Origin of the sequence: Pseudomonas sp. 2,4-D (assembly GCF_030418155.1) — a bacterium.
In the GTDB taxonomy this organism is placed as follows: domain Bacteria; phylum Pseudomonadota; class Gammaproteobacteria; order Pseudomonadales; family Pseudomonadaceae; genus Aquipseudomonas; species Aquipseudomonas alloputida.
Map to the genome: position 1 here is coordinate 114,549 of NZ_JAUHUI010000009.1, position 43,465 is coordinate 158,013.

Below are 43,465 nucleotides of genomic sequence, written 5' to 3' on the forward strand. Positions count from 1 at the left end.
CCGCACCTGGACATCATCTGGTCCGCCTGGGGTGGCCTGGTGTTCATCCTGCGCGACATGGTGCAGACCCGTTTCGGTCATGGCGCCCTGTTCGCCATGCTGGTGGCACTGGTGCTGTCCTATGTCACATCGGAGCCGGCCATCGCCCTGGCCAGCGCCACTGCGTTCTTCATTTCCGAGCTGATCGACTGGCTGGTGTTCAGTATCACCCGTCGGCCGCTGCGCGACCGCCTGTGGCTCAGTTCGGCGCTGAGCATCCCGGTGGATACCTTCATTTTCTTTGGCATGATCGGCGCGCTGACCCCGGCAGTGATCGGCACAGCGATGGCCTCGAAGTTCGCCGGTGTAACCGCGGTGTGGCTGGCCATGGCATTTCGCGCCCGGCGGGCCGCCGTGGCCGGTTGATGGTGTAGAATAGCGGTCCTTTTTCAGCGGGTGGCGCCTAGCCTGGCGCGGCCCCGGATGCCTTCGAGGACCTGAAATGACCCGTATCGGAACCCCATTGTCGCCCACAGCGACCCGTGTACTGCTCTGCGGCTGTGGCGAGCTGGGCAAGGAAGTGGTAATCGAGCTGCAGCGCCTGGGCGTCGAAGTAATCGCCGTCGACCGTTACGCCAATGCTCCGGCAATGCAGGTGGCGCATCGCAGCCATGTGGTCAACATGCTCGATGGCGTTGCCCTGCGCGCGGTGATCGAAGCCGAGAAGCCGCACTACATCGTGCCGGAAATCGAAGCCATCGCCACCGCCACCCTGGTCGAGCTGGAAAACGAAGGTTTTACCGTGGTGCCGACGGCCCGCGCCACCCAGTTGACCATGAACCGCGAAGGCATCCGCCGCCTGGCTGCCGAAGAGCTGGACCTGCCAACCTCGCCGTACCACTTCGCCGACACCTATGAAGACTACGCCAAGGCTGTAGCCGACCTGGGTTACCCGTGCGTGGTCAAGCCGGTGATGAGCTCGTCGGGCAAGGGCCAGAGCCTGCTGCGCAGCGATGCTGACCTGCAGAAGTCGTGGGACTATGCCCAGGAGGGCGGCCGCGCTGGCAAGGGCCGGGTGATCGTCGAGGGTTTCATTGACTTCGAATATGAAATCACCCTGCTGACCGTGCGCCACGTGGGCGGTACCACCTTCCTTGAACCCGTCGGCCACCGTCAGGAGAAGGGCGATTACCAAGAGTCCTGGCAGCCACAGGCCATGAGCCCGAAGGCGCTGGCCGAATCGCAGCGCGTGGCCAAGGCGGTCACCGATGCCCTCGGCGGTCGCGGCCTGTTTGGTGTGGAATTGTTCGTGAAGGGCGACCAGGTGTGGTTCAGCGAAGTATCGCCGCGCCCGCATGACACCGGTCTGGTTACCCTGATTTCCCAGGACCTGTCGCAATTCGCCCTGCATGCCCGCGCCATTCTCGGTCTGCCGATTCCGGTGGTGCGTCAGTTCGGCCCGTCGGCCTCGGCAGTGATCTTGCCTGAAGGCCAGTCCCAACAGACCAGCTTCGCCAACCTGGGGGCAGCGCTGAGTGAGCCGGATACCGCCATTCGCCTGTTCGGCAAGCCGGAAATCAACGGTACCCGCCGTATGGGCGTGTGCCTGGCGCGTGACGAGTCGGTCGAACTGGCGCGTGCCAAGGCGACCCGTGCTTCGCAGGCGGTCAAGGTCGAGTTCTGATCCGAGAATACTGGGGCTGCAGCCCTATCGCGACACAAGGCCGCTCCCACAGGGATAGCGCAGCTTCCAGGCTTACGCTATCCCTGTGGGCCTTGTGTCGCGATAGGGCCGCAAAGCGGCCCCAGTGGCTTACAGCGCGGTATCCCGCGTCTCTTTAAGGCACAGCACGGCTATCAGGCTGATCACCGCCGCCACCGACACATAACCCCCCACCCAGCTCAAACCCCCCATGCTCACCAGCTTCTGGGCAAAGAAGGGTGCCGCCGAGGCGCCGACGATACCGCCCAGGTTATACGCCGCCGAGGCACCGGTATAACGTACGTGGGTCGGGAACAGCTCTGGCAGCAGTGCACCCATCGGCGCGAAGGTCACCCCCATCAGGAACAGCTCGATGGCCAGGAACAGCGCCACGCCCGCAGTCGATCCCGAGGTCAGTAGTGGCTCCATGGTAAAGCCCGAAGCTATCGCCAGCAGGCCGCCGACGATCAGTACCGGCTTGCGCCCGTAACGGTCACTGAGCCAGGCCGACAACGGTGTGGCCAGTGCCATGAACACCACCGCGAAGCACAGCAGGCCAAGGAACGTTTCGCGGCTGTAGCCCAGTGTGGTCACGCCGTAGCTCAGCGAGAACACCGTGGAAATGTAGAACAGTGCATAGCACACCACCATGGCCGCAGCGCCCAGCAGGGTTGGCAGCCAGTATTTCGAGAGCAGGTCGACCACTGGCATTTTCACCCGCTCGTGGCGAGCAACGGCCTTGGCGAACACCGGGCTCTCTTCGAGTTTCAGGCGCACGTACAGGCCCACCAGTACCAGTGCGGCGCTGAGCAGGAATGGAATGCGCCAGCCCCACTCGCGGAACTGCTCGTCGCTGAGCACCAGGGCCAGGGTCAGGAACAGGCCGTTGGCCGCCAGGAAGCCGATTGACGGGCCCAGTTGCGGGAACATGCCGAACCAGGCCCGCTTACCTTCCGGGGCGTTTTCGGTAGCCAGCAGGGCCGCGCCACCCCATTCGCCGCCCAGGCCCAGGCCTTGGCCAAAACGCAGCAGGCAGAGAATGATCGGCGCCCACACGCCAATGCTGTCATAGCCTGGCAGCACGCCAATGGCGGTGGTGGATACGCCCATCAGCAGCAGCGAGGCGACCAGCGTGGATTTGCGACCGATGCGGTCGCCAAAATGGCCGAATAACGCCGAGCCCAGTGGCCGGGCGAGAAAGGCGATACCGAAGGTGAGGAAGGCGGCCAGCATTTGCGCGGTGCCCGACCCGGACGGGAAGAACACCGGTCCGATCACCAGGGCAGCGGCGGTGGCGTAGACGTAGAAATCGTAGAACTCGATGGCGGTGCCGATGAAGCTGGCAGTGGCTACCCGCGCAGGCGAGTTGACTGGCGCGGCAGGCGCTTGGGCATAAGTGCTGCTTGTCATTGAGGAGGTCCCTGACAGTCTGGTCCGGCTCCATGGGCTTGGCCCGCAACGGCATGCCCTGCAAAAGGGCGGGTACGGTTAAGCGGGCGCCGGAGCGTTTTGTTGTGTGCGCCCGACTGACGATAGCCCAAGGGGGTAGGGGCGGGGCGGGTACTGTTCGGGGGTGTTGACGCAGGACCGCAGGGCGTATCAGTGGAGCGGACTGGCCGTGGAGCGCCGGGTGCGGGTAGCAGGCGTGACGGCGGGGCTGGGTAAGCGTGACCCGAGTATAGCTATCGGGTCACGGTCCACACCAGTATCTTGCTGGCACAATTGTCCTCTGTTTCAAGGATTTCCAGGCGATAGCGGCCTATCTTCAGGCAAACAGCGCTTTCCGGGATGCTTTCCAGCGCTTCGGTAACCAGCCCGTTGAGGGTTTTCGGCCCGCCGTCGCAGGGCAGGTGCCAGCTCAGGGTGCGGTTGATTTCGCGTAACGAAGCGGTGCCATCGATGACGAAGGTGCCATCGGGCTGCGGGTGCACATGCGGGTTATCCAGGCTTTGCTCGTCCTCGAACTCGCCGACGATCTCTTCGAGGATGTCTTCCAGGGTGACGATGCCAAGAACTTCGCCGTACTCGTCCACCACCACGCCCAAGCGGCGTTGCTGCTTGTGGAAGTTCAACAGCTGCATTTGCAGGGGCGTGCTTTCCGGTACGAAATAGGGTTCGTAGCAGGCGCTGTGCAGCGCTTCCAGGGTCAGCTCGGCCTTGGGCAGCAGGTGGCTGATCAGTTTGGTGTTGAGGATCGCTTCGACCTGGTTGATGTCGTTGTGGTAGACCGGCAGGCGGGTGTGGCGGCTGACGATCAGCTGCTCGATGATGCGTTCGATCGGCTCGTCGAGGTTGATGCCATCCACTTCGTTGCGCGGCACCAGGATGTCGTTGACGGTGATCTTGTCCAGCGACTGCAGGCCGTCGAGCAGACCCTGACGAGGCGCTTCGTGCTGTTCATCTTCATCGAAGTCGTCGGCCTCCTGCGTGTGCAGGGCCACAGCTGTGGGCTGTGCCCGGAACGGGCGCAGAATCAGCTTGGCGGCGCCGTCCAGCAGACAGGCCAGTGGCTGCAGCAGTGCGAGAGGCACTTTCAGCAGGTTGGCACCAAGGCTCACGAACGCCTGCGGGTTACGCCGGGCCAGGCGCCGCGGCAGGTACTCGGCAAACACCAGCAAGGTGAGGGTCGCGGCCAGGCCTGCCAGCCAGAAGCCGTGCTCGCCGCTCTGGCGCTGGCCCATCAGGCAGGCCAGCCCCAGCACCAGCAGCTTACCCAGGCTGGCGCACAGCACCAAGGCCTGGGCTGGCAGCACGGGATGGCCGTCTTCGCCGGCGCGCAGTGTGCCATTGAGTTGAAGGCGGGCAGCTTCCACTGCAGTGAACAGTGCTGACCACAAAAGGGCCAGTGCCAGAGTGCCGAATAGCGGTGCGTACGGCAGGGTGTCCATGGGCGGCCGTCAGATATGCAAGATGAATTCGCGAACCAGCTTGCTGCCGAAATAGGCCAGCATCAGCAGGCAGAAACCGCTCAGCGTCCAGCGGATGGCCATGTGGCCCCGCCAACCCAGGCGGGTGCGGCCCCACAGCAGCACGCTGAACACCACCCAGGCGACACAGGCCAGCAAGGTCTTGTGCGCCAGGTGCTGGGCGAACAGGTTGTCGAGGAACAGCCAGCCGGAGATCAGCGACAGCGACAGCAGGCACCAGCCGGCCCAGAGGAAGCCGAACAGCAGGCTTTCCATGGTTTGCAGTGGCGGGAAGTTGCGGATCAGCCCGGACGGGTGCTTGTTCTTCAGCTGGCGGTCCTGCAGCAGCAACAGCAGCGACTGGAACACCGCGATGGTGAACAGCCCGTAGGCCAGGATCGACAACAGGATGTGCGCAAGGATGCCGGGTTCTTCGTTGATCAGCGGTACCGTGCCGGGGGGGGCGAACTGTGCCAGCAGCGCGGTCACCGCACCCAGCGGGAACAGCAGCACCAGCAGGTTTTCCACGGGTATGCGCAGGCAGGCCAGCAGGGTCAGGGAGATGACGGCCACGGCGATCAGGCTGGCGGCGCTGAAGAAGTCCAGGCTCAGGCCCAGCGGGGTGATCAGCTGGAAGAACAGTGCACCGGCCTGGGCCAGGACCGCGATGGCACCCAGCAGGCCAAGCAGGCGCTTTTCGGCCTTGCGGCCCTGGGACAGGTATGAGCCCTGGTAGATGGCCGCCGCTATATATAGGCCGGCTGCGATCAGGTTGGGGATGAGGCTGGGTGAGGAGAACATAAGTCCTGGTTGGCGAGCCTTTAAAGAGACGGAGTTTGGCATAGATTCTGCCGCTCTAGGAAGACTGAAGGGTTGTGTCAGGGCATTCGCGGGCACGCCCGCTCCCACAGGTATGGCGCAGGCCTGCAAGCAATGAGGATCCTGTGGGAACGGGCGCGCCCGCGAAGAGGCCAGCACAGCCACCGAATATCTACCAAGGTGTGCGTCGCCGCTGCACTTCGCTATAATCGCCGCCTTGCTGTGCCCGGCGGGTGTGTATTTCCCCCCTGGCACCTGACAAACCTCGGCTTTACTGGGCCTGAAAGGATCACCATGTTCGAAAACCTGACCGACCGCCTGTCACAGACGCTGCGCCATGTCACCGGCAAGGCCAAGCTGACCGAAGACAACATCAAGGACACGCTGCGCGAAGTGCGCATGGCGCTGCTCGAGGCCGACGTTGCCCTGCCGGTAGTCAAGGATTTCGTCAACAGCGTCAAGGATCGTGCGGTCGGTACCGAGGTGTCGCGCAGCCTGACCCCGGGCCAGGCCTTCGTGAAGATCGTCCAGGCCGAGCTGGAAAGCCTGATGGGCGCGGCCAACGAAGACCTCGCACTGAACGCCGCCCCGCCTGCTGTCGTACTGATGGCGGGCCTGCAGGGCGCCGGTAAGACCACCACCGCCGGCAAGCTGGCGCGCTTTCTTAAAGAGCGCAAGAAAAAGAGCGTGATGGTGGTGTCTGCCGACGTCTATCGTCCGGCGGCGATCAAGCAGTTGGAAACACTGGCCAACGATATCGGCGTCACCTTCTTCCCGTCCGATATCAGCCAGAAGCCGGTGGCCATCGCCGAAGCCGCCATCCGTGAAGCCAAGCTGAAGTTCATCGACGTCGTCATCGTCGACACCGCCGGCCGTCTGCACATCGACGCCGACATGATGGACGAGATCAAGTCGCTGCACGCTGCTGTCAAACCGATCGAGACGCTGTTCGTGGTCGACGCCATGACCGGCCAGGACGCTGCCAACACCGCCAAGGCCTTTGGCGAGGCGCTGCCGCTGACCGGTGTGGTGCTTACCAAGGTTGACGGTGACGCCCGTGGCGGTGCTGCGCTGTCGGTACGTGCAATCACCGGCAAACCGATCAAGTTCATCGGTATGGGTGAGAAGACCGAGGCCCTCGAGCCGTTCCACCCCGACCGCGTCGCTTCGCGCATCCTCGGCATGGGCGACGTGCTCAGCCTGATCGAGCAGGCCGAGCAGACCATCGACAAGGCCAAGGCCGACAAGCTGGCCAAGAAGCTGAAGAAGGGCAAGGGCTTCGACCTCGAAGACTTCCGTGACCAGCTGCAGCAAATGAAGAACATGGGCGGTCTCGGCGGCCTGATGGACAAGCTGCCAAGCATCGGCGGGGTCAACCTGTCACAAATGGGCAACGCCCAGGGCGCGGCCGAAAAGCAGTTCAAGCAGATGGAAGCGATCATCAATTCCATGACCCCGGCCGAGCGCCGTGACCCTGACCTGATCAGCGGTTCGCGCAAGCGCCGTATTGCGTTGGGTTCCGGTACCCAGGTGCAGGACATCGGCCGGCTGATCAAGCAGCACAAGCAGATGCAGAAGATGATGAAGAAGTTCTCTGCCAAAGGCGGCATGGCCAAGATGATGCGCGGCCTCGGTGGGATGCTGCCAGGTGGCGGCATGCCAAAGCTGTAACCCCTGATCCGGGTGCCTGCCTTTTGTCGGGTAGGCGCCCAGAACCCCCGCTGTAGCGGGGCAACAGCCGCGAATTTCGCGGCGCAACCGGCAAATCTGGACGGCAGGGCGAGGCCTTGCCGAAAAAGTCATTTGCAAATGTCCGTGTATTCCCCGAGAATATGCGGCCTTTTGGGCACCCGTGTGCCTATTTGGCATTCAGATTTGCAGTACCAGCTGCTGTATCAACTGCAGCACCGACTATAGGAACGATGTTCACATGGTAACCATTCGTCTGGCCCGTGGCGGCTCGAAAAAGCGCCCATTCTACCACCTGACCGTGACCAACTCGCGTAACGCCCGTGACGGCCGTTTCGTTGAGCGCGTAGGTTTCTTCAACCCAATCGCCGCTGGCGCCGAAGTTAAGCTGTCGGTCAACCAAGAGCGCGTCACCTACTGGCTGAGCCAGGGTGCACAGCCGTCTGAGCGTGTTGCTCAGCTGCTGAAGGAAGCTGCCAAGGCCGCTGCCTGAATAGTATGAACGCGACGCCAGAAAAGGCTGACGACCTCATCGTCGTTGGCAAGATTTTTTCGGTTCACGGCGTTCGCGGCGAGGTGAAGGTGTATTCCTTTACCGATCCGATTGAAAACCTGTTGGATTATCCACGCTGGACGCTTCGGCACGAAGGCAAGGTAAAGCAGGTCGAGCTGGTCAGCGGTCGTGGCTCCCAAAAGGGCCTGGTCGTGAAGCTGAAAGGTCTCGACGATCGCGACGAAGCCCGTCTTCTGAGCGGTTACGAAATCTGCATCCCGCGGAGCCTTTTGCCCAACCTGGCTGCCGACGAGTACTACTGGTACCAGTTGGTAGGTCTGAAGGTCATCAACCAGGACGAACAACTGTTCGGCAAGGTCGATCACCTGTTGGAGACCGGTGCGAACGATGTAATGGTGGTCAAGCCCTGCGCAGGCAGCCTGGATGATCGCGAGCGTCTGTTGCCCTATACGGAGCAATGTGTGCTGGCAATCGACCTCGAAGCAGGCGTGATGCGGGTCGAATGGGACGCGGACTTCTAAACGATGGGTAACCTTCGCGTAGACGTCATCACGTTGTTCCCCGAGATGTTCTCGGCCATCACGGAGTACGGCATTACCAGCCGCGCGGTGAAACAAGGGTTGCTTCAGGTGACTTGCTGGAACCCGCGGGACTACACCACAGATCGTCACCACACGGTAGATGATCGACCGTTTGGCGGTGGTCCGGGCATGGTGATGAAAATCAAGCCTCTGGAAGACGCCCTGGTTAGCGCCAGGCAGGCTACCGGAGCAGCGGCGAAGGTGATCTACCTTTCGCCACAAGGCCGCAAGCTGACTCAGCAGGCGGTCAAAGGCCTGGCCGAACAGGAATCGTTGATCCTGATCGCCGGTCGTTATGAAGGCATCGACGAGCGCTTTATCGAGGCTCATGTCGATGAGGAGTGGTCGATTGGCGACTATGTGCTTTCCGGTGGCGAGCTGCCGGCCATGGTACTGATCGATGCGGTTACGCGACTGCTGCCCGGAGCTTTAGGGCATGTGGACTCGGCGGAAGAAGATTCCTTCACCGACGGTCTGCTCGATTGCCCGCACTACACCCGGCCTGAGGTGTATGCGGATCAGCGTGTTCCCGACGTGTTGCTAAGTGGCAACCATGCACATATCCGGCGTTGGAGGATGAAGCAGTCCCTTGGTAGGACCTTCGAACGACGCGCCGATCTTCTGGAAAGTCGCTCGCTTTCTGGAGAAGAGAAGAAGCTGCTCGAGGAATATCTCCGCGAGCGGGACGATAGTTAAACGTATCGATGGTGGATCGCGTATCCATCTTAGGAGCACAGCATGACCAACAAGATCATCCAGCAGCTCGAAGCCGAGCAGATGAGCAAGGAAATCCCGACCTTCGCACCAGGCGACACCGTTGTCGTTCAGGTTAAAGTGAAGGAAGGTGAGCGTTCCCGTCTGCAGGCGTTCGAAGGCGTCGTTATCGCCAAGCGTAACCGCGGTCTGAACAGCGCCTTCACCGTGCGCAAGATCTCCAGCGGCGTTGGCGTAGAGCGTACCTTCCAGACCTACAGCCCGCAAATCGACAGCCTGGCCGTGAAACGTCGTGGTGACGTGCGTAAAGCCAAGCTGTACTACCTGCGCGACCTGTCCGGCAAAGCCGCTCGCATCAAGGAAAAACTGTCCTGAGTGCAGTTTGCCCGGTGGCCGAGGCCGCCTAGCGAGAAAAAAGCAGCCTTCGGGCTGCTTTTTTGCGTTTTGAAACCCCGAAAATGTGATTGCCATGACGACCCGAGACCAGGAAATCCAACGCCGCACCGAACTGTCGGTGACCCGCGTGACCAAGGCGGTGTTCCCCAATACCACCAACCACCACAACACCCTGTTCGGCGGCACCGCCCTGGCCTGGATGGACGAAGTGTCGTTCATCGCTGCCACGCGTTTCTGCCGCCTGCCGTTGGTGACCGTGTCTACCGACCGCATCGATTTCAAGCACCCGATTCCGGCGGGCTCGATCGTCGAGCTGGTGGGGACGGTGATCAAGGTTGGCAACACCAGCTTGCAGGTGCAGGTGGATGTGTTTGTCGAGAACATGTATCTGGATGGCCGTGACCGGGCGATCCATGGGGTGTTCAGCTTCGTCGCCATCGACGAGGACAAGCGCCCGGTGCCCGTGCTGCCAGGCGCCTGAGTATCACGGTTCCGGTGCTGGCTCGATCAATGCCACCAGGGTCCAGCCCGGCTGCGGCTGCAACGGGTTATCAGGGCTGGCTACATGGACCCAGCCCTGGCCGTCGCGGGCGAACAGCAAGTGTGCCCGCTCGCCATGCAGCGCCTGGTAGGCATCCCAGCCAAAGCCTTCGGTCAGGTTGGTGCTATACAGCTCGGCGCCCTGATGCATGCGGTTGGCCAGTTGCAGATAGGTCATCGGTTTGGCCCCCAATAGATGCCCGCGGTGCTCTTCGGCCGCCCGGTGCTTGTCGCTACGTTGTTTCTCAAGGCCACTGACTAGCACGAACAGCCGACTGTGGCCGAAATCATGACGGAACCTGGCGCAGGCCAGGGCATTGATTTCGCCGGCGGGAGAGAGGCCCAGCAAGTGCCCGAGGCCGACCAGGTCAAGATGGGCGTCGGCATGCTGCGAGGCCGGGTTGCCAAAGTAGGTCGTGAGCCCGTCCATGCGTGCGGCGCGGATGTTTTCCCAGCTGGAGTCCGTCAGCAAAACCCGGCAGCCCAATTGTTGAAGGGCTTTGGCAATGGCCCGGGCCGGTTCGTTGGCACCGACGATGAGAAACCCGCTGGGTGCCGGTTCGGCGACCTTGAGCAAGCGTGCCAGCGGCCTGGCCGTGGCGCTTTGCAGTACCACCGTGCCGATGATAACCGCGAAGGTCAACGGTACCAGCAGCAAGGCATCCTGGTGACCGGCCTGGTGCAGGCGGATGGCAAAAATGGCTGAAACGGCCGCAGCAACGATGCCGCGTGGCGCAATCCAGGCCAGCAGCGCGCGCTCCCGCCAGTTGAGTGTCGAGCCCAGTGTGGCCAGCCAAACGTTGAGCGGACGTGCCAGCAGCTGGATCACCAGCAACAATGCCAGCACAGCAGGGCCAAGGCCCAGCAGGGCATGCAGATCAAGGCGTGCAGCCAGCAGGATGAACAGGCCGGATATCAGCAGCACACTGAGGTTTTCCTTGAAGTGCAGGATTTGCCGCACATCAACCCCGCGCATGTTGGCCAGCCACATACCCATCACGGTCACCGCCAGCAGCCCGGACTCGTGCACGATCTGGTTGGCGGCGATGAAAATGCCCAGTACCGCCGCCAGAGACGCGAGATTGTGCAGATACTCTGGTAGCCACTGTTCGCGCATGATTTGCCCCAGTACCCAGCCCCCTGCCGCGCCCAGGGCGGTACCGCAGAAGATCACACCGGCAAAAGTGATAAGGCTCTGGCTCAGGCCGTTACCCTCGGCGCTGGCGATGATGAAGCTGTAGACCACAACGGCGAGCAGCGCGCCGATCGGGTCGATCATGATCCCTTCCCAGCGCAGGATGTTCGCGATCGTTGCCTTTGGGCGCACCACGCGCAGCATGGGCACGATCACCGTGGGGCCGGTCACCAGCGTCAGGGTGCCGAAAAGAATCGCCAGCGGCCAGTCGAACCCGAGCAGCCAGTGGGTTGCCAGTGCAATCACCAGCCAGGTGACCAGTGCGCCCACCGTGACCAGGCGATGCACCACGCTGCCGATCTCGCGCCACTGCGACAGGTGCAGGGTCAGGCTGCCTTCGAACAGGATCAGCGCCACCGACAGCGACACCAGCGGCATCAGCAACGGGCCGAACAGCGCCTCCGGGTCGAGCCATCCCAGCGCTGGGCCGGCAAGGATCCCGGCCAACAACAGAAACAGAATCGCCGGCAACTTCAGGCGCCAGGCCAGCCACTGGCAGGCGAGCGCCGCTGCGCCGATGCCGCCCACACTCAGAAGGATCTGCTGTTCGCTCATGCGGGCTCCCTATGCCGACGTTGTTATGAAAGACTAAGCGCCATTTCGTCGTTTGCCACCGAGATTTCATGCCCGCCCTCGACCACCCCCTGATCGACCAGTTCCTTGACGCCCTATGGCTGGAAAAAGGCCTGTCCGACAACACCCGCGTGTCCTACCGCAGCGACCTGGCGCTGTTCAATGGCTGGTTGCAGGAGCATTCGGTATCGCTGCCGGACGCCGGCCGCGACTTGATCCTCGATCACTTGGCCTGGCGCCTGGATCAGGGCTACAAGCCACGTTCCACGGCGCGTTTCCTCTCCGGCCTGCGCGGCTTCTTCCGTTACCTGCTGCGGGAAAAGCTGGTGGCCATCGACCCGACCCTGCAGGTCGACATGCCGCAATTGGGCAAGCCGCTACCCAAGTCGCTGTCCGAAGCCGACGTCGAAGCCCTGTTGCAGGCTCCGGACCTGGGCGAAGCCATTGGCCAGCGCGATCGTGCCATGCTCGAAGTGCTCTACGCGTGCGGCCTTCGGGTTACCGAACTGGTCAGCCTGACCCTCGACCAGGTCAACCTGCGCCAGGGTGTGCTGCGGGTGATGGGCAAGGGCAGCAAGGAGCGTCTGGTGCCCATGGGGGAAGAGGCGGTGGTGTGGTTGGAGCGCTACCAGCGCGATGGCCGCGCCGAACTGCTCAATGGCCGTCCCAGCGACGTGCTGTTCCCCAGTCAGCGCGGCGAGCAGATGACGCGCCAGACCTTCTGGCACCGTATCAAACACCACGCACGGGTTGCCGGCATCGACAAGCCGCTGTCGCCGCACACCCTGCGGCATGCCTTCGCCACCCACCTGCTAAACCACGGTGCCGACTTGCGGGTGGTGCAGATGCTGCTGGGCCACAGTGACCTGTCGACCACGCAGATCTATACCCACGTCGCCAAGGCCCGCCTGCAGCAGTTGCACGCCCAGCACCACCCGCGTGGATGAATGTTTTTCATGTTCCGCCGACCGGTCCTTGCGACCCCCTTCACTGGCAGTGTGATGTGGTAGGCTTGGGCGGTTTGCACCAAGGGCCGCACGGTCACCGCGTATTTTCCGCAGGTGGCGCCCTCCGGCCCCTGTCCGCCTTCAGGAGTTCCCATGCGCGTGACCCAGTTTTTCGCCGCCGCCGCGTTGGCGCTGGCCAGTACCTTTGCCGTTGCTGCGGCAACCGATAGCAACGCCGGTGCCGAGCAGGCCATCCGTAAATCGTTGCAGAACCTCGAGTTGGAAGTGCCCGTGGAAAGCGTGGCCAGCAGCCCGCTTAACGGCCTGTATGAAGTCAAGTTGCAGGGCGGCCGCGTGCTGTACGCCAGCGCTGACGGCCAGTTCGTGATGCAGGGCTACCTGTTCCAGATCCAGGACGGCAAGCCGGTCAACCTCACCGAAAAAACCGAACGCCAAGGCATCGCCAAGCTCATCAACGGCATTCCAGCCGCCGAGATGGTGGTTTATCCTGCCAAAGGCGAGACCAAGTCGCACATCACCGTGTTCACCGACACTACCTGCCCGTACTGCCACAAACTGCACGCCGAAGTGCCTGAGTTGAACCGTCGCGGTATCGAAGTGCGCTATGTCGCCTTCCCGCGCCAGGGCCTCGGTTCGGCGGGAGACCAGCAGTTGCAGGCGGTGTGGTGCTCCAGCGACCGCCGTGGGGCGATGGACAAAATGGTCGAAGGTGAAGAAATCAAGGCCGCCAAGTGCACCAACCCGGTCAGCAAGCAGTTCCAGCTGGGTCAGTCGATCGGTGTCAACGGCACGCCGGCCATTGTTCTTGAAAGCGGCCAGGTCATTCCGGGCTACCAGCCGGCACCGCAGGTCGCCAAGCTGGCACTTGCCAAGTAATCCAGTTCAGTACGCCGTCGTCATGGGGTGACGGCAAGTTTCACGGTCGGCAAACGTGTCGGCCGTTCAATGGGGAGTTCACAGTGAAACCGGTCAAAGTAGGCATCTGTGGGTTGGGGACCGTCGGTGGCGGAACCTTCAATGTACTTCAGCGCAACGCCGAGGAGATTGCCCGCCGTGCCGGGCGCGGTATTGAAGTGGCACAGATCGCCATGCGCTCGCAGAACCCGAACTGCCAGATTACCGGTACCCCCATTACCGCTGACGTGTTCGAAGTTGCAAGCAACCCGGAGATCGACATTGTCATCGAGCTGATCGGTGGCTATACCATCGCCCGCGACCTGGTGCTGAAGGCCATCGAAAACGGCAAGCACGTGGTCACCGCCAACAAGGCGCTGATTGCCGTGCACGGCAACGAAATCTTCGCCAAGGCCCGCGAGAAGGGCGTGATTGTCGCGTTCGAGGCGGCCGTAGCCGGTGGCATCCCGGTGATCAAGGCCATCCGCGAAGGCCTGTCGGCCAACCGCATCAACTGGCTGGCTGGCATCATCAACGGCACTGGCAACTTCATCCTCACCGAAATGCGTGAGAAGGGCCGTGCCTTCCCAGACGTGCTGGCCGAAGCTCAGGCGCTGGGCTATGCCGAAGCCGACCCGACCTTTGACGTAGAAGGCATCGACGCTGCGCACAAGCTGACGATCCTGGCGTCCATCGCGTTCGGTATCCCGCTGCAGTTCGACAAGGCCTACACCGAAGGTATCACCCAGCTGACAACGGCAGACGTGAACTACGCCGAGGCTTTGGGTTACCGCATCAAGCACTTGGGCGTGGCGCGTCGCACCGCCGAAGGTATCGAGCTGCGCGTGCACCCGACGCTGATCCCGGCCGACCGTCTGATCGCCAACGTCAACGGCGTGATGAACGCTGTCATGGTCAACGGTGATGCTGCCGGCTCCACCCTGTACTACGGTGCCGGCGCGGGTATGGAGCCTACCGCTTCGTCAGTGGTCGGCGACCTGGTCGACGTGGTCCGTGCCATGACCTCCGACCCGGAAAACCGTGTGCCGCACCTGGCCTTCCAGCCAGACTCGCTGTCGGCCCACCCGATCCTGCCGATCGAAGCCTGCGAAAGCGCCTACTACCTGCGCATCCAGGCCAAGGATCACCCGGGCGTACTGGCCCAGGTCGCCAGCATCCTCTCGGAGCGCGGTATCAACATCGAGTCGATCATGCAGAAGGAAGCCGAGGAACAGGATGGCCTGGTGCCAATGATCCTGGTGACCCATGGCGTGGTCGAGCAGCGTATCAATGACGCCATCGTCGCCCTGGAAGCCCTGCAGGACGTGGTCGGCAAGGTTGTGCGCATTCGCGTCGAGCAGCTCAACTAACAAATATTGCCGATGGGCCGCCCGCGCGGCCCCGGCCCCAGCATCGAAGGTTTGCACCCATGCGCTATATCAGTACCCGCGGCCAGGCACCGGCCCTGAATTTCGAAGACGTGCTGCTGGCTGGCCTGGCCAGCGACGGCGGCCTCTACGTGCCGGAAAACCTGCCACGCTTCACCCAGGAAGAAATCGCCTCGTGGGCCGGCTTGCCCTACCACGAGCTGGCCTTCCGCGTGATGCGTCCGTTCGTCGAAGGCAGCATCGCCGACGCCGACTTCAAGAAGATCCTCGAAGAAACCTACGGCGAGTTCGCCCACGCTGCGGTCGCCCCGTTGCGTCAGCTGAACAGCAACGAGTGGGTGCTGGAGCTGTTCCACGGCCCGACCCTGGCGTTCAAGGACTTTGCCCTGCAGTTGCTCGGTCGCCTGCTTGACCATGTGCTGGCCAAGCGCAACGAGCGCGTGGTCATCATCGGTGCCACCAGCGGTGATACCGGTTCCGCCGCGATCGAAGGCTGCCGCCGTTGCGACAACGTCGACATCTTCATCCTGCACCCGCACCAGCGTGTATCGGAAGTGCAGCGCCGTCAGATGACTACCATCTTTGGCGACAACATCCACAACATCGCCATCGAAGGCAACTTCGACGACTGCCAGGAAATGGTCAAGGCCAGTTTCGCCGACCAGTCGTTCCTCAAGGGCACCCGCCTGGTCGCTGTCAACTCGATCAACTGGGCGCGGATCATGGCCCAGATCGTCTACTACTTCCATGCAGCCCTGCAGCTGGGTGGCCCGGCGCGCTCGGTGGCGTTCTCGGTACCGACCGGCAACTTCGGCGACATCTTCGCCGGCTACCTGGCGCGCAACATGGGCCTGCCGGTCAGCCAATTGATCGTCGCCACCAACCGCAACGACATCCTGCACCGCTTCATGAGCGGCAACCAGTACGTCAAGGAAACCCTGCACGCGACCCTGTCGCCGTCGATGGACATCATGGTCTCGTCCAACTTCGAGCGCCTGCTGTTCGACCTGCATGGCCGCAACGGTGGGGCGATTGCCGAGCTGATGGCCAACTTCAAGCAAGGTGGCGGCTTCAGCGTCGAGCAAGACCGCTGGACCGAAGCCCGCAAACTGTTCGACTCGCTGGCTGTCAGCGACGAGCAAACCTGCGAGACCATCGCGCAAGTGTTCGCCGCCACCGGTGAAGTGCTCGACCCGCATACCGCAATCGGCGTCAAGGCTGCCCGCGAGTGCCGCCGCAGCCTGGACACGCCAATGGTGGTGCTGGGTACTGCGCACCCGGTCAAGTTCCCGGACGCGGTGGAGAAGGCCGGTGTGGGCAAGGCGCTGGAACTACCCGCGCACCTCAGCGACCTGTTCAGCCGTGAAGAGCGTTGCACGGTCCTGGCCAACGACCTGAAGGCTGTACAGGGCTTTGTCAGCCAGCACGGCAACCGCGGCAAGCCGCTGTAATTGCATGGCGTTTGGGGCTGCAGCGCAGCCCCAACGTCTCAGCCTTTTCCCTCCGGTCTATCAGAAACATCCTATTCGGCCTGCCGGGCGCCAAGCATAAATTAGCCGGTCCTCCCATCAGGAGCGGCTCATGCACCAGCCCTATGTGTTGATTCACCAGGCTCGCCCATCCCACCAGATCCTCTTGCACCAGGCCCTCAATGGCCAAGGCGTCTTCAACGTGCGCATCAGCGAAAGCGTCGCTGACCTCGACGCCTGCCTCTGCGCTGAGCGTCGCCCTGACTTGCTGATCCTTGACCACGCCATGCCAGCCCGGGCCGGCCTTGCTTTGCTCGCCCAGCAGCGGCGAGTGCGCGCATTGCTGTTCGTCGGCCAGCCTGCCCCAAAGCGTCAAAACCTTGCCCAGGAGGCCAGAAAATGTGGCATGTGGGTGCTCGACGAGTTGCCCTGGCCGCTGTCGATGCCACGCCTGCAGCATGCCTTGCAAACACTGCAGGTGCGCCCGGGGTCGCGTATTCAAACTGTCATGCCAGCCCCGCATGCTCACTGAAGCGGGCGCGGTTTTACGAACTTTCCGCGGCGCCTGCTGGTCAGTTACTTTAGGTCCCACCACGCAGCGAGTGATCCGGATGGAAAGAATCTGCAGCCTGCTCAACGAAGCCCTGACGCCCTATCAGACCCACCTCGGCACCGCCGATCCCAGTGGTAATCGCCAACTGACCGTTCACGACCCTTTCTCAGGTATTACCTTGCGGCGCACGGTCAGCGAGCGCCAATTGCAGGAGCAACGCCTGCTGATCGACCTCGTGGACGGCTTGCACCGAGACCTGCAGATAGCTGAGGGGCGGTTGCAGCCGTGTGTCATTGCAGCATTGCAGAATCGCCAGCAACCGCAGGGAACCTTTGCCTGAGCGGCTTATCAGACAGTGTAAGGGCAGTCAGCCAGTGCTTTGCTCCGGCGCTGGCAAGGCTGTCACGGGAAGTCCTCAAGGGCTTTCGCTTGGCCCCGGGCGTCTTCCCCAGCGTCCGGGGTTTCTTTTTCCGGGCAGGCACGTAACCCCGTCCGCTTTTGCAACGACCGTGCATACCGCTTGGGCTTATTTGTCCTTAAAGAAACGCCGGCTGTCCTCCAGATAGTCCTCCCGCAATGCCAGGTCCAGCCAGCGGGCATACAACCCTGGCAACACATCCCGGCGCAGGGTAGGCAGCAACTGGTCGATGTGGGCAACTACCGCACGCCCCAGTTCGCTGTTTGAGCACCCCACATGCAGAAACTGGTAGCGATTCACGCCCTGCACAGTATGAAACTGGTAGTCAGCCAATGACCCGCCTTGTTGTTGGATCAGGTAGCGCACCTCAGGCCAGTAGCCGAGCACCAGGCGCAGGCGCCCCAGTTGCTGCATCTGCAACAGGTTGGCGGTGGCCTCGTTGCCGTAGTGGCGGCTGAGCGCGCTGTCGGGCAACTGGCGCAGGATGCTGTCAATCTGCGTGCCGTAGCTGCGCTCGGCGACAATCCCCAGTTTCAGCGGGGCCTTGCTCAGCAGGCCCAGCAGGTCCACCTGTTGGCCGTCGAGGTAAGGTGCCACCAGCGCCTGGTTTTCATTGCGCAACACCAGGCCGCCGCTGAGCACGCCCAGCGCTGGAATGGAAAAATGCACATATTTGGCCCGTTCAGGGGTCCACAGCAGGGTTGGGTCGCAGGTGAAGGTGTCACGGTCTTGCAGCATCTGCAGGCCGCGGGCGCGGTTGACCCGCACGATGCTGTGTTCGTACTCGGGCATCTGCTTGATCAGCAGCGGTATCAACTGGTCGATGACCCCATGGCCTTCTTCCGGGCCATCAAAAATGGTGAACGGTGGCAGGTCGCGTACCAGCCAGAAGAGGTGCTCCTTGGCACTTGCTGGCTGCAACAGCAACGCAGGCAACAGCCCACAGAGCAGGACCAGGTGGCGTAGGCAACGCGGCGCGCACATGGAACCGGTCAGCGCCAGGATCAGACCGTGCCCGCTGCGCGCAGGCTGGCGATGGCCGCTGCGTCGTAGCCCAGGCTGCCGAGCAGCGCCTCGGTATGCTCGCCCAAGGCCGGGCCGACCCATTCGCTTGAGCCGGGAGTCTCCGACAGCTTGGGCACGATGCCGGGCATGTGGAATGGCTTGCCATCCGGCAGCTTGGCCTGCAGGAACATCTCGCGTGCCAGGTACTGGGGGTCGTTGAACATGTCTTCGGCCGAATAGATACGGCTGGCCGGCACTTCGGCAGTGGTCAGCACCTGCATCAGCCGCTCCAGTGGGAGGCTGTTGGCCCAGCGGTCGATTACCCCATACAGCTCGTCACGACGCAGGTCGCGGCCGTCGTTGCTGGCCAGGGTCGGGTCGTCGGCGAGGTCATCGCGACCGATGGCCTGCATGAAGCGCTTGAAGATCGCATCACCGTTGGCGCCGATCTGCACATGCTTGCCGTCGGCGCTTGTGTGGATGGAGGAAGGCGTGATGCCCGGCATGATGTTGCCGGTGCGTTCGCGGATGAAACCGAACACATCGAATTCCGGGACCATGCTCTCCATCATGGCAAAGATCGCCTCGTACAGGGCCACGTCCACCACCTGGCCCTGGCCGCCATTGACTTCCCGGTGGCGCAGCGCCATCAGCGCGCCGATCACCCCCCACAGGGCGGCAATCGAGTCCCCGATGGAAATCCCGGTGCGCACCGGCGGGCGGTCATCGAAACCGGTGATGTAGCGCAGGCCGCCCATTGACTCGCCTACGGCACCGAAGCCTGGCTGGTCTTTCATCGGCCCGGTCTGGCCAAAGCCCGACAGGCGCACCATCACCAGGCGCGGGTTCAGCGCATGCAGCACATCCCACCCCAAACCAAGTTTTTCCAGCACGCCCGGGCGAAAGTTTTCGATCAGGATGTCGGCCTCGGCCAGCAGGCGCTTGAGGATATCGCGGCCCTCGGTGTGCTTGAGGTTGAGGGTGAGCGACTGCTTGTTGCGGGCCTGCACGAACCACCACAGCGAGGTGCCCTCGTACAGCTTGCGCCACTTGCGCAACGGGTCGCCGCCATCGGGCGATTCGACCTTGACCACTTCGGCGCCGAATTCGGCACAGATACGCGAGGCGAACGGCCCGGCGATCAGGGTACCGAGTTCGACAACTTTAAGGCCGGCGAGGGGTTTGCTGGGCGTCGACATGGGGTGTCCGTGGCAGTTGGGCAGAGCCGTGGTTTTATCACACGTCGGTTTCGCCGGGTACTGCTGCGGGGCATGGAAGGTGCGGATGGGTTAGACTGTGCCACTTTCTTTTGCACGAAGCCCGTCGACCATGGCCCAGCCGTCCACCACCTACAAGTTCGAATTGAATCTCACCGACCTTGATCGCAACGTCTACGAAAGCGTCAAACAGACTATCGCTCGGCACCCTTCGGAAACCGAAGAGCGCATGGCTGTTCGTTTGTTGGCGTACGCGCTCTGGTACAACGAGAACTTGTCGTTTGGCCGCGGCCTGTCGGACGTCGATGAGCCGGCGCTGTGGGAAAAGAGCCTGGACGATCGCGTGCTGCACTGGATTGAAGTTGGCCAGCCCGATGCCGATCGCCTGACCTGGTGCTCGCGTCGTACCGAACGCACCAGCTTGCTGGCTTACGGCAGCCTGCGAGTGTGGGAGGGTAAAGTGGTGAGCGCGGTCAAGAACCTGAAAAACCTCAGCATTGCCGCTGTGCCGCAGGAGGTGCTGGAAACCCTGGCAACCGACATGCCGCGTAGCATCAAGTGGGACGTGATGATCAGTGAAGGTACGGTATTCGTGACTGACGACCGTGGCCAGCATGAAGTCCAACTGCAGTGGCTGCTCGGTGAGCGTGGTTGAAGCAAACCATGCGTATCGAACCTCGCCCGCTGCCGCCGACCCTGCCATTTCTGGGTAACCTGCCACCCTTGCTGACCCGCCTTTACGCCGCACGCGGCGTGCAGAGCGAGGCCGAGCTGGACAAAAGCCTGGCACGCCTGCTGCCGTACCAGCAGCTCAAGGGCATAGAGGCCGGTGTGGACCTGCTGGTCGAAGCCATCGACCAGCGTCAGCGCATCCTCATCGTCGGCGACTTCGATGCCGACGGTGCCACCGCCAGCACCGTCGGGGTGCTGGGCCTGCGCCTGCTGGGTGCGGCCCATGTCGATTACCTGGTGCCCAACCGCTTCGAGTACGGCTACGGCCTGACCCCCGAAATCGTCGAGGTGGCGCTGCAGCGCCAGCCGCAGTTGCTGATTACCGTGGACAACGGCATTTCCAGTGTCGACGGGGTGGCGGCCGCCAAGGCCGCGGGGCTCAAGGTGCTGGTCACCGACCACCACCTGCCGGGCGAGCAGTTGCCCGACGCTGATGCCATCATCAACCCCAACCAGCCGGGGTGCAGCTTTCCGAGCAAGTCACTGGCCGGGGTAGGGGTGATCTTCTATGTGTTGATGGCCCTGCGCGCTCGCTTGCGCAGCCTTGGGCGCTACGAGGCGCAGCCACAGCCGAACATTGGCGAATTGCTCGATCTGGTGGCGCTGGGCAGTGTTGCTGACGTGGTGCCGCTGGATGCCAATAACCGCATCCTGGTGCACCAAGGCCTGGAGCGCATCCGCGCCGGCCGAGCCCGACCAGGGCTGAAGGCCATTCTCGAAGTGGCCCGCCGTGATCACCGGCGCATCACCTCGACCGACCTCGGTTTCATCCTCGGCCCGCGGTTGAACGCCGCAGGGCGGCTGGACGACATGAGCCTGGGTATCGAATGCCTGCTGTGCGAAGACGCAGCGCTGGCCCAGGACATGGCCCAGCAGCTGGACGACCTGAACCAGGACCGCAAGTCCATCGAGCAGGGCATGCAGCGCGAGGCCTTGGCCCAGCTCAAGGACCTGCCGGTCGAGTCCATGCCCTACGGCTTGTGCCTGTTCGATGCCGATTGGCACCAAGGGGTGATTGGTATTCTGGCTTCGCGTCTGAAGGAACGTTACCACCGGCCGACCATTGCGTTCGCTGATGCTGGCGACGGCATGCTCAAAGGTTCGGCGCGCTCGGTGCCGGGGTTCCATATTCGCGATGCGCTGGATGCCGTGGCCGCGCGCCACCCGCACCTGATCAGCAAGTTCGGCGGCCACGCCATGGCTGCCGGTTTGTCGTTGCCAGAAGGCAACTTCCCGGCATTCGCCGAGGCCTTCGACGAAGAAGTGCGGCGTCAACTGCGCGAAGAAGACCTGACCGGCCGGCTGTTGTCCGACGGCAGCCTGGCGGTAGAGGAGTTCCACCTCGACCTGGCCAAGGCCCTGCGCCATGCCGGCCCATGGGGCCAGCACTTCCCAGAGCCGCTGTTCCATGGCGTGTTCCAGCTGGTGGAGCAGCGTGTGGTTGGCGAGCGGCACCTGAAGGTGGTGCTCAAGAGCGAGTGTGGTTCGGTACGGCTGGATGGCATTGCCTTCGGCGTCGATCGCGAAGTGTGGCCGAACCCGACCGTGCGTTGGGTCGAGTTGGCGTACAAGCTGGATGTGAACGAGTTTCGGGGCAATGAAAGTGTGCAGTTGATGATTGCCCACATGGAGCCGCGCTGACTGCAAATAGGGGGCTGCTTTGCAGACTATCGCCGGCAAGCCAGCTCCCACCTCGACCGCATGGACTTCAAGTCATGCCCGCTCCCACATATACAACTGTTAGTGGCGGATCTCGGATTGCCTTTTGCGCTTCCGGATCTGCCAGTGCATGACGCCTGCTGCGACGAACGAAGCCAGGCTCAGCAGTGAGAAGAACACAATCCCCTCGACTGCTTCCCGGTTGTAAGTCTCTATTACATACTTCTTGATTGCTTGATCGTACAGAATCTCATCGCTGGTCGATAATTGTCTGACGATTGAGCCGGCTAAAGCATCTTCGACATCTGCAAACAGGGGCGTTGCCTTGCTAAGGTTGGCGGCGTCGAAGCGGGCTTTTTCTGCATAAACCCATGTTTTGATCAGATGGCCGCTTGGTTCGGTGTAAGCAATGCCAAAACTGTAGATCGACTTGTCATGCTCCCAAAGTTCGGGTTTTGATGTAAGAGTGGCTGGAACGCGTACCCAGGGAGCTGTTACTGGTTGTGTGCTGCTGTTCCAGTTCGTTAGGTAGATCGGAATAAAACATAAGAAAATGAAGCCGATAAGTAACAGGGATGTCATTCGCTTATGGGGTTCCAAAGCCTGCATGATTTCGATCCAGGCACGCCAAGTTAACATCAGCAAATCCCTCCTAGGGATGAAGCTTTCTAACGATATTTGTCTTGCTGTGGGGCAGAGCAACAAGCGTACTTGTCCTGGCCGCCACCTATGACGGTGGTGATTGATGGACGAGGACCTGCGGGCGGTTGTCCATTAATGCTGTCAATTCCCACGGTGATCGTAGCGCCGTCACTAGTAGATGGCGGCGGCTGAATGGGTGGGTTCACACCGCCATAAATGCAATTATCAATCCAGAGACTATAAATAATCACTTCGGCGGATTAATCCAGGTAGTCATGTGTCCAGCACATAGACGTTTCCAGATGTTGATAAGGAATCCCCAGCGCTCGTTTGCGACCAGTTCTTGCTCACAACATTTCAGTGATTCACGCTTGCTCCCTGCAATGAAAAAATGCCAGCAGGGGCGAGCGAAGGGCGTAGAATTTACTGGCCAGTCATATCGCCATAGGGGGTGTGAGAACGCGTTGTTAAGTTTGGCTTGTTCATCAAGTGTAATGGCATTGTCTAGAATGCTAATGTCACTTGGAGCGAATTGTCTTTGCATTGGCTATGTCTCAAGTTTTGTACAATGCCTTAAAGGCTGTTAGCCAGATAGTGGTGGTTGGCGCTAGGAGACATTAGTCGCTTGGTGTAGTGGGTTCGATAAGATATGGGGGTTACTGATTGAGAAGATTTGCCGAAGCTGATGTGGCTCTTGAGGCAATTGGCTGTGGGAAATCTTCCTTTGCCCCGGTGTGTCGGGGCAAGAAGGTGTACATGGGGGAGGTGACCCATTCATACAGAGCCTAACTCGGCATCATCCATCAACGCCTTGGCCATCGCACTGAGGTAGTGGGCAGCCCGGATCATCATGGGTTGCACATCCATCAGGACGAGGATGGTCAGCTCGCGCACATAACCCATCAATTCGGATGCCTGATCACGGGTGTCCCGGCAGCCGCACCCAAAATCCCATGGAACCTCCCCCCCACCCATTCTGGTCTAGTCTGAAGTTATGACCGGACCTGGGCCAGGGACGTGTAATTGAGTGTCCAGGCCGGATCACCATTGGAGTCCTTGGGAGGTGCCCTCATGAGCCTGCTGCTCGAGCCTTACACCCTGCGTCAGCTGACCTTGCCCAACCGCATCGCCGTGTCACCAATGTGCCAGTATTCAGCCGTCGATGGCTTGGCCAACGACTGGCATCTCGTCCATTTAGGCAGCCGCGCCGTCGGTGGCGCCGGCCTGGTAATCACTGAAGCCGTGGCGGTGACCGCCGATGGCCGTATCACTGCCGAAGACCTGGGCCTGTGGGACGACGCGCAGATCGCGCCGTTGCAACGCATCACCCGCTTCATCAGTGCCCAGGGGGCCGTGCCTGGCATCCAGCTGGCCCACGCCGGGCGCAAAGCCAGTACCTACCGCCCGTGGCTTGGCAAACAAGGCAGTGTCAAACTGGAGGAGGGCGGCTGGCAGCCGGTGGGGCCGTCGAAGATCGCCTTCGATCCGCAGCACACGCCTCCACGCGAGTTGAGCCAAGACGAGATCCAGCAGGTGATCGCCGCCTTCGTCGCCTCGACCGAGCGCGCCTTGAAGGCTGGATTCAAGGTGGTGGAAATCCATGCTGCCCATGGCTACCTGCTGCACCAGTTCCTGTCACCGCTAAGCAACCAGCGCCGTGACCAATATGGCAGTTGCTTCGAAAACCGTATCCGCCTGACCTTGGAGGTGGTCGACGCCGTGCGCAAGGCCTGGCCTGCCGAATTGCCGCTGTTCGTGCGGGTATCGGCTACCGATTGGGTAGAGGACGGCTGGAACCCGGATGAAACCGTCGAACTGGCACGCCGCCTGCGGAGTTTGGGCGTGGATCTGATCGATGTTTCTTCTGGTGGCACCTCGGTCAACGCCGAGATCCCCACCGGCCCCGGCTACCAGACCCGCTTTGCCGAGCGCGTGCGCAAGGAATCGGAGATCGCCACCGGCACCGTGGGCATGATCACCGAACCGGCCCAGGCCGAGCACATCCTGCGCACCGGCCAGGCCGATATCATCTTCCTCGCCCGCGAACTGTTGCGCGACCCGTACTGGCCACTGCATGCCGACGACGACCTGGGCGGCAACAAGGCCACCTGGCCTGCGCAATACCAGCGTGCGACCAGCCGCGCCAACCCGATTCACGAGTCGGATTTGCGCGACTGACCCATGCCTTGCGCGGCCCTTGCAGGAGTGGCCGTGTTTCGCGAAAGGGCCGCAAAGCGGCCCAGGGGTCAGCTATAGGCAGCCTTGCTGAGAATATCGCTTACCCATTGGTTGATGCTTTTTTCGGCCAGCTCCGCCTTGGCCGCCACACTGGCGTGAAGGGTAGGCTCAAGGCGTAGGCTGAGCTTGCCGGAATACGTTTTCTGCGGTTCCCGCCCAAGGCGTTCGCAAGTCTCAAGATAATCGTCAACGGCTTCTTCAAATGCCTGGCGCAACTCACTGATCGATTCGCCATGAAAACCTATCACGTCGCGAATACCGGCGACATGGCCGATCAACAACTGGTCTTCGTCGCTGTATTCGATACGAGCGGCGTATCCGCGGTAAGTCATTACATTCATGGTAATACTCCTGCCTGCTCAATGAACTGGCGGGCGTCTCTTAGTTGATAGGGCTTGGCGTGCCTGTCCGGATGAGGGCGGTGGAAGGTTGCCACTGCTCCATTAAGTTCAAAGCGAACCCGTGATCCTCTTCCTTCTATGACCCTGGCACCCAGCGATACCAGCAGAGACTCCACCCGCGCCCACTCCAGTGTTCTGGGAACCGGCCTTTTAAGTAATGCTTCAAGTGTGGCTTGCTGATGATTATTCATGGTATCAGATTATGATACCAGTCAAGAGAGCTCAATGAACGTGCAGTAGGAGGGAGTAGATCACGGTTGAAGGAAAATTCTGAGACGTTGGCCGAGGGGCATTCAAGCCCCTCGGTCAACGCGAGCACTTAGTGCTTGATCATCACATGCCGCACACAGGTGTAGTCCTCCAGCCCATACATCGACATGTCCTTGCCATACCCCGAATGCTTCTGCCCGCCATGGGGCATTTCGCTGACCAGCATGAAGTGGGTGTTCACCCAGGTGCAGCCGTACTGCAAGCGCGCCGCCAGGCGGTGGGCGCGGCCGGTGTCGCGGGTCCATACCGATGAGGCCAGGCCGTAGTTGGAGTCGTTGGCCCATTCCAGTGCCTGCGCTTCATCGGTGAAGCGGGTGACCGAAACCACCGGGCCAAAAACTTCGTTGCGCACGATCTCGTCGTCCTGCAGGGCGTCGGCCAGCACGGTAGGCTCGAAGAAAAAGCCATCGCCCGCTATTGGCTTGCCACCGGTTACCAGACGAATGTGCGGCTGGGCGATGGCCCGCTGCACCAACCCGGCGACCTTGTCGCGGTGCTGGGCGCTGATCAGTGGCCCCAGCTCGGTTTCTTCGGATTCCTGCAGGCCCGGCTTGAGGCTGGCTACGGCTTTACCCAGGCGTTCGACGAAGCGCTCGTAGATCCCGTCCTGCACATACAGGCGGCAGGCTGCGGTGCAGTCCTGGCCAGCGTTGTAGAAGCCGAAGGTGCGGATGCCGTCGATGGCGGCATCGATGTCAGCGTCATCGAACACCAGCACCGGCGCCTTGCCGCCCAGCTCCATGTGCATGCGTTTCACGCTGTCGGCGGTGGCGCTGATGATGTGCGCGCCGGTGGGGATCGAGCCGGTCAGCGACACCATGCGCACCTTGGGGTGGGTTATCAACGGGTTGCCGACCGTCTGGCCGCGGCCGAAGAGAATGTTCAGCACCCCGGGTGGTAGCAGGTCCTGGGCCAGTTCGCCCAGGCGCAGGGCCGTCAGCGGCGTCAGCTCGGACGGCTTTATCACCACGGTGTTGCCGGCAGCCAGGGCCGGTGCGATCTTCCAGGCCAGCATCATCAGCGGGTAGTTCCACGGCGCGATGGAAGCCACCACGCCCAACGGGTCGCGGCGGATCATCGAGGTGTGGCCCGGCAGGTACTCGCCAGCCGCCGAGCCGCCCAGGCAGCGCGCAGCACCGGCAAAGAAACGGAACACGTCGGCAATCGCCGGGATCTCGTCGTTCAGTGCAGCGCTCAGGGGCTTGCCGCAGTTCTGTGATTCCAGCCGGGCCAGTTCATCGCCATGGGCTTCGATGGCGTCGGCCAGCGCCAGCAAGGCCTGCGAACGTTCTTTAGGGCTGGTTTGCGACCAGCTGTCGAAGGCCTGGTCGGCAGCGCGCACGGCGCTGTCCACCTGGGCTTCGCTGGCTTCGTTGATCTGCGCCAGGGCAGTGCCCAGCGCCGGGTTGAGCACGGTCCAGGCCGGGCCTTGGCCAGCGACCAGCTGGCCATTGATCAGCATCTGCGTTTGCATCGGGGGCTCCTCCAGGGTCATTTGCCACCGCCCGCGACGCTATCGCCGCCACGGGTCAGGTAATAGGCGCCAAGAATCGGCAGCATGGTCACCAGCATCACCAGCATGGCGACAACGTTGGTCACGGGTACGTCGCGCGGGCGACTGAGCTGGTTGAGCAGCCAGATCGGCAGGGTGCGCTCGTGGCCGGCGGTGAACGTGGTGACGATGATTTCATCGAACGACAAGGCAAAGGCCAGCATGCCGCCCGCCAGTAGCGCCGAGCCGAGGTTGGGCAGGACGATGTAGCGGAAGGTCTGCCAACCGTCGGCGCCAAGGTCCATCGAGGCTTCGATCAGGCTTTGCGAGGTACGCCGCAGGCGGGCGATCACGTTGTTGTAGACGATCACCACGCAGAACGTGGCGTGGCCGACTACGATGGTGAACACCCCGGGCTCTATCCCCAGCGTCTTGAACGCCGAGAGCAGGGCGATGCCGGTGATGATGCCTGGCAGGGCGATGGGCAGGATCAGCACCAGCGAAATGCTCTCCTTGCCGAAGAAGCTGCGCCGATAGAGCGCCGCCGAGGCCAGCGTACCGAGCACCAGTGCGATCAAGGTGGCCAGGCAAGCCACCTGCAGCGACAGCTTGATTGCCTCGAGCACATCGGGCCGGGAAAAGGCCACGTCGATCCACTTCAGGGTAAAGCCCTTGGGTGGAAAGCTGAACGCCGCGTCTTCGGTGTTGAAGGCGTACAGGAAGATGATCAGGATCGGGAAGTGCAGGAACAGCAACCCGCCCCAGGCCGCCAGGCGCAGCCCTGCAGACGCTTTTTCAGAGTGCATCGAAAGCCCCCAGGCGCTTGACGATGGCCAGGTATACCGCGATCAGCACGATGGGCACCAAGGTGAACGCGGCGGCCATCGGCATGTTGCCGATCGCCCCTTGCTGGGCATAGACCATGCTGCCGATAAAGTAGCCGGGCGGACCGACCAACTGCGGCACGATGAAGTCGCCCAAGGTGAGCGAGAAGGTGAAGATCGAGCCGGCGGCGATGCCGGGGATCGACAGCGGCAGGATCACCTGCACGAAGGTTTGCCCTGGCCGGGCACCCAGGTCCGCTGAAGCCTGCAGCAGCGACGGTGGCAAGCGTTCCAGCGAGGCCTGGATCGGCAGGATCATGAACGGCAGCCAGATATACACGAACACCAGGAAGCGCCCCAGGTGCGAAGTCGACAGCGTGCTGCCGCCCACGCCCGGCACGGCCAGCACCGCCTGCAGCAGGCCATCCAGGTGCAACTGCTGGACGAACCACTGGGCTACGCCGCCCTTCGCCAGCAGCAGGGTCCAGGCATAGGTCTTGACGATGTAGCTGGCCCACATCGGCATCATCACCGCGATGTAGAAAAACGCCTTGGTCTTGCCGCTGGTGTAACGCGCCATGTAATAGGCGATGGGGAAAGCCAGTACCGCGCTGGCCAGCGACACCGCCACCGCCATGCCCAGGGTGCGCAGGATGATGTCCAAGTTCGACGGGTTGAACAGTGCGGCGAAGTTGCCCAGGGTCAGGTCCGGGGTCACCGCCATGGTGAAGTCGTCGAAGGTATAGAAGCCCTGCCACAGCAAGTTCAGCAGCGAGCCCAGGTAAATCGCGCCGAACCAGGTCAGCGGCGGGATCAACAGCAGTGCCAGGTACAGGTTGGGGCGCCGGTACAGCAGGTTGGATAGGGTGCGCAGTGTGCTCATGTCAGCGGCCCTCGGTTTCCTGCAGCACCGTCATGGCCTCGCGGGGCCAGTGCGCCTGCAGGCGTTGCCCGGGCTGCCAGGCCTGCACCTGCTTTTGCCAGCGGTCATTGGCCTGGCTTACTGCCAGCAGTTGACCGTTTTCCAGCTGCAGTTCGTAGCGTGTGGCGCTGCCTTGGTACTGGACATCACGCAGCACGCCGCTGACCTGTACCTCATGGCTGGTCACTACCGGGTCGCCCAGGCGAATGTGTTCGGGACGGATGGAGAAGGGCGCAGGGCTGCCGTTGAGCTGCATGGCCAGCTCGCCACGCACCACGTTGGACGTGCCGACGAATTCAGCGACGAAGGTTGTGCTGGGCTTCATGTACAGGTTGCGCGGGGTGTCGACCTGTTCGATACGGCCGCGGTTGAACACCGCGACCCGGTCAGACATCGACAGCGCTTCGGTTTGGTCGTGGGTGACGAAGATGAAGGTGATGCCCAGTTGGCGTTGCAGCTTTTTCAGCTCGCCTTGCATCTGTTCGCGCAATTTCAGGTCCAGCGCGCCCAGTGGCTCATCCAGTAGCAGCACCCGCGGCCGGTTGACCAACGCCCGGGCCAGGGCCACGCGCTGACGCTGGCCGCCAGACAGCTGTGCCGGCTTGCGCGCGCCATAGCCGGCCAGGGCCACCATGGCCAGGGCTTCTTCGGCGCGGCTGTGGCGTTCGGCCTTGCCCACGCCTTTTACCTTCAGGCCATAGGCGATGTTCTCCAGCACGTTCATGTGCGGGAACAGCGCATAGTCCTGGAACACGGTGTTGACGTCACGTTGATAGGGCGGCAGGCCAGCGGCCTCGACCCCTTGGATGCGGATCGAACCGCTGGAGGGTTGCTCGAAGCCTGCGATCAGGCGCAGGCAGGTGGTCTTGCCCGAGCCGGAAGGGCCGAGCATGGAAAAGAACTCGCCATCGATGATGTCGATGCTGACCTGGTCGACGGCCTTGACCTCGCCGAAGGTGCGGGAAACCTGGGTGAACTGGACGGCTAGGGGCATGCGTGGACTCCGGACAACAAGGGTTCTCCTGTGCCGGCCTCTTCGCGGGTGAACCCGCTCCTACAGGACGCACCACCCCTGCAGGCGGTGAAGAACCTGGGGGAACGGGCTTGCCCGGGAAAAGGCCGCTACAGGCATTCAGGCAACCTCAGCGACCACCCATGATCGCAATGTAGTCCTGGGTCCAGCGGCTGTAAGGCACGAACTTGCCCCCTTGGGCCTGCGGTGTTTTCCAGAAGGCAATCTTGTCGAAGTTGTCGAAGCCGTTGGTCTTGCAGCCCTCGGCCCCCAGCAGCTCGCTGCCGGTGCACGCCGCCGGCACAGCCGGCAACGAGCCGAACCAGGCCGCCACATCGCCTTGCACCTTAGGTTGCAACGACCAGTCCATCCACTTGTAGGCGCAATTGGGGTGCTTGGCCTCGGCGTGCAGCATGGTGGTGTCGGCCCAGCCCGTCGCGCCCTCCTTGGGAATGGTCGAGGCCACTGGCTGGTTCTCGGCCTTGAGGCCATTGACCATGTAGCCCCAGGAGCTGGAGGCAACCACGCCTTCGTTTTTCACATCGCTCATCTGCACCGTGGCGTCATGCCAATAGCGGTGGATCAGCGGTTGCTGCTGGCGCAGCAGTTCCAGCACAGCCTTGTATTGTGCCTCGTTCAGTTCGTACGGGTCCTTGATGCCCAGTTCGGGCCTGGCCGACTTCAGGTACAGCGCTGCATCGGCGATGTAGATCGGCCCGTCGTAGGCTTGCACGCGGCCCTTGTTTGGCTTGCCGTCGGGCAGGTTCTGCGGCTCGAACACCACGCTCCAGCTGGTGGGGGCCTGCTTGAAGGTGTCGGTGTTGTACAGCAGCACGTTTGGCCCCCACTGGTACGGCGTGCCGTACACCTGCTCGTCGACTACATACCAGCCACCGTTCTGCAGGCGCGGGTCGATGCTCTTCCAGTTGGGGATCAGGGCAGTGTTGATCGGCTGTACGCGCTTGCCTGCAATCAGCCGCAGTGATGCATCGCCCGAGGCGGTGACCAGGTCATAGCCGCCCTTGGTCATCAGGCTGACCATCTCGTCCGAGGTGGCGGCCGTTTTCACGCTGACCTTGCAGCCAGTTTCCTTTTCGAAACCGGTCACCCAGTCGTAGGCCTTGTCGCTTTCACCGCGTTCGATGTAACCGGGCCAGGCGACGATGTCCAGGCGCCCCTCGCCGTCCCCCAGGGCCTTGGGCGTTTCGGCGGCCTGCAGGCTGGCGCTGGCCAGCAAGGCGCAAGTGGTGGCGCCGAGCAATGCGGTCTTGTGCACTGACATGGTGTTCCCTCTTCTTGGCGATCTTGTTCGGGCAGTCATGAGGCAAGCAGTGAAACAATCGTTATAAGCGTAGTGCGTGAGTGCGAGGTATTGGCGATATCGAGTCTAGTTGGCTTTTTGCCCGCTAACGCAACATCCTGAAGCAAATCCCTGCATGGCGTGTGCTCCGCCAAGCCTTACTCTGGCGTTTGAATCTTCTTACGTGGAGACACGCGAATGAACACCCGCGGCTTGCTCGATCAACTCCTCAAATCCGGCCAGCAACTGCTCGAAAAGCAGGGGGGCGCCGCCAAGCCTGGCAGCCCTTCGGGCGGGTTGGGCGGGTTATTGTCCGGGGCAGGGGGCGGCCTGCTGGGTGGGGGCGCTCTGGGCCTGTTGCTGGGTAGCAAGAAGGCCCGCAAGTACGGTGGCAAAGCCCTGACTTACGGCGGCCTCGCCGCGTTGGGGGTGCTGGCTTATAAAGCTTACGGCAACTGGCAGGCAAACCAGCGCGGGGCCGCAGCCGAGCCTCAAACCATCGACCGCCTGCCGCCGGCGCAGGCCGAGCAGCACAGCCAGGCGGTACTGCGTGCCCTGGTGGCGGCGGCCAAGTCCGATGGGCATATCGACGAGCGCGAGCGGGCGTTGATCGAGGGCGAATTCACGCGCCTGGACAGCGACCGCGAATTGCAGCACTGGCTGCATGCCGAGCTGAACAAGCCGCTGGACCCGGCCGAAGTGGCCCGCGCTGCGCAAACGCCGGAGATGGCTGCCGAGATGTACCTGGCCAGCGTTATGATGGTCGATCAGGAAAACTTCATGGAGCGTGCCTACCTGGACGAGCTGGCACGCCAGCTGCGGCTGGACCCGGGATTGCGCCAGGAGCTGGAGGCCCAGGTGAGAGAGGCGGTTGCGCAGTAGCAGCGCTTATCAGGACATTTTCTGCGCTTGTCGAACCGAGCGCGGAAAATGTCACGGCAAGCCTTGCCAGCTTTTACCCAATCCGCGCATTTCGTCCGATAAACCGTAAGACCTCTGGGCTATACTTCGGCGATTTTTCCCGCTCGTTGTGAATTCCTGAGGGCTGAATGTGAAGAACTGGACCTTGCGCCAACGGATCCTGGCAAGTTTCGCCGTGATCATCGCCATCATGCTGCTGATGATCGTGGCCGCCTACTCGCGGTTGGTGACTATCGAAACCGCCGAAGAGGCGGTGGGGACCGACAGCATTCCCGGCGTCTACTACAGTTCGATGATCCGCAGCGCCTGGGTTGACAGCTACGTCACCAGCCAGCAACTGGTGGGCCTGTCCAACCATCGTGAAATCACTTCGGCCGACCTGGAACTGTTCAGAAGCTTCGATAATCGGCTGAAGCAATACATGGCCAGCTACCAGGCCACCATCCAGGACAAAGACGACCAGGCCCGATTTGACAGCTTCGTGCAACTGGAAGAAAGCTACCTCAAGATCGTCAAACAGGTGCTGGATGCCTACGGTCAGCGCAACTACGACGAGGCCCAGCGGCTGATCACCGAGGTGCTTACTCCGGCCTGGAAGGATGGGCGCGAGCACCTGAATGAAGTGATCGAGAATAATCGGGCCTCTGCCGATGCCGCCACCAACGATATCGTCAATGCAGTCAACACGGCCAAGGGCAGCATGGTGGTCTCACTGCTGCTGGCAATCGTCGCTGCCGGCATCTGCGGCCTGTTGCTGCTGCGCGCTATCACAGCGCCCATGCAGCGTATCGTGCATGCCCTCGACAAGCTGCGTTCCGGTGACCTGAGCATGCGCCTGAGCCTGGATCGCAAGGACGAATTCGGTGCCATCGAAAGCGGCTTCAACGAAATGGCCGAGGCACTGGCCAACCTGGTGGCCCAGGCCCAACGTTCGTCGGTGCAGGTGACCACTTCGGTCACCGAAATTGCCGCCACCTCCAAGCAACAGCAGGCCACCGCCACCGAGACGGCCGCCACCACCACCGAAATCGGCGCCACCTCGCGGGAAATCGCCGCGACTTCGCGGGACCTGGTGCGCACCATGACCGAAGTGACCACGGCTGCTGATCAGGCATCCAGTCTGGCTGGCTCCGGGCAGCAGGGCCTGGCACGCATGGAAGAGACCATGCACCAGGTGATGGGCGCTGCCGACCTGGTCAATGCCAAGCTCGGTATCCTCAACGAGAAAGCCAGCAACATCACCCAGATGGTGGTAACCATCGTCAAGGTTGCCGACCAGACCAATCTGCTGTCGCTCAACGCCGCCATCGAAGCGGAAAAGGCCGGTGAATATGGCCGCGGCTTTGCCGTGGTCGCGACCGAAGTGCGCCGCTTGGCCGACCAGACCGCCGTGGCCACCTACGACATCGAGCAAATGGTGCGCGAGATCCAGTCGGCAGTGTCGGCCGGTGTCATGGGGATGGACAAGTTCTCCGAAGAAGTGCGCCGCGGCATGTTCGAGGTGCAACAGGTGGGCGAGCAACTCAGCCAGATCATTCACCAGGTGCAGGCCTTGGCGCCGCGCGTGTTGATGGTCAACGAAGGCATGCAGGCCCAGGCCACCGGTGCCGAGCAGATCAACCAGGCGCTGGCCCAGCTCAGCGATGCCAGCACCCAGACTGTCGAGTCGCTGCGCCAGGCCAGTTATGCCATCGATGAGCTGAGCCAGGTGGCTGCGGGCCTGCGTGGCGGCGTTTCGCGCTTCAAAGTCTGACCGCGATGAACGACTTGCAACCGCGCGCGGCGTGGGCGGAGAACGCCAAGGGGGCGTTGTACCTGCAGTTTCGCATCAGAGCGCAGCGTTTTGCCCTGAGCGTGCACGAGGTGATCGAAGTGCTGCCGCGTCAGCCGCTCAAGCCGATCGCCCAGGCACCTGCCTGGGTCGCGGGTATCCTCGCCCATCGTGGCCAGCTGGTACCGGTCATCGACCTTGCCGCCTTGAGCTTTGGCCAGCCGGCGGTGCAACGCACCAGCACCCGCCTGGTGCTGGTGCACTATCGAGGCGGCCTGCAGCTTGGCCTGATCCTGGAGCAGGCCACCGAAACCCTGCGTTGCCAACCGGACGAGTTTCAGCCCTATGGGGTGGACACAGGCGATGCGCCTTATCTGGGCCCGGTGCGCCAGGATGCCCAAGGCCTGCTGCAGCGCATCGAAGTCAATGACCTGCTGCCTGACACCGTGCACGAATTGCTGTACACGCAAGACCCGACAGGGATGCCAACATGAACGAACAGCGTTTCTTCCGCTTCTTGCGCGAGCGTATTGGCCTGGACGTGGAGTCGGTGGGCGCGCCCATGGTCGAACGCGCGCTGCGCCAACGTTGCGTGGCTGCGGGCGCGATGGACCTGGACGATTACTGGCTGCGCCTGCAGCAGTCGGCAGATGAGCAACAGGCGCTGATCGAAGCGGTGATCGTCCCGGAAACCTGGTTTTTCCGTTACCCCGAATCCTTCACTGCGCTGGCCAGCCTGGCCCATAAACGGCTGGCTCAACTGGCTGGCGCGCGCCCGCTGCGATTGCTCAGCCTGCCGTGTTCTACCGGCGAGGAGCCCTATTCGCTGGCCATGGCCTTGTTTGACGCCGGCATGGCGCCTGGGGCATTCCTTGTCGATGGAATGGACATCAGCCCAAGTTCAGTAGCCAAGGCCGTGCAGGCGGTGTATGGGCGCAATGCGTTCCGGGGTAGCGAACTGGGCTTTCGCGAGCGCTACTTCGATGCTCTGGACGAAGGCCACCGCCTGCATGAGCGGGTACGCCAGCAAGTCAGCCTGCGGGTGGGCAATGTGCTTGACCCGGCGCTGGCCAGCCGCGACGGCCTGTATGACTTCGTGTTCTGTCGCAACCTCTTGATCTATTTCGACGTACCGACACAACAGCGTGTATTCGAAGTGCTCAAGCGCTTGCTGCATCCGCAGGGTGTGCTGTTCATCGGCCCGGCCGAAGGCAGCTTGCTGGCACGCATGGGCATGCGTCCATTGGGGATCGCCCAGTCGTTTGCCTACGTGCGTCATGAAGGCGACAGCGCCCCCTTGGCGGCGGCACCCGCCCAACCTGGCAAGCGGGCGTTCACGACGTTGCCCGCACCGGTTTATCCGCAGCCCAGTGTGCCGTTGCCTCGTTCGCTGCGTGTGCTGCCGGTGGCGGCCAGGCCAGCGCCAGTCCGCGAGCACCGCCACGAGGGAGCCAGCGAGTTGCTGGCCGGCATTGCCCGGCTGGCCAATGCCGGTGCCAGCGAGCAGGCCCGTAGCGAATGCCAGCGCTACCTGAGCCAGTACCCGCCGTCGGCACAGGTGTACTACTGGCTGGGTTTGCTCAGTGATACTGAAGGCGATGCGCAGCAGGCGCTGAGCCACTATCGCAAGGCCCTGTACCTGGAACCACAGCACCCCGAGGCACTGGTGCACCTGGCCGCCTTGCTGGCGGCCCAGGGTGATCTGGCCGGCGCTCGGCGCCTTCAGGAGCGCGCGGCGCGGGCTGGCCGGGGGTCTGAACGATGAACAGTGAATCCGCGATGCAGTTGCTCGCCGAAGATGACGCGCACATCGACGACTGCTGGAACCGCATTGGCGTGCGCGGCGACAAGCAGTGCCCGCTGCTGGAGCGGCATGTTCATTGCCGCAATTGCGAGGTGTATGCCGCTGCGGCCACGCGTTTGCTCGACCGCTATGCGCTGGTGCAAGAGCACCAGGCTGCAGCTGTGCAGCCGGACGCGGAAAACACCGGTCGCTCGATGCTGCTGTTCCGTCTGGGCGAAGAGTGGCTGGCGCTGGCTACCGCCTGCCTGGCCGAAATCGCCCCGTTGCAGGCGGTGCATTCATTGCCGCACCAGCGCTCGCGGCTGCTGCATGGGGTTGCCAATGTACGCGGTGCGTTGGTGCCGTGCCTGTCCCTGGCTGACTTGCTCGGAGTGCAGGCCGGCTCCACCGAGCAACGCAGCGCACGGGCGATGCCACGTATGCTGATTCTGGCCGCCGAAGGCGGGCCGGTGGTGATGGCTGTCGAGGAAATCGACGGTATTCACCGGCTCGACCCGCAGTTGCTGGGCAGTGGCCGGGACGCCACACGCTTCACCGCCGCAGTCTTGCAGTGGCGCGGCCGCAGCGTGCGGGTTCTGGACGATCAACACTTACTGTCTGCCGTGCAGCGGAGCCTGTCATGACCCCAGAGCAAATGCGCGACGCATCGTTGCTCGAACTGTTCAGCCTGGAGGCCGAGGCGCAGACCCAAGTACTCAATGCCGGCCTGATGGCACTGGAGCGCAACCCCACCCAGGCCGACCAGCTCGAGGCCTGCATGCGCGCTGCCCACTCGCTCAAGGGGGCTGCGCGCATTGTCGGGGTGGATGCTGGCGTCAGTGTCGCCCACGTGATGGAAGACTGCCTGGTGGCGGCCCAGGAAGGTCGACTGCGGCTGACCGCCGAGCATATTGACGCGCTGTTGCAAGGTACCGACCTGTTGATGCGTATTGCCACACCCGGCGATGCAGGTGCGCAGGCGACCTTGCCGGTGTTTCTTGCGCAAATGGCCAGCCTGCTCGACCCGGGCGCCTCTGCCATGCCTGTGGTGCCGCTGGCTGCATCCGTGCCGCCGGAGCCGCCGCTGGCAACCCTGCCGCCTGCACCCGTGGTAATGCCAGCCGAAACGCAGGAACCAGAGCCCGAACCCGCCCTGCGGCGCAAGGCTGGCAAGCGCGCTGGCGAAGGTGCCGAGCGGGTACTGCGTGTCACTGCCGACCGCCTCAATAGCCTGCTTGACCTGTCCAGTAAGTCGTTGGTGGAAACCCAGCGGCTCAAGCCCTATCTGGCTACCCTGCAGCGCCTCAAGCGCATGCACGGCCAAGGTATGCAGGCGCTTGACGGCTTGCGCATGCAGCTGGAAGACACGGGGCAGGGCAACGAAGTGCTCGAAGCCTTGGCACAGACCCAGCGCCTGCTGGCAGAGACCCAGCAGATTCTGCAGCAGCAGGCGGCCGACCTGGATGAGTTCGGCTGGCAGGCCAGCCAGCGTGCGCAGTTGTTGTATGACACCGCCCTGGCCTGCCGGATGCGGCCGTTTGCCGACGTGCTGACCGGGCAAAGCCGCATGGTCCGCGACCTGGGCCGTTCGCTGGGCAAGCCGGTGCGGCTGGTGGTGGAAGGGGAGAAGACCCAGGTCGACCGCGATGTGCTGGAAAAGCTCGAAGCACCGCTGACCCACCTGTTGCGCAATGCCGTCGACCATGGCATCGAATTGCCCGAGTGGCGCCTGCTGGCGGGCAAGCCGGCCGAGGGTGTGATCCGCCTGCGGGCTTCGCACCAGGCGGGCATGCTCAGTCTGGAGTTGATCGACGATGGCGCTGGTATCGATCTGGAGCGCCTGCGCAGCAGCATCGTCGAGCGCGCCCTGTCGCCCGCTGACACGGTGGCGCGGATGAGTGAGGCGGAGCTGCTGACGTTCCTGTTCCTGCCCGGTTTCAGCCTGCGTGACAAGGTTACCGAAGTGTCTGGGCGCGGTGTGGGGCTGGATGCGGTGCAGCACTTGATCCGCGAGCTGCGCGGCTCGATCGAGTTGACCCAGGTGGCAGGGCAAGGCTGTCGCTTCCATCTTCAGGTGCCGCTGACCCTGTCGGTCGTTCGCAGCCTGGTGGTCGAGGTGGGCGGGGAGGCTTACGCCTTCCCGCTGGCGCATATCGAGCGCACGCTGGAAGTGACCGCCGAACAGATCGTGCAGATTGAAGGGCGCCAGCACTTCTGGCACGAAGGCCGGCATATTGGCCTGGTGGCGGCCAGCCAGTTGCTCAATCGCCCGGCGGGGCAAAGCGACGAAGCCAGCTTGCGGGTAGTGGTGATTCGTGAGCGCGAGCAGCTGTATGGCGTGGCCGTGGAGCGGCTGGTGGGGGAGCGGGTGCTGGTCGTGATGCCGCTCGACCCACGCCTGGGTAAGGTGCAGGACATTTCCTCCGGCGCCTTGCTCGATGATGGCTCGGTGGTCCTGATTGTCGATGTCGAAGACTTGCTACGCTCGGTGGAAAAACTGCTCAGCACCGGCAGCCTGGAGCGCATCGAACGCGGCAGCAGCGGAGCCCGTGGCGCTGTCCGCAAACGCATCCTGGTGGTCGACGACTCGCTGACCGTGCGCGAACTGCAGCGCAAACTGCTGGGCAACCGTGGCTACGACGTGGCAGTGGCGGTGGATGGCATGGACGGCTGGAACGCCCTGCGCAGCGAGGACTTCGACCTGTTGATCACCGACATCGACATGCCGCGCATGGACGGTATCGAGCTGGTTACCCTGGTGCGTCGCGACCAGCGTCTGCAGTCATTGCCGGTGATGGTGGTGTCCTATAAAGACCGTGAGGAAGACCGACGGCGTGGCCTGGACGCCGGCGCCGACTACTATTTGGCAAAGGCCAGTTTCCACGACGATGCGTTGCTGGATGCTGTTGTGGAACTGATCGGAGGTGCTCAGGGATGAAGATCGCCATCGTCAATGACATGCCCCTGGCCGTCGAAGCGTTGCGCCGGGCGGTCGCCCTGGAGCCCGCACACCAGGTCGTGTGGGTGGCCAGTAACGGTGCCGAGGCGGTGCAGCGCTGCACCGAGCAGTTACCGGACCTGATCCTCATGGACCTGATCATGCCGGTGATGGACGGTGTCGAGGCAACCCGGCGGATCATGGCCGAAACCCCGTGCGCCATTGTTATCGTCACGGTCGACCGTAAGCAGAACGTACACCGTGTATTCGAGGCCATGGGCCATGGCGCCCTCGATGTGGTCGACACCCCGGCGTTGGGCGCTGGCGATGCCCGCGAAGCGGCGGCGCCCTTGCTGCGCAAGATCCTCAATATCGGCTGGCTGGTCGGCCAGCAGCGTGCACCTGCCGCAAGGTCGGTGGCTGCACCGCTGCGCGAGGCTTCCCAGCGCCGCGGGTTGGTGGCAATCGGGTCTTCGGCGGGTGGCCCGGCAGCACTCGAAGTGCTGCTCAAGGGTTTGCCGGCAGCGTTTCCGGCGGCCATCGTGCTGGTCCAGCACGTGGACCAGGTGTTTGCCGCAGGCATGGCCGAATGGCTCAGCAGCGCAGCAGGCCTGCCGGTGCGCCTGGCCCGTGAAGGCGAACCGCCGCAGCCAGGGCAGGTACTCCTGGCCGGTACCAACCACCACATTCGCCTGCTACAGAATGGCCAACTGGCCTACACTGCCGAACCTGTGAATGAAATTTACCGGCCCTCGATCGATGTGTTCTTCGAGAGCGTGGCACGTTACTGGAATGGTGATGCAGTGGGCGTGCTGCTCACCGGCATGGGCCGCGACGGTGCCCAGGGCCTGAAGCTGATGCGTCAGCAGGGCTTTCTGACCATTGCCCAGGATCAGGCCAGCAGCGCGGTGTACGGCATGCCCAAGGCCGCTGCGGCTATTGATGCCGCCGTGGAAATTCGCCCGCTGGAACGCATTGCCGGGCGCTTGACTGAATTTTTCGCAAAATGACGAAATGTATTGAATCACGCCGCCAGGCCGGTAGTGATCGGGTGAACAATGATGAATGATTTACCGATCGAAGGTTTCGCGACCACCAACGAGAACTCGGCGATGGTGCTGCTGGTTGATGACCAGGCCATGATCGGCGAAGCGGTGCGGCGTGGCTTGGCCGATGAAGACAACATCGACTTCCACTTCTGTGCCGACCCGCACCAGGCGGTGGCCCAGGCCATGCGCATCAAGCCTACGGTCATTCTTCAGGACCTGATCATGCCTGGCCTGGACGGCTTGACCCTGGTGCGTGAGTACCGCAACAACCCGGTGACTCAGGACATCCCGATCATCGTCCTGTCGACCAAGGAAGACCCGTTGGTAAAGAGTGCGGCATTTGCCGCCGGGGCCAACGATTACCTGGTCAAGCTGCCTGACACCATCGAACTGGTGGCACGCATCCGTTACCACTCGCGCTCCTACCTGACCCTGCTGCAGCGCGACGAGGCCTACCGTGCCCTGCGCGTCAGCCAGCAGCAGTTGCTTGATTCCAACCTGATGCTGCAGCGGCTGATGAACTCCGATGGCCTCACCGGGCTGTCCAACCGTCGCCACTTCGACGAATACCTGGAGCTGGAATGGCGCCGGGCGATGCGTGAGCAGCAGCAGTTGTCGTTGCTCATGATCGACGTGGATTACTTCAAAGTCTACAACGACAGCTTTGGCCATCTGGCCGGTGACGAGGCCTTGCGCCAGGTCGCCGAAGCCATCCGTAGCTCGTGCTCGCGGCCGACCGACCTGCCGGCGCGCTATGGCGGCGAAGAGTTCGCCCTGGTGCTGCCCAACACCTCGCCAGGCGGGGCGCGGTTGGTGGCCGAAAAACTGCGCCAGACCGTGCTGGGCCTTGGCATCCCCCATACTGCGCCGACCGCTGATACGTTCTTGACCGTGAGCATCGGCCTGGCCACCCAGACTCCGGCTATCGGCAGCCATTGCCGGCAGCTGATTTCGGCGGCCGATAAAGGTCTTTACCTGGCCAAGAACGGTGGGCGTAACCAAGTCGGCATCGCCTGAGCTCTTGGAGACGGCGCGGCCTGTGTGGGAGCGCAGGTTGCCCTATCTACATACGACCGCCCGGCGGGTCTGCCGCCATGCTGCGGACTCGGTTATACTCGCGGGCTTTTCACCGAATTCGCACGAGTAGCCCGCCCATGGAAATCCAACCGATCCTGAACACCATCAAGGACCTCACCGAGCGTTCCCAGTCAATTCGGGGGTATCTTTGACTACGATCACAAGCATGACCGCCTGATCGAAGTCAACCGCGAGCTGGAAGACCCCAACGTCTGGAACAAGCCTGAGTACGCCCAGGCACTGGGCCGCGAGCGTGCCATGCTGGCCCAGGTCGTCGAGACCCTGGACAAGCTGTCCAACGGCCTGGGTGACTGCCAGGACCTGCTCGACATGGCCGTCGAAGAAAATGACGAAGGCGCCGTCGGCGACGTCGTGACCGAGCTGGAAAGCCTGGAAGAAAACCTGGCCCAGCTTGAGTTCCGTCGCATGTTCAGCGGCGAGATGGACATGAACAACGCCTACCTGGACATCCAGGCCGGTTCCGGTGGTACCGAAGCGCAGGACTGGGCCAACATCCTGCTGCGCATGTACCTGCGCTGGGCTGACAAGCGTGGTTTCGACGCCACCATCATCGAGCTTTCCGAAGGTGAAGTGGCCGGTATCAAAGGTGCAACCGTGCACATCAAGGGCGAATATGCCTTCGGCTGGCTGCGCACCGAAATCGGTGTGCACCGCCTGGTGCGCAAGAGCCCGTTCGACTCCGGTGCCCGTCGCCACACGTCGTTCTCGGCGGTGTTCGTATCGCCCGAGATCGACGACAAGGTCGAAATCGAGATCAACCCGTCCGACCTGCGCATCGACACCTACCGTTCCTCCGGTGCCGGTGGCCAGCACGTGAACACCACCGACTCGGCAGTACGTATCACTCACGTACCGACCAACACCGTGGTGGCTTGCCAGAACGAACGTTCTCAGCACGCCAACAAGGACACCGCCATGAAAATGCTGCGGGCCAAGTTGTACGAGCTGGAAATGCAGAAGCGCAACGCTGCTTCGCAGGCGCTGGAAGACAGCAAGTCGGACATCGGCTGGGGCCACCAGATCCGCTCCTACGTACTGGATGACTCGCGTATCAAGGACTTGCGTACCGGCGTCGAGCGTAGCGATTGCCAGAAAGTCCTGGACGGCGACCTCGACCAGTACCTGGAAGCGAGCCTCAAGCAGGGCCTGTAATTCGCACCCCCATGCCGCGCTACCTGGCCAGCCGCCGGTAGCGCGTGCCCTGCCCGGAACGGGCAACGAATACCTGATGGAAAGAATGACGACATGAGCGACCTCAAGACCGAATCGCAAGACCTGCAACAGGAAGAAAACGCCCTGATCGCCCTGCGCAAGGAAAAACTTGCCGCCGAGCGCGCCAAGGGCAATGCCTTCCCCAACGACTTCCGTCGCGACAGCTACTGCAACGACCTGCAGAAGCAGTATGCGGACAAGACCAAGGAAGAGCTGGAAGCAGCCGCGATCCCGGTCAAGGTCGCCGGCCGCATCATGCTCAACCGTGGTTCGTTCATGGTCATCCAGGACATGACTGGCCGTATTCAGGTCTACGTCAACCGCAAGACCCTGCCGGAAGAAACCCTGGCCGCGGTCAAGACCTGGGACCTGGGCGACATCATCAGCGCCGAAGGCACCCTGGCCCGTTCCGGCAAGGGCGACCTGTACGTCGAAATGACCAACGTGCGCCTGCTGACCAAGTCGCTGCGCCCGCTGCCCGACAAGCACCACGGCCTGACCGACACCGAGCAGCGCTACCGTCAGCGCTACGTCGACCTGATGGTCAACGAAGAAACCCGCCACACCTTCCGTGTGCGTTCGCAGGTGATCTCGCACATCCGCAAGTTCCTCATCGAGCGTGACTTCCTCGAAGTCGAGACGCCGATGCTGCAGACCATCCCGGGCGGCGCCGCTGCCAAGCCGTTCGAAACCCACCACAATGCCCTGGACATGGCCATGTTCCTGCGTATCGCGCCGGAGCTGTACCTCAAGCGTCTGGTGGTCGGTGGTTTTGAGAAAGTGTTCGAGATCAACCGCAACTTCCGTAACGAAGGCGTTTCGACTCGTCACAACCCTGAATTCACCATGCTCGAGTTCTACCAGGCCTACGCCGACTACCGCGACAACATGGACCTCACCGAGGAACTGTTCCGCGAGCTGGCGCAACTGGTACTGGGCTCTACCGACGTACCGTACGGCGACAAGGTCTTCCACTTCGGCGAGCCGTTCGTACGCCTGTCGGTGTTCGACTCGATCCTCAAGTACAACCCGGAGCTGACCGCCGCCGACCTGCAGGACGTCGACCGCGCCCGCGAGATTGCCAGGAAGGCCGGCGCCAAGGTGCTGGGCCATGAAGGCCTGGGCAAGCTGCAGGTGATGATTTTCGAAGAGCTGGTCGAGCACAAGCTGGAACAGCCGCACTTCATTACCGAGTACCCGTTCGAAGTGTCGCCGCTGGCCCGTCGCAACGACGACAACCCGGCCGTTACCGACCGTTTCGAGCTGTTCATCGGTGGCCGCGAAATCGCCAACGCCTACTCCGAGCTCAACGATGCCGAAGATCAGGCCGAGCGCTTCCTGGCCCAGGTGGCCGAGAAGGACGCGGGTGACGATGAAGCCATGCACTATGACGCTGACTTTGTTCGTGCGCTGGAGTACGGCATGCCGCCGACCGCCGGTGAAGGCATCGGCATTGACCGCCTGGTGATGTTGCTGACCAACTCGCCGTCGATCCGCGACGTCATCCTGTTCCCGCACATGCGTCCGCAGGCCTGAGTGAGCTGAACGAGCCGCCTTTCGAGGCGGCTTTTTCTTGCCTGAAGCTTTATGTTGTCAGTGCTGGCCCCTTCGCGGGTAAACCCGCCCCTACAAAGGCCTTGTAGGAGCGGTTTTACCCGCGAAGGGGCCAGCACTGACAACA

42 protein-coding genes (1 of these 42 running past the window's edge) are annotated in these 43,465 nt (G+C 62.5%); 27 read left to right on the forward strand and 15 right to left on the reverse strand.

Annotated elements, in window-relative coordinates; translation table 11 throughout:
- Positions 1 to 405: the 3' portion of a VUT family protein gene (locus QYE47_RS09535; protein WP_014592198.1), read on the forward strand. 63 nt of this gene lie to the left of the window's left edge; the window shows 405 of its 468 coding nt (coding positions 64–468); the start codon falls outside the window, past its left edge; its stop codon occupies positions 403 to 405.
- A 76-nt stretch (positions 406 to 481) separates the two neighbouring features.
- Positions 482 to 1,663 (forward strand): formate-dependent phosphoribosylglycinamide formyltransferase, encoded by a 1,182-nt coding sequence (gene purT / locus QYE47_RS09540; RefSeq protein WP_010952557.1) that lies wholly within the window; start codon positions 482 to 484, stop codon positions 1,661 to 1,663.
- 129 nt (positions 1,664 to 1,792) lie between these two features.
- On the opposite strand, the gene QYE47_RS09545 is transcribed toward purT, so the two are convergent.
- The 3 genes from QYE47_RS09545 to QYE47_RS09555 all read right to left on the reverse strand — a co-directional run bounded on the left by QYE47_RS09545 (position 1,793) and on the right by QYE47_RS09555 (position 5,388).
- Positions 1,793 to 3,091 (reverse strand): MFS transporter, encoded by a 1,299-nt coding sequence (locus tag QYE47_RS09545; protein ID WP_070384307.1) that lies wholly within the window; start codon positions 3,089 to 3,091, stop codon positions 1,793 to 1,795.
- Between the two features lie 272 nt (positions 3,092 to 3,363).
- Positions 3,364 to 4,569, reverse strand: coding sequence for a transporter associated domain-containing protein (locus QYE47_RS09550; RefSeq protein WP_019436549.1), 1,206 nt, complete (start codon positions 4,567 to 4,569; stop codon positions 3,364 to 3,366).
- Between the two features lie 9 nt (positions 4,570 to 4,578).
- Positions 4,579 to 5,388 carry an inner membrane protein YpjD gene (locus QYE47_RS09555; RefSeq protein WP_014592195.1) on the reverse strand — a complete coding sequence of 270 codons (810 nt, stop codon included), beginning with the start codon at positions 5,386 to 5,388 and terminating at the stop codon, positions 4,579 to 4,581.
- A gap of 312 nt (positions 5,389 to 5,700) precedes the next feature.
- On the opposite strand from QYE47_RS09555, the gene ffh reads away from it, so the two are divergent.
- The 6 genes from ffh (at position 5,701) to QYE47_RS09585 (ending at position 9,781) form a co-directional block, all read left to right on the forward strand.
- A complete protein-coding gene (gene ffh, locus QYE47_RS09560) occupies positions 5,701 to 7,077 on the forward strand; it encodes a signal recognition particle protein (protein WP_070384306.1) in 1,377 nt (458 codons plus the stop codon).
- A 259-nt stretch (positions 7,078 to 7,336) separates the two neighbouring features.
- Complete coding sequence (rpsP, locus tag QYE47_RS09565; protein ID WP_003252142.1) at positions 7,337 to 7,588, forward strand: 30S ribosomal protein S16; 252 nt, start codon at positions 7,337 to 7,339, stop codon at positions 7,586 to 7,588.
- Between the two features lie 5 nt (positions 7,589 to 7,593).
- Positions 7,594 to 8,130 carry a ribosome maturation factor RimM gene (gene rimM, locus QYE47_RS09570; protein WP_003252144.1) on the forward strand — a complete coding sequence of 179 codons (537 nt, stop codon included), beginning with the start codon at positions 7,594 to 7,596 and terminating at the stop codon, positions 8,128 to 8,130.
- Between the two features lie 3 nt (positions 8,131 to 8,133).
- On the forward strand, positions 8,134 to 8,886 hold the full coding sequence (gene trmD, locus QYE47_RS09575) for a tRNA (guanosine(37)-N1)-methyltransferase TrmD (protein WP_003252146.1): 753 nt from the start codon (positions 8,134 to 8,136) through the stop codon (positions 8,884 to 8,886).
- A gap of 42 nt (positions 8,887 to 8,928) precedes the next feature.
- Entirely contained in the window at positions 8,929 to 9,279 is a 351-nt protein-coding gene (gene rplS, locus QYE47_RS09580) for a 50S ribosomal protein L19 (protein ID WP_003252148.1), read from the forward strand.
- Positions 9,280 to 9,373: 94 nt separating this feature from the next.
- Complete coding sequence (locus QYE47_RS09585) at positions 9,374 to 9,781, forward strand: acyl-CoA thioesterase (RefSeq protein ID WP_014592194.1); 408 nt, start codon at positions 9,374 to 9,376, stop codon at positions 9,779 to 9,781.
- Between the two features lie 3 nt (positions 9,782 to 9,784).
- On the opposite strand, the gene QYE47_RS09590 is transcribed toward QYE47_RS09585, so the two are convergent.
- Positions 9,785 to 11,590 (reverse strand): sodium:proton antiporter, encoded by a 1,806-nt coding sequence (locus QYE47_RS09590; protein WP_014592193.1) that lies wholly within the window; start codon positions 11,588 to 11,590, stop codon positions 9,785 to 9,787.
- A 68-nt stretch (positions 11,591 to 11,658) separates the two neighbouring features.
- On the opposite strand from QYE47_RS09590, the gene xerD reads away from it, so the two are divergent.
- The 6 genes from xerD (at position 11,659) to QYE47_RS09620 (ending at position 17,220) form a co-directional block, all read left to right on the forward strand.
- Positions 11,659 to 12,555, forward strand: a complete 897-nt coding sequence (gene xerD / locus QYE47_RS09595) for a site-specific tyrosine recombinase XerD (RefSeq protein WP_003252154.1) — start codon at positions 11,659 to 11,661, stop codon at positions 12,553 to 12,555.
- A gap of 153 nt (positions 12,556 to 12,708) precedes the next feature.
- Positions 12,709 to 13,452 (forward strand): thioredoxin fold domain-containing protein, encoded by a 744-nt coding sequence (locus QYE47_RS09600; RefSeq protein ID WP_003252155.1) that lies wholly within the window; start codon positions 12,709 to 12,711, stop codon positions 13,450 to 13,452.
- Between the two features lie 83 nt (positions 13,453 to 13,535).
- Positions 13,536 to 14,840 (forward strand): homoserine dehydrogenase, encoded by a 1,305-nt coding sequence (locus QYE47_RS09605; RefSeq protein ID WP_003252157.1) that lies wholly within the window; start codon positions 13,536 to 13,538, stop codon positions 14,838 to 14,840.
- A gap of 59 nt (positions 14,841 to 14,899) precedes the next feature.
- Positions 14,900 to 16,309, forward strand: a complete 1,410-nt coding sequence (gene thrC, locus QYE47_RS09610; protein WP_014592191.1) for a threonine synthase — start codon at positions 14,900 to 14,902, stop codon at positions 16,307 to 16,309.
- 130 nt (positions 16,310 to 16,439) lie between these two features.
- The gene (locus QYE47_RS09615; RefSeq protein ID WP_014592190.1) at positions 16,440 to 16,859 is read left to right on the forward strand and encodes a response regulator; all 420 of its coding nucleotides are present in this window, start codon (positions 16,440 to 16,442) and stop codon (positions 16,857 to 16,859) included.
- A gap of 79 nt (positions 16,860 to 16,938) precedes the next feature.
- Entirely contained in the window at positions 16,939 to 17,220 is a 282-nt protein-coding gene (locus QYE47_RS09620) for a DUF3509 domain-containing protein (RefSeq protein WP_014592189.1), read from the forward strand.
- A gap of 186 nt (positions 17,221 to 17,406) precedes the next feature.
- Here QYE47_RS09620 and QYE47_RS09625 read toward each other — a convergent pair whose 3' ends face one another.
- Positions 17,407 to 18,282 (reverse strand): TIGR02285 family protein, encoded by an 876-nt coding sequence (locus QYE47_RS09625; RefSeq protein WP_014592188.1) that lies wholly within the window; start codon positions 18,280 to 18,282, stop codon positions 17,407 to 17,409.
- Between the two features lie 20 nt (positions 18,283 to 18,302).
- Entirely contained in the window at positions 18,303 to 19,502 is a 1,200-nt protein-coding gene (locus tag QYE47_RS09630; RefSeq protein ID WP_070384305.1) for a CaiB/BaiF CoA-transferase family protein, read from the reverse strand.
- A gap of 130 nt (positions 19,503 to 19,632) precedes the next feature.
- On the opposite strand from QYE47_RS09630, the gene QYE47_RS09635 reads away from it, so the two are divergent.
- Together QYE47_RS09635 and recJ are read left to right on the forward strand one after the other, a co-directional pair.
- A complete protein-coding gene (locus QYE47_RS09635; protein WP_003252169.1) occupies positions 19,633 to 20,175 on the forward strand; it encodes a YaeQ family protein in 543 nt (180 codons plus the stop codon).
- 8 nt (positions 20,176 to 20,183) lie between these two features.
- On the forward strand, positions 20,184 to 21,893 hold the full coding sequence (gene recJ, locus QYE47_RS09640; protein WP_070384304.1) for a single-stranded-DNA-specific exonuclease RecJ: 1,710 nt from the start codon (positions 20,184 to 20,186) through the stop codon (positions 21,891 to 21,893).
- 99 nt (positions 21,894 to 21,992) lie between these two features.
- Here recJ and QYE47_RS09645 read toward each other — a convergent pair whose 3' ends face one another.
- Together QYE47_RS09645 and QYE47_RS09650 are read right to left on the reverse strand one after the other, a co-directional pair.
- Complete coding sequence (locus tag QYE47_RS09645; protein WP_014592185.1) at positions 21,993 to 22,550, reverse strand: hypothetical protein; 558 nt, start codon at positions 22,548 to 22,550, stop codon at positions 21,993 to 21,995.
- Positions 22,551 to 23,327: 777 nt separating this feature from the next.
- Complete coding sequence (locus QYE47_RS09650) at positions 23,328 to 23,528, reverse strand: DUF3077 domain-containing protein (RefSeq protein WP_041167067.1); 201 nt, start codon at positions 23,526 to 23,528, stop codon at positions 23,328 to 23,330.
- A gap of 96 nt (positions 23,529 to 23,624) precedes the next feature.
- Here QYE47_RS09650 and QYE47_RS09655 point away from each other — a divergent pair, with 96 nt between their 5' ends.
- Positions 23,625 to 24,731 carry an NADH:flavin oxidoreductase/NADH oxidase gene (locus tag QYE47_RS09655; protein WP_014592183.1) on the forward strand — a complete coding sequence of 369 codons (1,107 nt, stop codon included), beginning with the start codon at positions 23,625 to 23,627 and terminating at the stop codon, positions 24,729 to 24,731.
- Positions 24,732 to 24,799: 68 nt separating this feature from the next.
- On the opposite strand, the gene QYE47_RS09660 is transcribed toward QYE47_RS09655, so the two are convergent.
- The 7 genes from QYE47_RS09660 to ydcS all read right to left on the reverse strand — a co-directional run bounded on the left by QYE47_RS09660 (position 24,800) and on the right by ydcS (position 30,994).
- Positions 24,800 to 25,132, reverse strand: coding sequence for a type II toxin-antitoxin system HicB family antitoxin (locus tag QYE47_RS09660; RefSeq protein WP_003252175.1), 333 nt, complete (start codon positions 25,130 to 25,132; stop codon positions 24,800 to 24,802).
- Positions 25,129 to 25,383, reverse strand: coding sequence for a type II toxin-antitoxin system HicA family toxin (locus tag QYE47_RS09665; RefSeq protein WP_076403670.1), 255 nt, complete (start codon positions 25,381 to 25,383; stop codon positions 25,129 to 25,131). The genes QYE47_RS09660 and QYE47_RS09665 overlap by 4 nt, the downstream gene beginning before the upstream one ends.
- Positions 25,384 to 25,511: 128 nt before the next feature.
- The gene (locus QYE47_RS09670; RefSeq protein ID WP_014592182.1) at positions 25,512 to 26,936 is read right to left on the reverse strand and encodes a gamma-aminobutyraldehyde dehydrogenase; all 1,425 of its coding nucleotides are present in this window, start codon (positions 26,934 to 26,936) and stop codon (positions 25,512 to 25,514) included.
- A gap of 17 nt (positions 26,937 to 26,953) precedes the next feature.
- Positions 26,954 to 27,760: an ABC transporter permease gene (locus tag QYE47_RS09675; RefSeq protein ID WP_014592181.1), complete on the reverse strand. Its 807-nt coding sequence runs from the start codon at positions 27,758 to 27,760 to the stop codon at positions 26,954 to 26,956.
- Positions 27,750 to 28,661: an ABC transporter permease gene (locus QYE47_RS09680; RefSeq protein WP_019436540.1), complete on the reverse strand. Its 912-nt coding sequence runs from the start codon at positions 28,659 to 28,661 to the stop codon at positions 27,750 to 27,752. The genes QYE47_RS09675 and QYE47_RS09680 overlap by 11 nt, the downstream gene beginning before the upstream one ends.
- 1 nt (position 28,662) lies before the next feature.
- Positions 28,663 to 29,694: an ABC transporter ATP-binding protein gene (locus tag QYE47_RS09685; RefSeq protein WP_014592179.1), complete on the reverse strand. Its 1,032-nt coding sequence runs from the start codon at positions 29,692 to 29,694 to the stop codon at positions 28,663 to 28,665.
- Positions 29,695 to 29,842: 148 nt separating this feature from the next.
- The gene (ydcS, locus tag QYE47_RS09690) at positions 29,843 to 30,994 is read right to left on the reverse strand and encodes a putative ABC transporter substrate-binding protein YdcS (protein WP_014592178.1); all 1,152 of its coding nucleotides are present in this window, start codon (positions 30,992 to 30,994) and stop codon (positions 29,843 to 29,845) included.
- A gap of 216 nt (positions 30,995 to 31,210) precedes the next feature.
- Here ydcS and QYE47_RS09695 point away from each other — a divergent pair, with 216 nt between their 5' ends.
- The 10 genes from QYE47_RS09695 to lysS all read left to right on the forward strand — a co-directional run bounded on the left by QYE47_RS09695 (position 31,211) and on the right by lysS (position 43,320).
- Positions 31,211 to 31,894 carry a tellurite resistance TerB family protein gene (locus QYE47_RS09695; protein ID WP_014592177.1) on the forward strand — a complete coding sequence of 228 codons (684 nt, stop codon included), beginning with the start codon at positions 31,211 to 31,213 and terminating at the stop codon, positions 31,892 to 31,894.
- Positions 31,895 to 32,063: 169 nt separating this feature from the next.
- Positions 32,064 to 33,686, forward strand: coding sequence for a methyl-accepting chemotaxis protein (locus QYE47_RS09700; protein WP_014592176.1), 1,623 nt, complete (start codon positions 32,064 to 32,066; stop codon positions 33,684 to 33,686).
- 5 nt (positions 33,687 to 33,691) lie between these two features.
- Complete coding sequence (locus tag QYE47_RS09705) at positions 33,692 to 34,198, forward strand: chemotaxis protein CheW (protein ID WP_014592175.1); 507 nt, start codon at positions 33,692 to 33,694, stop codon at positions 34,196 to 34,198.
- Entirely contained in the window at positions 34,195 to 35,469 is a 1,275-nt protein-coding gene (locus QYE47_RS09710) for a protein-glutamate O-methyltransferase CheR (protein ID WP_014592174.1), read from the forward strand. Before QYE47_RS09705 ends, QYE47_RS09710 begins: the two co-directional genes overlap by 4 nt.
- Positions 35,466 to 36,131: a chemotaxis protein CheW gene (locus QYE47_RS09715; RefSeq protein ID WP_003252198.1), complete on the forward strand. Its 666-nt coding sequence runs from the start codon at positions 35,466 to 35,468 to the stop codon at positions 36,129 to 36,131. Before QYE47_RS09710 ends, QYE47_RS09715 begins: the two co-directional genes overlap by 4 nt.
- Positions 36,128 to 38,425, forward strand: coding sequence for a hybrid sensor histidine kinase/response regulator (locus QYE47_RS09720; protein WP_070384303.1), 2,298 nt, complete (start codon positions 36,128 to 36,130; stop codon positions 38,423 to 38,425). The genes QYE47_RS09715 and QYE47_RS09720 overlap by 4 nt, the downstream gene beginning before the upstream one ends.
- Positions 38,422 to 39,435 carry a Wsp signal transduction system protein-glutamate methylesterase WspF gene (gene wspF / locus QYE47_RS09725; RefSeq protein WP_010952586.1) on the forward strand — a complete coding sequence of 338 codons (1,014 nt, stop codon included), beginning with the start codon at positions 38,422 to 38,424 and terminating at the stop codon, positions 39,433 to 39,435. Before QYE47_RS09720 ends, wspF begins: the two co-directional genes overlap by 4 nt.
- Before the next feature lie 51 nt (positions 39,436 to 39,486).
- Entirely contained in the window at positions 39,487 to 40,491 is a 1,005-nt protein-coding gene (gene wspR, locus QYE47_RS09730; RefSeq protein WP_004575465.1) for a Wsp signal transduction system regulator diguanylate cyclase WspR, read from the forward strand.
- Positions 40,492 to 40,628: 137 nt separating this feature from the next.
- Positions 40,629 to 41,724 (forward strand): peptide chain release factor 2 gene (gene prfB, locus QYE47_RS09735; RefSeq protein WP_061405587.1). Its coding sequence is split into 2 segments (ribosomal slippage): positions 40,629 to 40,700 and positions 40,702 to 41,724, totalling 1,095 coding nucleotides; the frame shifts between segments, so codons are not numbered across the junction.
- Between the two features lie 93 nt (positions 41,725 to 41,817).
- The gene (gene lysS / locus QYE47_RS09740) at positions 41,818 to 43,320 is read left to right on the forward strand and encodes a lysine--tRNA ligase (RefSeq protein ID WP_010952588.1); all 1,503 of its coding nucleotides are present in this window, start codon (positions 41,818 to 41,820) and stop codon (positions 43,318 to 43,320) included.
- Positions 43,321 to 43,465 lie beyond the last annotated feature (145 nt).

What these genes read in the sequence shown, in the direction of transcription:
- purT (WP_010952557.1), top strand. Translation starts at nt 482, where the DNA reads ATGACCCGTATCGGAACCCCATTGTCGCCCACAGCGACCCGTGTACTG.
- QYE47_RS09545 (WP_070384307.1), bottom strand. Translation starts at nt 3,091, where the DNA reads ATGACAAGCAGCACTTATGCCCAAGCGCCTGCCGCGCCAGTCAACTCG.
- QYE47_RS09550 (WP_019436549.1), bottom strand. Translation starts at nt 4,569, where the DNA reads ATGGACACCCTGCCGTACGCACCGCTATTCGGCACTCTGGCACTGGCC.
- QYE47_RS09555 (WP_014592195.1), bottom strand. Translation starts at nt 5,388, where the DNA reads ATGTTCTCCTCACCCAGCCTCATCCCCAACCTGATCGCAGCCGGCCTA.
- ffh (WP_070384306.1), top strand. Translation starts at nt 5,701, where the DNA reads ATGTTCGAAAACCTGACCGACCGCCTGTCACAGACGCTGCGCCATGTC.
- rpsP (WP_003252142.1), top strand. Translation starts at nt 7,337, where the DNA reads ATGGTAACCATTCGTCTGGCCCGTGGCGGCTCGAAAAAGCGCCCATTC.
- rimM (WP_003252144.1), top strand. Translation starts at nt 7,594, where the DNA reads ATGAACGCGACGCCAGAAAAGGCTGACGACCTCATCGTCGTTGGCAAG.
- trmD (WP_003252146.1), top strand. Translation starts at nt 8,134, where the DNA reads ATGGGTAACCTTCGCGTAGACGTCATCACGTTGTTCCCCGAGATGTTC.
- rplS (WP_003252148.1), top strand. Translation starts at nt 8,929, where the DNA reads ATGACCAACAAGATCATCCAGCAGCTCGAAGCCGAGCAGATGAGCAAG.
- QYE47_RS09585 (WP_014592194.1), top strand. Translation starts at nt 9,374, where the DNA reads ATGACGACCCGAGACCAGGAAATCCAACGCCGCACCGAACTGTCGGTG.
- QYE47_RS09590 (WP_014592193.1), bottom strand. Translation starts at nt 11,590, where the DNA reads ATGAGCGAACAGCAGATCCTTCTGAGTGTGGGCGGCATCGGCGCAGCG.
- xerD (WP_003252154.1), top strand. Translation starts at nt 11,659, where the DNA reads ATGCCCGCCCTCGACCACCCCCTGATCGACCAGTTCCTTGACGCCCTA.
- QYE47_RS09600 (WP_003252155.1), top strand. Translation starts at nt 12,709, where the DNA reads ATGCGCGTGACCCAGTTTTTCGCCGCCGCCGCGTTGGCGCTGGCCAGT.
- thrC (WP_014592191.1), top strand. Translation starts at nt 14,900, where the DNA reads ATGCGCTATATCAGTACCCGCGGCCAGGCACCGGCCCTGAATTTCGAA.
- QYE47_RS09615 (WP_014592190.1), top strand. Translation starts at nt 16,440, where the DNA reads ATGCACCAGCCCTATGTGTTGATTCACCAGGCTCGCCCATCCCACCAG.
- QYE47_RS09620 (WP_014592189.1), top strand. Translation starts at nt 16,939, where the DNA reads ATGGAAAGAATCTGCAGCCTGCTCAACGAAGCCCTGACGCCCTATCAG.
- QYE47_RS09625 (WP_014592188.1), bottom strand. Translation starts at nt 18,282, where the DNA reads ATGTGCGCGCCGCGTTGCCTACGCCACCTGGTCCTGCTCTGTGGGCTG.
- QYE47_RS09630 (WP_070384305.1), bottom strand. Translation starts at nt 19,502, where the DNA reads ATGTCGACGCCCAGCAAACCCCTCGCCGGCCTTAAAGTTGTCGAACTC.
- QYE47_RS09635 (WP_003252169.1), top strand. Translation starts at nt 19,633, where the DNA reads ATGGCCCAGCCGTCCACCACCTACAAGTTCGAATTGAATCTCACCGAC.
- recJ (WP_070384304.1), top strand. Translation starts at nt 20,184, where the DNA reads ATGCGTATCGAACCTCGCCCGCTGCCGCCGACCCTGCCATTTCTGGGT.
- QYE47_RS09645 (WP_014592185.1), bottom strand. Translation starts at nt 22,550, where the DNA reads ATGTTAACTTGGCGTGCCTGGATCGAAATCATGCAGGCTTTGGAACCC.
- QYE47_RS09650 (WP_041167067.1), bottom strand. Translation starts at nt 23,528, where the DNA reads ATGGGTGGGGGGGAGGTTCCATGGGATTTTGGGTGCGGCTGCCGGGAC.
- QYE47_RS09655 (WP_014592183.1), top strand. Translation starts at nt 23,625, where the DNA reads ATGAGCCTGCTGCTCGAGCCTTACACCCTGCGTCAGCTGACCTTGCCC.
- QYE47_RS09660 (WP_003252175.1), bottom strand. Translation starts at nt 25,132, where the DNA reads ATGAATGTAATGACTTACCGCGGATACGCCGCTCGTATCGAATACAGC.
- QYE47_RS09665 (WP_076403670.1), bottom strand. Translation starts at nt 25,383, where the DNA reads ATGAATAATCATCAGCAAGCCACACTTGAAGCATTACTTAAAAGGCCG.
- QYE47_RS09670 (WP_014592182.1), bottom strand. Translation starts at nt 26,936, where the DNA reads ATGCAAACGCAGATGCTGATCAATGGCCAGCTGGTCGCTGGCCAAGGC.
- QYE47_RS09675 (WP_014592181.1), bottom strand. Translation starts at nt 27,760, where the DNA reads ATGCACTCTGAAAAAGCGTCTGCAGGGCTGCGCCTGGCGGCCTGGGGC.
- QYE47_RS09680 (WP_019436540.1), bottom strand. Translation starts at nt 28,661, where the DNA reads ATGAGCACACTGCGCACCCTATCCAACCTGCTGTACCGGCGCCCCAAC.
- QYE47_RS09685 (WP_014592179.1), bottom strand. Translation starts at nt 29,694, where the DNA reads ATGCCCCTAGCCGTCCAGTTCACCCAGGTTTCCCGCACCTTCGGCGAG.
- ydcS (WP_014592178.1), bottom strand. Translation starts at nt 30,994, where the DNA reads ATGTCAGTGCACAAGACCGCATTGCTCGGCGCCACCACTTGCGCCTTG.
- QYE47_RS09695 (WP_014592177.1), top strand. Translation starts at nt 31,211, where the DNA reads ATGAACACCCGCGGCTTGCTCGATCAACTCCTCAAATCCGGCCAGCAA.
- QYE47_RS09705 (WP_014592175.1), top strand. Translation starts at nt 33,692, where the DNA reads ATGAACGACTTGCAACCGCGCGCGGCGTGGGCGGAGAACGCCAAGGGG.
- QYE47_RS09710 (WP_014592174.1), top strand. Translation starts at nt 34,195, where the DNA reads ATGAACGAACAGCGTTTCTTCCGCTTCTTGCGCGAGCGTATTGGCCTG.
- QYE47_RS09715 (WP_003252198.1), top strand. Translation starts at nt 35,466, where the DNA reads ATGAACAGTGAATCCGCGATGCAGTTGCTCGCCGAAGATGACGCGCAC.
- QYE47_RS09720 (WP_070384303.1), top strand. Translation starts at nt 36,128, where the DNA reads ATGACCCCAGAGCAAATGCGCGACGCATCGTTGCTCGAACTGTTCAGC.
- wspF (WP_010952586.1), top strand. Translation starts at nt 38,422, where the DNA reads ATGAAGATCGCCATCGTCAATGACATGCCCCTGGCCGTCGAAGCGTTG.
- wspR (WP_004575465.1), top strand. Translation starts at nt 39,487, where the DNA reads ATGAATGATTTACCGATCGAAGGTTTCGCGACCACCAACGAGAACTCG.
- lysS (WP_010952588.1), top strand. Translation starts at nt 41,818, where the DNA reads ATGAGCGACCTCAAGACCGAATCGCAAGACCTGCAACAGGAAGAAAAC.